Raw genomic sequence first — 54,295 nt, forward strand, 5'->3', positions numbered from 1 at the left:
AGAACATGCGGCAGGCCCTGCCCGCCGAATTCGGTCGGCTTGGCGATCGTGCCCCACCCGCTTTCGACATAGGCTTCATAGGCTTCCTTGAAACCGGGAGGCGTGGTGACCGAGCCGTCCTCGTGGCGGGTGCAGCCATGCTCGTCGCCGATCTGGTTGAGCGGCGCGAGAACCTCGGAGCAGAACTTGCCCGCTTCGTTGATGACCGTGTCGATCATGTCGGGCGTCGCGTTCTCGAATCCCGGCAGGTTGCCATAGCTGGCAAGGTCCAGCATCTCGTTGACGACGAAGCGCGTGTCGCGGGTCGGGGCGGTATAGGTCGGCATCGCTGTGATCCCTGGTTTAGCGGTTTGAAACGGAGTGGCTGTGATGTATTTCAGCCGAGGTTGAGCTTCTCGATCTCGGCGACGAATTCGGTGAGATCCCTGATCGAGGAATCGATATCGGCGCGCTGCTCCTTGAGCTTGGCGATATGCTGGCGGCATTTCTCGATCGTCACGCGGCGCTGTTCGACCCGGCCGTCGTCGAGATCGTAGAGGTCGATCATCTCGCGGATTTCGTTCAAAGAGAAACCCACATTCTTGGCCCGCATGATCCAGGCGAGACGCGCGCGGTCGCGCTTGGAATAGACGCGGGTAAGCCCCACACGCGCCGGGCTGATCAGCCCCTCGTCCTCATAAAAGCGCAGCGCACGCGCCGTGCAGCCAAATTCGGATGTGAGGTCCGAGATCGAATATTGCTCACGCTCATGCTTGTCCGGTCGGTCGAGATGCGCGCTGCTGCGCCGCTGTTCGCTGCCTCTGGCGTGCTCGGCGTCGGACGATCCGGATGCGTGCTTGCGGGCCGGTGCAGTAACCATGACCATGCCTTACCTTCCCTTTACGTCAGCGTCAAGTCTTGACCCGAAGGGCAGTGGGTTACCCCTGACTGGGTGAAAGCGCATTCCCATCCTCGGCTGCGGGGTCGATCCGGCGGTAAAAGCAACTTCGCGCGCCGGTATGGCAGGTCGGGCCGTGCGGCCGCGACCGGATCAGCAGGGCATCCTGGTCGCAATCCACGAGCATTTCCTCGACCTCGAGGAAATTTCCCGAGGTCTCGCCCTTCGTCCACAATCTCCCGCGCGAGCGCGACCAGAACGTCACCCGCCCGCTCGTCCGCGTTCTCTCCAGCGCCTCGGCGTTCATCCATGCCAAAACGAGCACATCGCCCGAATCCGCATCGACGACGATGGCGGGCATCAGCCCTGCTTCGTCAAAACGGGGCGCAAAACGCGAGCCCTGTTCGAGTTCTTCCTGCGCGATGGAGGTGCGGTCCAAGATGTCTCTCCTTTCCGCCCGAAATGGCGCGCCGACGCTTCAGCCTCAAGCCGTTCTTGTTGCACGATAACAACATATGCGCATGAAATCGCGGCTGTGCGCGTTTTACCCTTCACGATCCGAAGCCGGAATGGAACAAGACACACATGGGCCAGCGATGGTCCTCCACCGAACAGTGGCGTCTTTCCCGCTTGGAAATGACAGCCTGGTTCAGGGGGTGACCGGAAAGGATCGACAGCGGGGTGTCGGGGCTTCCGGTTGAACGATGAGGGATAGGATCCCGGCGACCAAGTTAGGGGGTGGTCGCCGATAGCTCTTCTAAGAGCGGATCCGCATCATTTCGTCACGTGGCGCCCGGGGCTGTAATGGCCTCGGGCGTTGTGTTTTTCGTGCCAACCTCGTCACCCCGCCGGCCGCCCTGCTCTCCGGCATCGCGTTCCTGTGCGCCGGTCTTCGCCGGCGCGCCGCCCAACCCGCCTGCGTCGACCACCCGGGCGAAGCAGGCGATCACCACATCCTTCGCTCCCGCTTCGAGCAGGGCCTCGACGCAGGCTTTGCTCGTCGCTCCGCTGGTGAGCACATCGTCGACCAGGATCACGCTCCGCCCCCTGATCTGTCCCGCTCGCTTGCGCGCGACCGCGATCGCCCCCGCCAGCATGGCCTCGCGCGCCTCGCGTCCCAAACCGCCGAGGCTGCGCGTCGCCTTGCGCCGCACCAGCGCATCGACCAGCAGTTCACCGCGCCCCTGCCGTGCGAGGTCCGTTGCGAGCAGACCCGCCTGGTTGTAGCCTCGCTCCCAGATGCGCCAGCGATGCAGCGGGACCGGGACCAGTAGCGGCTGCGAGGCCGGGTCGCAGGTGGTCTCGGGCAGGCGCACCGCCATCAGCCGCGCCATCAGACCGGCCAGGGCGATCTTGCCGCCATGCTTGAAGGACAGGATCAGGCGCCGCGAGGCATCGTTATAAAGCGTCGCTGCTTGAATGCCCGCATGGCGCGGTGGATCGGCGCGGCAGGCGAAACAGACTTCGTCCCTCGCCGCCGTCGCGCTGCCGAGCGGGCGCTGGCATAGCGAACAGGCGGGATCCCCGGGAAAATCGAGCTCGCCATAGCAATCCGCGCAGAGCCCCCCCTGCTCCAACACCGCCTCGCCGCATAGCGGGCAGCGCGGCGGGTAGACCAGGTCGACCAGCGGCCTCAGTCCCGCAACGACATGCGAACGCGCCTTTTTCATTCGACCCTCCCGATACGTTTGTCGCACGGCTTGCAGCGGAGAGGCAAGCGCGGCAGGAGGCTTTCGATGGCTTCCCCGGTTCCCCGCATTTTCGACCCGCACCGCCGCGTCCTGCGGCTCCAGCGTGCTTTCGCACGCCAGCGACGCGCACAGGCCGCGCGTTTCGTGTGGGAGGACATCGCAGAGGAAATGGTCGAACGGCTTGCCTTCGTTCGCCACGAACCCCAGCGACCGCTGGTGATCGGCCCCTGTCCAAAGCCACTGGGCGATTACCTTGCCGGCAGCGCCGGGAAGATCGCGGATGGCAATGCGTTCGACCTCGAGGCGCCCTTTGCGCAAGGCGGGTTCGATTTCATCGCGGTGCTCGGCCAATTCGATGCGGTCAACGATCTGCCCGGCGCGCTGATCCACCTGCGCGAGGCGCTGGAGCCGGGCGGGCTGGTGATCGCGAGCTTCGTGGGCGGGCAGAGCCTTCCTCGCCTGCGCGCCGCCATGCTGGCCGCCGAGCCGGATCGACCCGCTGCGCGGATGCACCCGCTGGTCGATCACAGGGCCGCGCCCGGCCTGCTGCAGCGCGCGGGGTGGAAGGACCCGGTGGTCGATACGCAGGCGCTCACGATCCGTTATTCCGCGCTCGATACGCTGGTTGCGGACCTGCGCGACCAGGGGCTTGGCAATGCACTCGCCGACACCGCCCCGCCGCTGGGCAAGGCGGCGCTGGAACGGGCGCGCTCGGCCTTTCTGGAACAGGCCGATAACAGCGGGAAAGTGGCCGAGCGGATCGAGATCGTCACCCTTACCGGGCGGCGATCTCTCGCCGGGACCTAGTTCGCCAGCGAAGCCTGTGCCGCGGCGAGCCGTGCGATCGGCACGCGATAGGGCGAGGCGCTGACGTAATCGAGGCCGACTGTCTCGCAGAACGCGATGCTCGCGGGGTCGCCGCCATGCTCGCCGCAGATGCCGAGCTTGATGTCGCCCCGCGCCTTGCGCCCTCGCTCGGCGGCGAGTTCTACCAGTTGCCCGACCCCGTCGATGTCGAGGCTGACGAAGGGATCGCGCGGGAAGATGCCCTTGTCGACATAGGTGTTGAGGAAGCGCCCGGCGTCGTCACGCGAGAGACCCAGCGTCGTCTGGGTGAGGTCGTTCGTGCCGAAGCTGAAGAATTCGCCTTCTTCGGCGATCTCGCCCGCCATGAGCGCCGCGCGCGGCAATTCGATCATCGTGCCGACGAGATAGGCGATGCGGGTGCCCTTTTCCTCGAACACTTCTTCCGCCACCCGGTCGACCAGCGCGCGCAGCACGGCGAGTTCCTTCTTCGTGGCAACCAGAGGAATCATGATCTCGGGCAGCGGTGCATCGCCGCTTTCCGACTCGACGGCACAGGCCGCCTCGAAAATGGCGCGCGCCTGCATCTCGTAGATTTCGGGATAGGTAATGCCGAGCCGGCAGCCGCGATGACCGAGCATGGGGTTGAATTCGTGCAGCTCGTTCGCGCGCCGCTTGAGATGATCGGTGCCGAGGCCGGTCGCATCCGAAAGCTCGGCGAATTCCTCGTCGCGGGTGGGGAGGAATTCGTGGAGCGGCGGGTCGAGCAGGCGGATCGTGCAGGGAAGGCCTGCCATGACCTCGAAGATCGCGGTGAAATCCGCGCGCTGTTCGGGCAGCAGCTGTTCCAGCGCCTTGCGCCGCCCGGCCTCGTCTTCGGCGAGGATCATCTGGCGCACGGCCTTGATCCGGCCCGCGTCGAAGAACATGTGTTCGGTGCGGCACAACCCGATGCCCTCGGCCCCGAACTGGCGCGCCATGCGGCAGTCCTCGGGTGTTTCGGCATTTGTCCGCACGCGCATCCGGCGCAGTTCGTCGGCCCATTCCATGAGCGTTGCGAAATCGCCCGCTAGTTCGGGCTCGACCGTCGGCACCTCGCCCAGCATGACCTGGCCGTTGCCTCCGTCGAGCGTGATGGTGTCGCCTTCCTTGAGCTCGGTCGAGCCGATCCTGAGCGTGCGCTCGGTCCTTTCGATCGAAATGCCGCTCGCGCCCGAGACGCAGGGACGCCCCATGCCGCGGGCGACCACCGCCGCGTGGCTGGTCATCCCGCCGCGTGCTGTCAGGATACCCTGCGCGGCGTGCATGCCGTGAATGTCCTCAGGGCTGGTCTCGACCCTGACGAGGATCACCTTGTCCCCTCGGTTTGCCCATTGCTCGGCCGTGTCGGCGTCGAGCACGATCTTGCCCGCAGCAGCCCCCGGCGAGGCGGGAAGGCCGGTCGTCATGACATTGCGCTCCGCCTCGGGATCGAGCGTCGGGTGGAGCAACTGGTCCAATGCCATCGGGTCGATCCGCCGGACAGCTTCGGCGCGATCGATCAGGCCTTCGTCCACCATGTCGGTCGCCATCTTGAGCGCGGCTTTCGCGGTGCGCTTGCCGGTGCGGGTCTGCAGCATCCAGAGTTTCCCGCGCTCGACGGTGAACTCGATGTCCTGCATGTCCTTGTAATGGCCCTCGAGCAGGTCGAAAACCCGCGCAAGTTCCTCGTATGCCTGCGGAAGTGCCTCTTCCATGCTCAGCGGCTGTGCTCCCGCCGCCTCGCGCGCCTGCTTGGTCAGGTATTGCGGCGTGCGGATCCCCGCGACCACGTCTTCCCCTTGCGCGTTGATGAGGTATTCGCCGTAATAGCTTTTCTCGCCGGTAGACGGATCGCGGGTGAAAGCGACGCCGGTGGCGCTGGTATCGCCCATATTGCCGAACACCATCGCCTGCACGTTCACCGCCGTGCCCCAGTCGGCCGGGATGTCATTGAGCCGGCGATAGACCTTCGCCCGTTCCGAATCCCAGCTGCCGAACACCGCCGCGATCGCGCCCCATAGCTGGTCATGCACGTCCTGCGGAAACGGCTCGTCCTGCTCCTCGCGCACGATCCGCTTGTATTCCTCGACCAGCTTGCGCCAGTCGTCCGCGCTCATTTCGGTGTCGTTGTAATAACCGTTATCTTCCTTCGCGATCTCGAGTGCTTCCTCGAACAGGCCATGATCGAGGCAAAGCACCACGTCGGAATACATCTGGATGAAGCGGCGATAGCTGTCCCAGGCGAAACGCTCGTCCTCGCTCACCTTGGCCAGCCCCTCGACCGTGTCGTCATTGAGCCCGAGATTGAGCACCGTGTCCATCATTCCCGGCATCGAGACCCGCGCGCCCGAACGCACCGAGACAAGCAGCGGGTCGGCGGCATCGCCGAATGTCTTGCCCACCGCCTTTTCGACATGGGCGAGAGCATCGGCGACTTCGCGCTTCAGGTCGTCGCGAAACGCCTCGCCCGCCTGCAGGTAGCGCACGCATTCCTCGGTCGTGATGGTGAAGCCGGGCGGCACGGGCAGGCCGATACTCGCCATTTCGGCAAGGTTCGCGCCCTTGCCCCCGGTCACGATCTTGTCGCGCTGGCGCGGATCGTCATGCGGGGCGTCTCCGCCAAAGCGGTAGACGGTGCGAAGAGCGGTATCGGTGGTCATTAACAAGCTCCCTTTGAAGCGTGCGCCAGGCGGGGATGCGACATCCGATGCGTCGCTGCCCCGAAGCGCGCGGACGGCGCGGCGCGCAGCCCTGAAACTGATCCCGGGTGTTGCATCAAACGCAGCACCCTATCCTTCGATCCGGCTGAAATCGGCAACCTGCCCGACGGCGCGGGTGAAGCGCGCAAGCAGATCGAGGCGGCTTTTGCGCTTGTCCGAATTGTCGTCGTTGACCGTGACCTCGTCGAAGAAGGCGTCGATCGGCGCGCGCAGGCTGGCAAGCGCCTTCATCGCATCCTCGAAACGCTCTTCCCCGATCGCCTTCGCCGCCTGCGGAGCGGCCGCGTCGAGCGCCTCGATCAGTGCGCGTTCGGCAGGTTCGGGGTCGTAGGACAGCGCATCCGCCCCCCTGCCCGCACCGCGACCAAAGGCCGCGTCGAATTCGGGCTTTCCGGCGAGCGCGAGCGGGTCTTCCTCGCTGGTTTCGGCGACCGGTTCACCCGCACGCGGCGGGGCGGCGTCCCATTCCTCCTTCTTGAGGATATTGGCCGCGCGCTTGTAGCCGGCGAGAAGGTTCGTGCCGTCCTCGGTCTCGACGAAGCTTTGCAGCGCATGGACGCGGGCGAGCAGGCGCACGAGATCGTCCTCGTTTGAAAGGTCCAACTTCCGGCGGCTCACTGGCTGCGCTCCACCAAACTCGTCACTGAAATTAATAGTGAGCTTCTCGACCTTTTTGGAGATCAATGCTCGAACGATATCATGCCGAACCCCTCGGGCCTTGAAAACCTCCTCAATCCGATCGTGAAGATAATTAGAAACAATCGCGACCGTTCCAAATAAGGATTCGAATTCAAAACTACGCGAATTCTGCACAAAATAAAGTGGGATGGAATGTTCAAAATCGATATGTTTGTCATCGATTTTCTCAAAGACGATCAATTCGGAAGCGAGCTTGCCAATATTCGCCTCTTGAAGGATTACTATCCTATCGGAATCGTTATCAAAATAATCATCAAAATCAACAAAATCGCAATGACGATAGAGGGTTTGAAGCAGCAGAAGTCGCGAAAAGCCTATCGCATCATGAATCGAGAGTCTTAGGTCGTTCTCGGTCACCAACTTGATAATCGAATGCGCTGCCCGCCTAAGCGCAAACGGATCCTTCGAGCCCGTTGGTTTCTCATTAACAGCAAAGAACCCGACCAGCGTATCCAGCTTATCCGCCAGCGAAACCGCCACCGTCACCGGGGCCGTCGGCACGTCATCACCCTGCCCAACCGGCTTGTAATGATCGCGGATCGCGTCGGCCACTTCGTCCGGCAAGCCCTTGGCGCGGGCGTAATAGCCTCCCATAAGTCCTTGCAATTCGGGGAATTCGCCGACCATTTCGGTGACGAGGTCGGCCTTGCACAGGCGGGCGGCCTGCTGCGCCATGTCCGCCAAACTCTCTTTCGTCACCCCGGCCCCCGAGCCGGGGTCCCGCTTTTCTTCAGATGGCGCACCGGAAGAAGCGGGACCCCGGATCAAGTCCGGGGTGACGATATCGGACTCCACCAACCACCGCGCGAGCTTCGCCACGCGCTCGACCTTGTCCGCGACCGTCCCGAGCTTCTCGTGAAAGGTGATCCGCTCCAGCCCCTTGGCGTGCTCGGCCAGCGTCTTCTTCTGGTCGACCTCCCAGAAGAAGCGCGCATCGGCAAGCCGCGCGGCGAGCACCTTGCGGTTGCCATCGACCACCAGCGCCGGTTCGAGCGCGTCGATATTCGCGGTGCACACAAAGGCGTTGGCGAGTTTTCCGGCCTTGTCTTCGCACACGAAATATTTCTGGTTCACCCGCGCGGAAAGCTGGATGACCTCGGGCGGCACTTCCAGGAACGCCTCGTCGAACCGGCCAAGCAGCGGGGCGGGCCATTCGGTAAGGCCGGCATTCTCGACCACCAGCCCCTCGTCCTCGACAAGCACGAGGCCCGCCGCCTTGGCCGCCTTGCGCGCGCCTTCGCGGATGATCCCGGCGCGTTCGGCGTGATCGACGATGACGAAGGCTTCGCGCAGCTTCGCCGCGTAATCGTCGGCGCTCTCGATCGTCACCGGGCCGGAGGAATGGAAGCGGTGCCCCATCGTCTCGCGCCCACTCGCCAGCCCGTCCATCACGCAGGGCACGATGTCGTCGCCCAGCAGCGCGACCATCCCTGAAAGCGGGCGCACCCAGCGCGTGCTTTCGCTGCTGATCGAAGCTTCGCCCCAGCGCATCGATTTTGGCCAGGAAAAATCGCGGATGATTGCAGGAATAGCAGCGGCGAGAAGGTCGACGACCGCCTGACCCGGGCGCTCGATCACGGCGAAATACGTCGCGCGGCCCTTGACCTCGCGCTCTTCGAGTTGATCGCGGGTGACCCCGTTCTTGCGGCAGAAACCGTCCACCGCCTGATCGGGCGCGCCGGCGGGCGGGCCTTTCGCTTCCTCGCGCACCGCCTCGGTCTGTTCGGGCAGCCCGCGCGCGATCAGGGCAAGACGGCGCGGCGTCGACCAGACCGTGACATCGCCCACCGCAACCCCGGCGGCATCCATTTCGCGGCGGAACAGCTTTTCGAATTCACCGCGCGCACCCGCCTGCATGCGGGCGGGGATTTCCTCGGAGCGCAGTTCGAGCAGGAAATCAGGCATGGGCCGCTCCCGCTACGCCGCCGACACGAGTCCCAGCGCAGGCTGGGACCTCCCGGAAGGCCGCGCCAACCCGCCCGAGGTCCCAGCCTTCGCTGGGACTCACACACGGAGCGCCAACCCGCCCGAGGTCCCAGCCTTCGCTGGGACTCACACATGGAGCGCCAGCTGGCCTGAGGTCCCAGCCTTCGCTGGGACTCACGCGGGGGGCGGAAAAACCCATCACAGGCTCCACCCCGGATGGCTCTCGGCCCAGCGCGGGGCCATCATTTTCGCGTATTTTGCGCAGGACGAGCGGGCGAGATCGCGCACCCGGCCCATATAACTCGCGCGTTCCTGCACGCTGATGACGCCGCGCGCCTGCAGCAGGTTGAAGATGTGGCTCGCCTCGATCGCCTGTTCATAGGCTGCGATGGGGACGTTTTCGGCCAATGCGTTGCGGCATTCCGCCTCGGCCTTGGTGAACAGCGCGAACAGGCCCTCGGTATCGGCGACCTCGAAATTCCATTTCGACATCTGGCGTTCGTTTTCGAGGAAAACATCGCCATAGGAAAAGCCGGAGGAATTGAAAGCGAGATCGTAGACGTTGTCGACACCCTGGATATACATGGCGAGCCGTTCGAGCCCGTAGGTCAGTTCGCCCGAAACGGGCTTGCAGTCGAAGCCGCCCATCTGCTGGAAATAGGTGAACTGGGTGACTTCCATCCCGTCGCACCAGACTTCCCAGCCCAGCCCCCATGCGCCGAGGGTGGGCGATTCCCAGTCATCCTCGACAAAGCGGATATCGTGCGCGAGCGGGTTGATGCCGATCGCCTCGAGGCTGCCGAGATACAGTTCCTGGATGTCGGGCGGCGATGGCTTCAGGATGACCTGATACTGGTAATAATGCTGCAGCCGGTTGGGATTCTCGCCATAGCGCCCGTCGGTCGGGCGGCGGCACGGCTGGACGAAGGCGGCATTCCAGCTTTCCGGGCCGAGCGCGCGCAGGGTCGTAGCGGTGTGAAACGTGCCCGCCCCCATGCGCATATCGTAGGGCTGCAGGATCACGCAGCCGCGCGCCGCCCAGTAATCGTGCAGCGTAAGGATCATGTCCTGAAAGGACCGGGTCGGGTCGCGGCCGGTTTTTGCTGTCGTATGCGGCGAGGCGGTCATGGCGGGTGCCAATGGCCCAACCCCCGCAAACCGTCAATGCCGCGCCGCAGCGAGGGCGGCGGCGCACTTCGTGCAAGCCGTGCCTACCGGCTTTCCGTCACCTTGTGCTGACCAAAAGTCATGTTGTCTTGACATAGACAGCGAATCGCGACATATAGTCAGCACAACCTGACATATCGGAAGGTTGTCCATACACGAACCAACCCTTCTTCCTCCCCAGGAGAACCGATGATGAAAATCTGTCACCTTGTTCCCGCTGCGGCGATCCTCGCAGCCGTCCTTCCCCACATCACCCCGGTCCAAGCCGCTGCGGCGCCCGCCAACGCGGAAGCCTTCAGCGAAACGGCAAAGCACAACGACCTCGATCTCACCGAGCGCGAGGATATTGCCCGGCTTGATGCCCGCATCGAGACCCGGATCCGTCGGCTCTGCACCAATGGAGGGCGCGATTTCGCTTCGCTTCGGCTGGAGCGCGAGTGCCGCGAAGCTGCGCGCAGTTCCGCCGAAGTGCAGGTGCGCCTCGCGGTCGCCGAGGCCAATACGAAGGCCGTGCGCCTTGCTGAAACGAACGACGCATCCCCCGCCGACACTCCGGGCGCGTGATGCAACAGGCCGCCCTGCCCGATCCGGACCTTCCCGGACGCGGAGGAGGCAGGGCGGCTTTCAATCTCGAGAGGGAATTCGGCCATGAAGGCACTCAATGATCCGATCTGTGTCAGGCGCTGGCAGGCCTGTCTTGCCCTTGGCATGAGCGGACTTGCGATCGGCATGCTGCTGGCGAAGCTGACCTCGGCTCTCGGCCTGTGATGATCGAAAGAGCACTCGACCAATGACCAAGACCGCAAGCAGGACGAAGCTTCATCTCGCAATGGGGCATGTCGTCACGATCGCAACCCTCGCGGTGGTTGTCTTTGCCTTCGATCTCGTACCGCGCCCGGTCGCCAGCATCGCCGCGCTCGCCGCGATGGTCGCGCTGGTCATGATGTTCGCCACCAGGCGCGCGGACGAATGGGTCGCCTCGCTCTGGACCGCGGGCGCGAGCGCGGGGTTCCTGGGCGCGATCGGCTGGCTGCTTTTCGCGCCCTTCGTCGAAGGCGTGATCGACGGCATTCGCGGCGATGAGGCGGCGCAAGATCTTCCCGCCGCTGCCGCTTCGATCGTCGCGCTCGCCTGCTTCGCGCTGGCCTTCAATCTCAAGCGGCTGAGGGGTTACTGATGAAAAACCGCCTCAAGGTCCTGCGCGCCGAGCGCGACTGGAGCCAGGCCGAGCTGGCGGGACGTCTCGACGTTTCGCGGCAGGCGGTGAACGCGATCGAGACCGGAAAACACGACCCTTCCCTCCCCCTCGCCTTTCGCATCGCCCGACTGTTCGAGATGCGGATCGAGGACATTTTCGACGACGGAGAATCCGTATGACCCAGACCCCCGGCCCCGGAGAGGCCCGAACCCGCCAGCGGCAACGGCGGCAGATGATCTATGTCGGTGTCGCAGCACTCATCGGCGGGGCGATCGGCTTTCTCACCGGCTTCTTCGACCGCGGCGACGGCAGCCTGTTCACCGGTGATTGGGAAGCTCTGTCGCTCGACCCGGCGATCGCCGTGGTCGTGTCGATCGCCATTGTCGCAGGGCTGCTCGCCCTGCCGCTTTACGGCTTCACCCAGGTCGACGAGCTCAAACGCGAATACAATCTTATCGCTTTCACCGGCGGCTGCCTTGCGACCATCACCGGCTTTCCGGTGTGGGCCGTGCTTTATGCCGGCGGCTTCGTACCGGCGCCGCATGCCTTTGGCGTATTCGCGATCGCCTTCGTCTCGATGATGGTGTCCTACCCCATTGCCCGCATCGTCCGATGACACCGTTCAAGACAACGTCACGTTTCCGCCCTAGCATTCTCCAAGCACGAAAGGAATCGATTACGATGAAACGCATTTCCCTGCTCACAGCCTGCGCTACGGCGTTTGCCCTTGCCGCCGGCGCTCCCGCCGCCGCTCAGGACACCGCACCGCCCGCCGCCGATCTGCCTGCGGGGCCCGATGGTCCCGCGCTGTGGAGCGTCTCGGACGAGGACACCACGATCTACCTGTTCGGGACGGTCCACGTGCTTCCCGAGGAGGTGAAATGGTACGATCCCGAAATCGCCTCCGCGCTCGCCGAAGCAGATACGCTCGTCACCGAGATCAGGATGGACCCCGACAGCGAGGCGGCGATGCAGCAGCTCGCCATGGCCAAGGGCATGCTGCCCGAAGGTACGACGCTGCGTTCATTGCTGGACGAGGAACAGACCGCGACCTACGAGGCGGCGCTGGGCAAGATCGGCGTCCCCGCGGCCGCATTCGACCGTTTCGAGCCCTGGATGGCGGGGCTTACCCTGACGACTGTCCCGCTGATGCAACAGGGCTATTCGCCCGATAGCGGAGTCGAGAAGATCATCCTCTCCAAGGCCGGAGACAAGCCGCGGGATGCGCTCGAGACGGCGGAATTCCAGCTTGGTCTTTTCGATGGGCTGCCGACCGAACAGCAGGTCGCCTTCATGATGTCGGCGGCCGAAGGCGTGGACGAGGTCAAGGACATGCTCGATTCCATGGTCGCCGAATGGATCGAAGGCGATGCCGACGCGCTCGCCGAGATCATGAATGACGGAATGGACGATCCCGCCCTCGCCGAGGCGCTGCTTTACCGGCGCAATGCGACCTGGGCCGAATGGATCGAAGCGCGCCTCGCCGAACCCGGCACGGTGTTCATTGCGGTCGGCGCGGGCCATCTTGCGGGCGAGAAGAGCGTGCAGGATTACCTCGCCGAAAAAGGCATCGCGACCGCGCGAATCCAGTGATCGCAAGCATGGCAGTCGATAGGGTCCGCAGGACGGTGGCACGCCTGCGGGCCCTCGCGCCTTTCACTGTCTCCGCATTATTCGTGGCCCTCGCGGCCTGTGCGCCGGACGAGCGCGAGCCCGGGCCGCCCGCCGATCCGCTGGTCCACGAAATCACCGACGCCGAAGGCCGCGTGCGCGGCTGGCTGTTCGGCACGATCCACGCCCTGCCCGACGGCACGCAATGGCGCACCCCGGTGATCGACCGGGTCGTGAACGAGGCCGGGATGCTGATGGTCGAGATCGCCGATCTCGAGAACCGCGACCGGATCGCCCGGACCTTCGACCGCCTTGCCACGACGCCTGACCTGCCTCCCCTCCCCCTGCGCATCGCGCCGGCAATGCGCGACGAACTCGCCGAGCTGATGGACAAGGCCGGGCTTTCCGAAAGCGATACGGTGCGGATCGAAACGTGGGCAGCAGCGCTCATGCTTGCCCGGGCGCAGGGCGCTGGCAGCGCCGAAAACGGAGTGGACCGGGCTCTGATCGCTGATTTCGACGGGCGGCCGGTGCGCGAGGTGGAAGGCGCGCGGGCCCAGCTTTCTGCCTTCGACCGGCTCGCCGAAACCGACCAGCGCGACCTGCTGCGCGAGGTGGTTGCGGGCGCGGGCGATATCGGTGCCGATCCGGCCGCGCTGCGGCGCGCATGGCTGGCAGGCGACGAGGCAGCGCTTGTCCAAGCGGGAGAGAGCGGCATCCTGGCCGATCAGGGTCTGCGCCAGATGTTGCTGATCGAGCGCAACCGCGATTGGCTCGGCCCCATCCTCAGGGAACTGGACCGCGGCGCGCGGCCCCTCGTCGCGGTGGGCGCGGCGCATATCGTGGGTCCGGACGGCCTCGCGGCGCTGATCGAGCAGCGTGGTTTTCGCGTGCGCCGTTTGAACCGGACAGGGTCGATGCGAATGCGAGCCGCAGCGCCGCCCGGCCATCCGGGCGATCCCGAGACGGCGCGCAGCGCGAAACGCCTTGCCAATCGCATGCAGGCGCTGTAACGGCCCGCGCTTCGGCGCCATGGTCATCCCTGGAGGCGCGGCGCCGCTGACTGTATCCATACACGCATTCGAAAGGCAGATCTCATGAGCGACGCTCTCACCCTGCCGGCCGAGGCGCGCGAACGGGCTGGCAAGGGAGCCTCCCGAGCACTTCGCCGCGAAGGCCGGATTCCCGCCGTCATCTATGGCGGCAAGGAAGAACCGACACCGATCCATGTCGAGGAGAAGGAACTGGTCAAGCAACTTGGCACCGGTCACTTCATGAACTCGATCCTGCAGATCGAACTGGGCGGCAAGACAATCCGCACCATTCCTAAGGATGTTGCTCTCGATCCGGTTTCGGACCGTCCGGTCCATGCCGATTTCCTGCGCCTTTCGAAGGACTCGAAAATCGAAGTCCAGGTCCCGGTCGTCTTCACCAATGAAGAGGACTCGCCCGGCCTCAAGAAGGGCGGCGTACTGAACGTCGTTCGCCACGAGCTCGATCTGGTCTGCGAATCCGACAAGATTCCCGACGAGATCGAAATCGACGTTTCGGGCCGCGAAGTGGGCGATTCGATCCACATCAGCGAAATCTCCCTGCCCGAAGGCAGCGAAAGCGCGATCACCGACCGCGACTTCACCATTGCCACGCTGGTGGCCCCGTCGGCGCTCAAGAAGTCCGAGGGTGCTGAAGGCGACGAGGAAGAAGTCGCTGCCGACGAAGTCGAAGCGACCGAACAGGGCGGCGACGAAGCCGAGGGCGAGGGCGACAGCGAATAAGCCGACTTTCCCTCCCATCCGAAAGACCACCAGGAACGCCGGGCCGGAAAACCGACCCGGCGTTTTTGGTTGAGGCTTGGCACCCAACGGTTAAAGGCGCTCGCCATGCAGATTTGGGTTGGCCTTGGTAATCCCGGACCGCGCTATGCGCTCCATCGCCACAATATCGGCTTCATGGCGATGGACCTGATCGCCGACATGCACGGCTTCACCCCGGTGCAGAAAAAGTTTTCGGGATGGGTCCAGGAAGGCCGGATCGGCGGCGAGAAGGTGCTGCTGCTGAAACCCGCCACTTTCATGAACGAAAGCGGACGAAGCGTTGGGGAGGCCATGCGATTCTACAAGCTCGCTCCCGATGCGCTCACCGTCTTCCATGACGAGCTCGACCTTGCCCCGTTCAAGGTCAAGGTGAAGCGCGGCGGAGGGACGGCGGGGCATAACGGGCTGCGATCGATCGACCGCCATCTTGGCCCCGATTTCCGCCGCGTGCGCATCGGGATAGGCCATCCCGGGCACAAGGACCGCGTAACCGGCCATGTCCTCGGCAACTACGCGAAAGCCGAGCAGGACGACCTCGCCACCATGCTTGGCGCGATAGGGAGCGACGCGCACTGGCTCGCCGAAGGAGACGATGCCCGCTTCATGAGCGACGTCGCGCTTCGCCAGCAGGGCTGAATGGGCCAGCAGGGGTAGGCCCGTCGGCAGGATCGAGACGGATTTGCAACTCGCCCCGCCTTCCATGCGTTGGTGGGACGATATGAAGACCGAAATCCGATCGAACTGGAGTCATGCCATCCTCGTCTGCGGCAAATGCGGCAAGAAGGCGAAGAAACGCGGCCTGACATTCGGACGCAAGCAGCAGACTTTCCGCAAGGCGCTCAAATCCGCGCTCGGCGCGAAGAAAGGGCGCAAGGCCCCGCTTGGCCTCGTCGAAGTGCCATGCCTCGACATCTGCCCCAAGAAAGGAGTCGTGCTGATCGACAGCCGCACGCCGGGGCAATGGCGTATCATCACGCCCGATGCCGACATGGACGAGCTCGCCCGCCAGCTCGAATCCGTCGACGAATAGGCATCGGATTGCCCCGCGCCGGGACAGGGCATGGCAATCGCGCTGACGCACGGCGCGTGCGGCGATATGGAAATGCCGTACGAGCACAGGGGATTTTCCATGCGCCATTTCCAAGTCCTTCCCGCCGCCTTTGCCCTTGGCCTCGCCGGCTTTTCGCTCGGCACACCGGCCCAAGCCATGAAGCCGCCGCCTTCCGATCCCCCGGCCACGGGATCGAGCTCTTCGGGCGGCGGGACCGCCGTGCCCGAACCCTCGAGTCTCGTCCTGTTCGGTGCGGGCGCTGCGGCTGTCATGCTCACGCGCCGTCGCCGCCGCCGCAAGGACTGAAGCACTCGCCAGCCCGCCCGCAGGGCTCGCGCCGCGCGATGGTCCGTGGCGATGCGGATGAACCAGATGGCCGTAGGCTGCGCCGGATGCGACACACAAGTCGCATTCCGCCCCTCGCCCGGAGCGTCGACTAGCCGCCGCGTTACACCCGCTTCGAGCCTCCGAGCGGCAAGACGTTCCCGATTCGCCGTGTCGATCCGGTCCTTGGGCCCAACACGCTCGCCTGTTTCGAGATCGAAGAGCTTGACCACATGGTTGCAAGCCTGAAAGAGGCGCAGCTGACATTCACCAAAGTTCCCGTCGATGCCTGCCGGAGCTGGTGCGAAGCGCGCCTTGTCGAATCCGGCGGTAACGAAACATGCCTCTATCGGGTCGGCGGGATTCGCCGATTTCCGCCCAGGCGCATCGACGGGCGAAGCAGGGATTAGAAAAGATGGGTTTCCGATGCGGGATCGTGGGCCTTCCCAATGTAGGCAAGTCCACCCTTTTCAATGCTTTGACCGAAACGCAGGCCGCGCAGGCCGCGAACTATCCCTTCTGCACGATCGAACCCAATGTCGGCCAGGTCGCGGTCCCTGACGAACGGCTCGAGAAAATCGCCGCGATCGCGAAAAGCGCCAAGGTGGTCGCCACGCAGCTCGCCTTTGTCGACATTGCCGGGCTCGTGAAGGGCGCGAGCAAGGGCGAAGGGCTCGGCAACCAGTTTCTCGGCAATATCCGCGAGGTCGATTCGATCGTCCATGTTCTCAGGTGCTTCGAGGATGACGACATTCAGCACGTCAACAACAGGGTCGATCCCATCGCAGATGCCGAAGTGGTCGAAACCGAACTGATGCTGGCCGATCTCGAAAGCCTCGAAAAGCGCGTTCCTGCTGCGGCCAAGCGCGCGACCGGCGGCGACAAGGAAGCGAAGATCATGGCGAGCGTCCTCGGGCAGGCGCTCGACCTGCTCAAGGACGGCAAGCCCGCACGCCTCACCGAACCCAACGACGAGGAAGAGGCACGCATCTTCGCCCAGGCACAGCTGCTCACCGCCAAGCCGGTGCTGTATGTCTGTAATGTCGCCGAAGACGAGGCGGCGAGCGGCAATACCTTGTCCGAGGCGGTTTTCGCCAAGGCCGAGGCGGAAGGCGCGCAGGCCGTCGTCGTGTCCGCCGCGATCGAGGCCGAGCTGGTCGCTATGCCGGAAGAGGACCGCGCCGAATATCTCGAAAGCCTGGGATTGGACGAAAGCGGCCTCGCCCGCGTGATCCGCGCGGGCTACACCCTGCTTGGGCTCAAGACCTTCTTTACCGCCGGCCCCAAGGAAGCGCGCGCCTGGACCTTTCCCGAAGGCGCCAAAGCGCCGCAGGCTGCGGGCGAGATTCACACCGATTTCGAGAAAGGCTTCATCCGCGCCGAAACTATCGCCTATGACGATTACATCGCACTGGGCGGCGAGGCGGCTGCACGCGATGCAGGCAAACTTCGCCAGGAGGGCAAGGAATATCTAGTTCAGGACGGCGACGTCATGCTCTTCAAGTTCAACGTGTGATCCGCCTCGACCCGGCGCATTTATCGGAACGATAGCGCAAAGGCCCCCGTTGGTTTCCCTACAGCGATCATAGGGAGACGAACGGTCATGGTAGACAAGTCCGAAAAGTTCAATTGGCTCGTGCGGGTCGGCTATTTCAGTCGGGCGGTGCTTTACTTCGTGCTCGGTCTGTTGGCCCTGACCAGTGCCGGCGCGATCAGCGAGGGAACGGACGGCATCTTCAAGGCGGTCGAGGAATTTCCGGCCGGGACCGCATTGCTCTGGGTGCTTGTTTTGGGCTTGGCCGCCTATGCGCTGTTCCGCTTCGCCTCCCCCGTTTTCGACATCGAGAACAACGGTTCGGACGGGAAAGGCTGGGGCAAGAGGCTGGGCCACGCCGGGAGCGGGATCGCTCACCTGGCGCTCGCCTGGACCGCCTACAAGGTTGCGACCGGATCGCCTTCGGGCGGAAGCGGCGCGAGCGGGGCTGCGGCCGGCGTGCTCTCGGTCGAATTCGGCGGAGTGGTGCTGGGCCTGCTCGGCATCGCCTTTTTCCTCGCCGCGGTGAACCAAGGTGACAAGGCGATTTCGGGCAAGTTCATGCGCCGCATTTCCCCGCGCGCTCCGGATTCGACACGCTGGCTGGGCGGAGCAGGCTTCGCCGCGCGCGGCGTAGTCTACGTCGTCATCGGCTGGTCGCTGGTGCAGGCCGGGTTCCTTTCGAGCGGCGCTTCGCAGGTGAAGACGCTGGGCGAAGCGGTCGCCTCGCTGGCAGGGACAGGATGGCTGTTCACGCTAACAGCGGCGGGCCTGCTGCTGTTCGGCCTCTTCAGCCTGATCCTTGCGCGCTATCGCGTCATTCCCGAAATCGACCCGAAGCAGGGCGTGCCGACATTCCGCGCCGCCTGAACGCTTGGAAAAGGCACACCTCACCTCGCGCTTCCATCCCCCTATTTCCATCCCCAGGTGAGGATGCAGGGGGGGATGTTGCGCCAGACGAAGTCGGTCTCGACCCTGTTGAAATGCGCCTCGGTCAAATCGCGTGCGGCGGCGCGGAACTGGTAAGTCAGGAACGCCCCGCCGCTTCGCAGGACACGCTCGGTCGCCGCGACGATGCGATCTGCCACGCCTTCCGGCAAGGTCGACACGGGCAGGCCCGAGAGTACGAAATCGGCTTGCTCATGGCCCAGTTGCCTGACGAAGCGCTCGACGTCCTCGGCCGATCCGAGACGGGCATGGAAACGCTCGTCGTCCACGGTTCGGTTGAGGTAATCGATGAAACGCTCATTGGTATCGATCACCAGCAGCTTGCCATCGCCGGGCAGACGCTCGAGAATGTGCGGGCAGAAGGTTCCGACACCCGGGCCGTACTCGACGAAAATTTTGCAGTTTTTCCAGTCGACGCGCTGCAGCATGGCATCGATCGTCACGCGTGAAGAGGGGATCACCGAACCGACCATACGGGGGGATTCGATAAAGCCGCGAAAGAAAACGGCGATCGGGCCGAGCAGCCGCCCGAGCCCGTTGCGTGCGTGTTTCGGCATGGCGGCGCTGCGATCGCCTGTATTCACTTTACGTTGAATCCTTTTTGTTTCCTTCATTTGCCGGAGGGCTACCGGCGCTCCTCTCTCATGACGGTTATGCAAGCCGAATCCAAGGGGCGCGGCGCCATGCCTCGCCGTCTGTCGCATTCATACAACGCCCCAGCGGCAGGGGCGTGCTAGACCCGCGTGATCTTAAGCAATGACCGATAGGGAGATCAGCCGTGATCGGACCCGCCGCACTCCTCCTGGCCCAGGCAGCCAGTCCAGCGCCGATCCTGCCAGAAATGGAGCAGGCTGGATTTGAATTCCGCCGCTGCGGCACAAGCGACATAGAGAAAATCTGCTTCTACGCAGCCGCACCGGAGGAGGGCCACGACATCCTTTATCTCGTCGTAAGGGAGGATTTCTACATGGTCATGGCCCGCTCGGTTCAGTGCAAGGGGGAGCTGTCATCGCGAATGGATGCAGGCGACAATCACTTTTACACTCTTGGCGGTCGCCATTACCGGACGGCACAGGGTGCAGGTTTCGATCAGCTCCTGTTTGATGACTACGACCTTGCCTGCGCGGGCGAACCTGCGAAGGAGCCGTTACGCCTCGGCGAAGTCCTTGCTGATGCGAAGGCCAGGTTCGCCGCTCTCTAGCCTTTTCCGGACAACAGGCACCCTTCGGCTTCAGTGTCGCCCGAACAGCTTTTCGACATCTTCCATCGACAGCTTGACCCAGGTCGGGCGGCCGTGATTGCACTGGCCCGAACGGGGCGTTGCCTCCATCTCGCGCAAGAGCGCGTTCATCTCCGCGACCGAGAGCACCCGCCCTGCCCTTACCGATTCGTGACACGCCATCGTCGCGAGCGTGTATTCGAGCCGCTCGGCCAGCAGCAGCGCGCCGCTGTTCTCCTGCTTCCCGTGCTTGGCAATGTCGTCGGCCAGATCGGCAAGAAGCCTTTCGGTATCCGCCTTGGCTATCGCGGAAGGCACGGCGCGCACCAGCATCGCCGAAGGACCGAAGCGTTCGATCACGAGACCGAACCGGGCGAGACCGTCTGCGGCATCCTCGAGGCGGTCGCAATCGACTTCGTCCATTTCTACCACGTCGGGCACGAGCAGGGCCTGGCTGCGCCGCGCCGCCTCCCCCGCCCCGCCGGCGCGCAGGCGTTCGAGGACCAGGCGCTCGTGTGCGGCGTGCTGGTCGACCAGCACCAGCCCATCGGCGGCTTCGGCGACGATATAGGTGTTTGCCACCTGGCCGCGCGCGATGCCCAGAGGGTATTGTCGGGCTTCCTCGGGGATAGGCGCGGCCTCTTCGGCCCGGCCCATCGGCAATGCGTGCGCCGGATCGCGCCAGTCGGCCCGCGGCTCGGCGACCTGCCCGGAATGGGGACGCGGCGCGCTCCAGTCGCGGCCGGAAAAGATGCTTGCAAGGCTCTCTTCAGGGGCGGGTGCAGCGGGTTCGGATTGCCACCGGTCCATCGCCTTTCGATCCGGTCCCTGTGCGCTGCGCCGGTCGCCCGTCGCAAGCGCTTGTCTAAGCCCCGAGACGATGAAGCCGCGCACCCCGGCGGCGTCGCGAAAACGAACCTCGGTCTTGGCCGGGTGGACGTTCACGTCGACATCCTCGGCAGGCAGCTCGAGGAACAGGGCGAGCACTGCGTGACGGTCGCGCGCAAGCATGTCGGAATAGGCTCCGCGCACCGCGCCGACCAGCAGGCGATCCTTGACCGGGCGGCCGTTGACAAAGAGGTACTGGTGATCGGCGACCCCGCGATTATACGTCGGCAGGCCCGCAACCCCCGTAAGCCGCATCTTCCCGTGCGGCGTCTCGCGGACAAGGTCGAGCGGGACCGAATTGTCCTTGAGTTCGTGGGCGATGATCTGCGCAACGCGGGTGGCGAGCGGTTCGCCGCCTTGCGTGCGCAGGACGGTGCGGTCTTTCCCTTCGGCCCCGTTGGTCAGCGTGAAGGCGATCTCGGGACGGGCCATCGCCAGCCTGCGGACCACGTCGAGGCTGGCGATGTATTCGCTGCGCGCCGTGCGCAAGAACTTGCGGCGAGCGGGGACGCGGGCGAAGAGCTGCTCGATCCGCACACGTGTGCCGGGCGGGAGTGGGGCCGGGCCTTCCTCGACCAGTTCGCCGTGGTCGACCACGCGTCGCCAGCCTTCGGCCGCGCCCGGCACCCGGCTTTCGAGCGTGAATCGGGCAACGCTCGCGATCGAGGGCAGTGCTTCGCCGCGAAAGCCTAGCGTCTCGACCCGCTCGATCGCGCCTTCCTCGCCGATCAGCGCATCGGGTAATTTCGAGGTGGCGTGCCGTTCGAGCGCGAGTTCCATCTGGGCAGCGCTCATTCCGCAGCCGTCATCGGTCACTTCGAGCCGGGTCAGACCGCCATCGGTCAGCGCGATCGCGATTCGCGACGCGCCCGCATCGATCGCGTTCTCGACCACTTCCTTGAGCGCCGAGGCCGGACGTTCGACAACCTCACCGGCCGCTATACGGTCGACAAGCGTGGAGGGAAGGCGGCGAATTTGCGGCATTTGTCGCAGCCTAGCCTTCAGCAGTCGCAAATTCGAGGGTAACCGATCATAATAAGCGCGTGCGTCAACAATAATTTTGGCCTTTTGACCGCGAAAACGCTAGGCGCATCGGGTCATGCCATATCTGGGTCGCACTTACCCGGCAGGGGGTCTGCCGGGGCTGCCCGAAAGCTCACGGAAAAACAACAAATGAGTTTCCTTTCAAACCTGTTCAAATTCGGATCGCAGAACATGGCGATCGATCTCGGCACGGCGAACACGCTCGTCTATGTGCAGGATCAGGGCATCATCCTGAACGAGCCTTCCGTTGTCGCGATCGAGACGATCAATGGGGTCAAGCGGGTCAAGGCCGTGGGCGACGATGCCAAGATGATGATGGGCAAGACCCCCGACACGATCGAGGCGATCCGCCCGCTTCGCGACGGGGTCATCGCCGACATCGAGATCGCCGAGGAGATGATCAAGCACTTCATCCGCAAGGTCCACGGCAAGCGCAACCTGTTCCGTTATCCCGAAATCGTGATCTGCGTGCCCTCGGGTTCGACCTCGGTCGAAAAGCGCGCGATCCGCGATGCGGCGTCCAATGCCGGCGCCTCCGAGGTGCACCTGATCCTGGAACCCATGGCCGCGGCAATCGGTGCCGACATGCCGGTGACCGAACCGGTCGGCTCGATGGTGGTCGATATCGGCGGCGGCACGACCGAGGTCGCGGTGCTCAGCCTGCGCGGCCTTGCTTACACGACAAGCGTGCGCACCGGGGGAGACAAGATGGACGAGGCGATCGTCAGCTATGTCCGGCGCCATCACAACTTGCTTATCGGCGACAGCACGGCGGAACGGATCAAGAAGGACTACGGCATCGCAGTCGTGCCGGAAGACGGCGTGGGCGAGACGATTACCCTCAAGGGCCGCGACCTCGTCAACGGCGTGCCCAAGGAGATCACGATCAACCAGGCGCATGTCGCCGAGGCATTGTCCGAACCGATCGGCGCGATCGTGGAAGGCGTGCGCATCGCGCTCGAGAACACCGCGCCCGAACTGGCCGCGGACATCGTCGACCAGGGGATCGTGCTGACCGGCGGGGGCGCGTTGATCCGCAGGCTCGACGAACACCTGCGCGAGGAAACCGGCCTGCCGGTCTCCATCGCGGAGGACCCGCTCACCTGCGTCGCCATCGGCACCGGCCGGGCCATGGAGGATCCGATCTATCGCGGCGTGCTGATGACGGCATGACCCGCAGGCCCCGCGGCCGGGGTCGCGGGGCGCGCAACAGGCAAGGAAGGGGCAGCAGGCCATGGCGCTTCCGTCATCGCGCCGTTCGGGATTTTCGAAGAAGGCGCAATATTCCGTCTTCACCGGATACCTGCTGGCCGCGCTCGGCGCGCTTCTCGGCGCTGCCCTGCTTGCTCTGTCATACTGGCAGCCGGGCAGCTTCGCCCCCCTGCGCGGCGCGGCGAGCGACGTGGTGACACCGGTGGGCGAAGTTCCGGCGGCCGCGCGCAGCGGATCGCAATCGGCCTGGGACGTGGTGACCGGCTATTTCAATGCCGGCGCGCAGAACGCGCGGCTGCGCGAGGAGAACGCGATCGCCCGCATCCGTCTCGCCGAAGCCGAAGCCATCGCGGAGGAGAACCAGCGCCTCAAGGCCTTGCTCGACCTGGCTAAGGGCGAGGTCGATCCCGTCGCCACCGCGCGCCTCGTCGGATCGAGCGCCACCAGCGCCCGGCGTTTCGCCTATGTCGGGGTCGGCAGCGCCGACGGGCTCGTGCCGGGCATGCCCGTGCGCTCCCCGCGCGGCGTGGTCGGCCGGGTGCTCGAGGTCGCGCGAGGCTCCGCGCGGATCATGCTGCTGACCGACAGCGAGAGCGTGCTTCCCGTGCGGCGCGCGGGCGACAACACAGTGGCTTTCGCCGAAGGGCGCGGCGACGGCCTGCTGCGCATCCGGCTGATCAATCTCGGGCTCAACCCGCTCGAGGAAGGGGATGTCTTCGTCACCAGTGGGGCGGGCGGGTATTACCGTCCGGGCGTCGCGGTAGCGGTGCTCAGCGAAATCACGCCCGATGGCGGGCTTGCCCGCCTTATCGCCGATCCGTCCGGGACCGATTTCGTTTCGATCGAGCCGATCTACGAGAGCGAGGCCGTCGCCGCCTCGCAGGTCGGGGGCGCGAACGAACTGACCCAGCAGGAGCTGGAAGAGTGATCGATCGCCGCGCCAGGCCCCTGCGCAGTGCGCGCTATCGCAGCAGCGGGATAAACCGCGAAGCCTCGCCCCTGCGCGCGCTCACGGTGCCTTACGCCTCGATCCTCGCCGGCTCGCTGCTGCCCGTGCTCCTCCTGCAAGCCGATGTCATGCCGCTCAGCCCCCCGCTCGGCTTCATGATGCTGCTCGCATGGCGGCTGATGCGCCCGGGCCTCCTGCCGATCTGGGCGGGCGTGCCGCTCGGCCTGTTCGACGATTGCATCAGCGGACAGCCCATCGGAAGCGCGGTTTTCCTGTGGTCGCTCGCGATGATCGCGCTTGAATATCTCGAACAGCGTATCCCGTGGCGCGGATTCTGGCAGGACTGGTTCACCGCATGTCTAGCCATCGTGACCTATATCCTTGCCGCGATGGCTCTTTCCCGCGCGAGTGTTTCCACCCCCCTTCTTGTCGCAACGGTGCCGCAGATCATGGTGGCTGCGGTGCTCTATCCGCTCCTCGCGAGGCTTGTCTCACGGCTCGACCGATTCCGCCTCGCGCGCACGCGGAGGATCGGATGAAAGGCTGGTTCAGCAAGAGCGGCCTTGCCCGTCGCGGGCCCAAGATCACCGCCTCGGGGCTGCGCAACACCTTTGACCGCCGGGCGATGGTCCTCGGCACGGTGCAGGGCGGCATCGGTGTGCTGCTGGCGGTGCGCATGGGCTATCTCGCCATCGCGGAGAACGAAAAGTACCGGCTCGAATCCGAAAGCAACCGCGTCAACCTCTCGCTGATCCCCCCGCGCCGGGGCTGGATTCTCGATCGGGGCGGCGCGCCTCTGGCTTCGAACCGGGCCGATTTCCGCGTCGACGTGATCCCCGAACGCCTGTCACAGCCCGAGGCCACGATCGACGAGATCGGCGCGCTGCTGGCCCTGAAGCCGGACCGGATCGCCGATATCAAGCAGGAGGTCGCGCAGTCCAAGGGCTATCAACCGATCGAAGTGGCAAGCGGGCTCGATTACGAACAATTCGCCGCATTGAGCGTGCGCCTGCCCGAGCTGCAGGGCATCGTCCCGCAACGAGGCTTTTCACGCTTCTATCCGACCGGATGCTCGGTCGGGCACCTGATCGGCTATGTGGGCCCGGCCAATGCCGAGGAATATGACAAGGAAGACCGCAACCCGCTGCTGATCACGCCCGGCTACAAGATCGGCAAGGACGGGCTGGAAAAGCAGTTCGAACAGGAATTGCGGGGCGTGCCGGGCGCGCGGCGGGTCGAGGTCACGGCATCGGGCCGGATCGTGCGCGAACTCGAAACGCGCGAGGACATACAGGGCGACCCGGTCAAGTTGACGATAGACGGCCCGCTGCAGGATTACGCCGCCCGCCGGATCGGGCTCGAAAGCGGTTCGGTCGTCGTCATGGACTGCGCGACCGGCGACCTTCTGTGCATGGCCTCGATGCCGAGCTTCGACCCGAACAGCTTTTCCGACGGCATCGGATCGGTCGAATATGCGATGCTGCGCGAGGACGAGCGCGTGCCGCTGCGCAACAAGGTGCTGCAGGGCCTCTACCCGCCCGGCTCGACGGTCAAGCCGATGCATTGCATGGCTTTCATGGAAGCGGGGATCGACCCGTCCGAGACGATCTCCTGCGGCGGCGGGCGGCGGATCGGAAACCGCTTCTTCAATTGCTGGAGCAATCACGGCCGGGTCGACATGGCCAAGGCGATCTACCAGTCGTGCGACAGCTATTTCTATCACTACGCCCAGGCGATCGGCTTCGACACAGTCGCGGCGATGGCAAGCCGGTTCGGGCTCGGCAAGCAATTCCCCCTGCCCGTTACCAGCCAGTTTTACGGGACTGTCCCGCGGCCCGACTGGAAACTGAACAAGTTCGGCCGCGAATGGCAGGATTACGACACCGTCAACGCCTCGATCGGACAGGGTTATTACCTCACCAGCCCGCTGCAGCTCGCGGTCATGGCGACGCGCCTTGCAACCGGGCGGCACGTCATGCCGCGGCTCGTCATGAACACGCCGACGCGCGGCATCGACCAGGTCGACGTGCCGGACGATCAGGTCGCTTTCGTGCGCCAGGCAATGAGCGACGTGGTCAATGGGCCGGGCACGGCCGGACGCGGGCGCCTGCCGTTCGACGACGTGCTGATGGCGGGCAAGACCGGCACCGCGCAGGTCGTCTCGCTATCGGTTTCCGACGGCCGTTCAGGCCCTTGGAAATACCGCGACCACGGCTTGTTCGTCTTCTTCGCCCCGTTCGAGAACCCGCGCTATGCCGGGGCGGTCGTGATCGAGCATGGCGGCGGTTCGGGGGCCGCCTATCCGATTGCGCGCGACGTGATGACCTTCATGTTCGATCCGGCCAAGGGGATGGACGCGCTGCTCAAGCTCGAGAAGCAGTGGGGCGGAACCGCCCAGCAGCGGCTCGAACAACGCTATGCCGCCTATGCCGCCGAACGCGGGGCCACGGTTACGCCGCCGCCGCGACGGGACGAGGACATATTCGACCAGGTCGAGGCCGAGGCCCGGCTGGATGCCGCCCGCACGCAGGCGATCGCCGATGACGCCATCGCGCCGCGCCCCGACCCGACCGCTTCGGGCAGTCCGCCGCCGAATGCCGGCCTGCCTCCGTCCAGCCCCCTTTCCGGCAACGAGGACTGATCATGAGCAGCGTCGTACCCGAACCGATCGCGCGCCAGCCATGGGGGATGCTGGTCCCGCTGTGCCTGCTGGTCGCATTCGGGGCGGCGGTGCTCTATTCGGCCGCGGGGGGCTCGATGGACCCGTTCGCGAGCTCGCATCTCGTGCGTTTCGGCGTGTTCATCGTCATGGCCCTGGTCATCGCTGCCTTTCCGCGCGAACTGGTGAAATTCCTCACCTATCCGGCCTATCTCGCCGTGCTCGCCATGCTGATCGCGGTCGAGATCATCGGCCAGGTCGGCGGCGGCAGCCAGCGCTGGCTAGACCTTGGTTTCATGGTGCTGCAACCATCCGAGCTGATGAAGCCGGTGATCGTGATGACGCTGGCGCAGTTCTATTCGACCCTGCCGGTCGGTATGATCACGGGCTGGCGTGCGGTGGTATTGCCGGGCGCGATCATTGCTGCGCCCGTCGGGCTTGTCCTGCTCCAGCCCGATCTCGGCACGTCGCTCGCCATCGCTTTCGGCGGGGCCGTGGTGATGCTGCTGGCCGGCCTGCCGCTGCGGTGGTTCGTCCTGGGCGGTGTCGCGGCGGGGGCGGCGGCTCCACTGGCCTTCTTTTTCGGCTTGCAGGAATACCAGCAGCGCCGAGTGCTCACCATGTTCGATCCCGAGGCCGATCCGCTCGGTGCTGGCTATCACATCACCCAGTCGAAGATCGCGATCGGATCGGGCGGGTTGTTCGGCAAGGGTTTTAACGAGGGCTCGCAAAGCCACCTGCAATACCTGCCCGAACCGCATACCGATTTCGTCTTCGCCACCATGGCCGAGGAATGGGGGCTTTTGGGCGGGCTGTTCGTGATCGGTATTTTCGCGATCATCCTGAGCTGGGGATGGCGGGTGGCGCGCGCCTCGCGCGATCGTTTCGCCCAGCTGGTCGCAGGGGGGATGGTGGCGACGATCTTCTTTTATGTCGCGGTCAACCTTCTGATGGTCATGGGCTTCGCTCCCGTAGTCGGCATACCCCTGCCCTTCATGAGCCATGGCGGTTCCTCCATGCTCACGAACATGATCTGCATTGGCGCGCTGATGATGGTCGATCGCTGGAACCGGCGAGCGCCCGGCGGCGGGCTTTCAGGCGGTTATTCGGGCGGGCTGGCCAGCTGACCTGCGCGGGCGGTCATACGCGCACCAGCCCCAGTTTGAGCGCTTTCACCACCGCCCCCACCCGGTCGCAGGCATCGAGCTTGCCGTAGACCCGGCGGGCATAGGTCTTCACCGTGTCGGGCGACAGGCCCATGATGTCGGCCGTCACCGAAAGCGATTTGCCCTCGATGAACCACTCGAGCACTTCGCGTTCGCGCTCGGACAGGCTGATAGCCCCCGGCGAGCGTTCGATGAGCACGCATACGCGCTGATGCGCGGCCTGTGCGATCGCCCGCACGAAGCCGACCGTCCCTGGCGAAACGTCCTCGATCGGGCGGTCGAAATCGATCGCGGAATAGGCATCGCGCCCGTGCAGCCCGAACAGCGGCACGCCGAAACCGTGGATCAGGCCGTGTTCGCGCATCGCTTCGAAATAGGTCTCGTTGTCGCTCGTATTTTCATCCGCCTCCATCGCCTCGCGCCAGGTCATCATGGAACCGTATTCGAGCACGCGCTGCGGGATCGGGTCCTTGCGGCGGAATTCGGACCGCTCGTAAAGCTCCAGCCAGTCATTCGAAAAGCCGCGCGAATAGACGATCGTCGAGGGGGAATTGGGCTCTTCGAAAAGCGGTGTGACGTGATAGCTCTGGCGCACCACGCCCTCTTCCTTGGCAATGTCGCAGCCATATTCGATCGCTTCGGCGATGTCTTGGATCCGGTCCAGTCTGTCGAAATGGCGCTGCATGAAGGGGTCTCGTACACGATGTCACCCGGATAGGCGACTTCCCCATACAGGCACGGATCGCGATAGGGGCCAACCAATATCAAGTTCGGGCCTTCGGGTCGCATTCTGCCCGGCAAGGGCGGTAAGGCTGAAAGCCCGGATCCTGGCGGCAGCGGCACTCCCCCCTTTTGGCCGGTCTGTCGCCAGGAACACCCCCTATTGCGCAGCTGAGTGCAGCCCGCCACCAACCATGTTGTCCCCGATGCGCCTTCTTAATCGCCTGTTCGACCGGCTTTCCACCGGCCAGCCCTGCCGCCCGCCGGAACCGCCCCTGCGCGAGGGCGGCATCGTGCTTGCCGCGCTGATGACCGAGGCGATTCGCCAGCGCGAGGCGGAGGGGAGCACCACCACCTTGCGCGCGCTCCATCGAATGCTCGATATTTCCCAACCCACAGCCTTGCGAATCGCATTCATGCTGGAACGCGAAGGCGTGGTGCGGATCGAGGAAAACCTCTCGGACCGTCTTGAAAGCACGCTGCGCCTGTCGCCCGTCACGCGCGAGAGGTTCGATTCGCTGCGATACGCGAATATCGCCGAGAAGGTCGCATAGCCCCTTCCCATCGGCGCAGAGCGCGCTATATGCAGCGCCTCACGCGATTCGGGACCGTGCGAAGCACTCCATCGCGGTGATTTTTCCGATGCCCATCGGTACGGACGCATAGCTCAGTTGGTAGAGCAGCTGACTCTTAATCAGCGGGTCCTAGGTTCGAGCCCTAGTGCGTCCACCACCCCCTCCCCTCGCTTCAGGTCACACCGCGCGCCACATCGTATGTGGGGTTTCGTTCACTTAGTTCATTCACCCCGACCGCTTCCACGCGAAAGGCAGCGCTTGATTTCACATTTCTATGTGATAGAGCGCCCGCATGAGCACATCGACTGTCACACGCGTGCGCGAACTCGTCGAGAGCGGCGCTTTCACCCGCGCCGGCCTCGCCCGCGCGGCCGGGCTCCATGCCAACACCCTGCGCGACTGCGGCGAAGAGGCCTGGAACCCGACTGCGGAAACCCTCGCGAAACTCGCCGCCTTCCTCGAGGCCAATGACGACCGCCCCGTCCTTGTCGGGATCGAGGAGATCATCGACGAGGCCAAGAACGGGCGCATGTACATCCTCGTCGACGACGAGGACCGCGAGAACGAGGGCGATCTCATCATCCCGGCCCAGATGGCGACCCCGCAGGCGATCAATTTCATGGCGACCCATGGCCGCGGCCTGATCTGCCTCGCGCTCGACAGGGCCCGTGTCGATACGCTCGGCCTCGAACCGATGAGCCGCAACAACAAGGAGTCGATGCAGACCGCCTTCACCATCTCGATCGAGGCCAAGGAAGGCGTCACCACCGGCATTTCCGCCGCCGACCGGGCGCGCACCATTTCGGTCGCGATCGACGCGACGAAGGGCGCGGGGGACATCGTCACGCCCGGCCATGTCTTCCCGCTCGCCGCGCGCGACGGCGGCACGCTGGTGCGCGCCGGACACACCGAGGCCGCGGTCGACATCTCGCGCCTCGCCGGGCTCAACCCGTCCGGCGTGATCTGCGAGATCATGAACGAGGACGGGACCATGGCGCGCATGGACGACCTCGTCACGTTCGCCCGCAAGCACGATCTCAAGATCGGCACGATCCGCGATCTCATCGCCTACCGGATGCGCAACGACCACCTCGTCGAGCGCAGCGGCGAGAGCAGCTTCGAAAGCGATTACGGCGGCCACTGGCGCATGATCACCTATCGCGACCGGGTCGAGGGTAACGAGGCCTATGTCCTGCAGAAAGGCCATGTCGTCCCCGGCGAGCCCACCCTTGCCCGGGTCCATCCGATCTCGGTCTTCGATGACGTGCTCGGCGCTCCGGGGCCGAGGAAACGGACGCTCCAGCGGGCGATGGAAGCGGTCGGCGATCACGGGTCCGGGATCATCGTCATCCTGACGGGCCGCGTCGGCTCGGGCGCGTGGACCCGGGACGAGGAGCTGCGCAATATCGGTATCGGCTCGCAGATCCTCGCCGATCTCGGCGTGCACGACATGATCCTGCTGTCCAATTCGCGCCCCGACCTCGTCGCGATCGAGGGTTTCGGGCTGACCATCACCGGCCACCGGCCGATCCCGGAGTAATTCTGCATGGCGAAAATCCTGATCGTCGAGGCGCGTTTCTACGACCATTTGAACGACCAGCTGATCGCGGGCGCGCGCGCCGTGATCGAGGGCGCCGGTCACGAGGTCGAAGTCCTCACCGTGCCCGGTGCGCTCGAAGTGCCCGGGGCGATCGCGCTGGCCGCGGAAAGCGGCGACTATGACGGCTTCGTCGCAATCGGCGTCGTGATCCGGGGCGAGACCTATCATTTCGAAATCGTCGCGGGCGAAAGCGCGCGCGCGATCATGGCGCTGACCATGGACGGCATCGCGATCGGCAACGGAATCCTGACGGTCGAGAACGAACAGCAGGCCATCGTCCGCGCCGACCCGGCACAGAAGGACAAGGGCGGCGAAGCGGCCCGCGCGGCGCTCGCCATGATCGACATTGCGGGGCGTTTCACACGCTGAAGCCGCAGGCCGCGCCGCGCCCATGCGGTTTTAGGTATTCTCCCTGATGTAGCTCTTCATAAGGGTAGGCTACGCATTCGTCCGGGGGTCGCGGCGAATCGCGCACTCAGAGGGGATCCATTTTGAACACACACGACAACGCGACCGAAGACGAACTTGCCGAAATCGCCGACATCTTGCACGATTGTCTCGCGCGGCTCGATCGGATCGGCGCCGGGATTGCCGCCATCCACGTCAATGCGGCGATCGAACATCTCACCGCTCTCGGCGAAGCGACGGGCTCCGGCGACGGATGCGATTCAATTCATGCCGCGCGCAAAGGCGACAGGGAAAGGCTCGTCTCGCTCGACCCGCGCCTGCTCTGGATCCTGCCGGCGACAGGACAGCCCAACTGATCAGGCGTGGTGCGGCGCGATGCGACGTGGACTACGCAGTTCGACTGAGTAGTGACACGTAAAGCCAGGAAACCTTCGATCGGCTAACAACTGGGTCAGCAGGGGCGATTTGCCCGGCGGTCCGTTCCGGCCTGCCGGCGGGAAACACCCCATAATCATGGTCGCAGCAGAAGGTCGAACCACTATGGCTGGCTCGAACGTTCCCACCTGTCCATCCTCCCGCCCGCTATCGGGGCGCTCCCCGGTGGCATCGGCTTTTCTTCGGAGCGGGAACGATGGATGACGCGCGCATCACCGCATTCGTCGATCCCTTCGATGATTTACCCGGGGACGAGGCCCCGACCCGCGACGAACAAGCCTCCACCGGCGAAGCGTGTGGGCTATCATCCCCGCCCGGCCATGAGCCGCATCGACCTCGGGCACGCAGCCTGCACTCGGTCGATACGGGGCCTGTCAAGCCGACGCCCACCGGTGCGCAAGGGTCAACCCCCGAGCCGCCCGATCCGAAAGACCCCGATCCGAAAGACCTTGCCGAACAGCTGTTGGCGATAGCGCGGCAATTGCGCGGGGCCGAATTCGCCGCTGATCCCGAAGTCCCGGCGGAGAATGCCCTGGCCGCAGCAGGCTCTTCCACGGAACACGCACGGCAGGAGGCTCCGCCCGCCGAGCAGCGCCAGCGGCGGCGCACCAATGCCGTAGCCGCGCGCAGGGTCTATGCCGCGCGCCGGCGCCGCGGGGCGATCTTCGGCAATCCCGACCTGTTCGGCGAACCCGCCTGGGACATATTGCTCGACCTCTATATCGCCCATGCCGAGAGCAAGGACGTCTCGGTGTCGAGCGCGTGCATCGGCTCGGCCGCCCCGCCGACGACGGGGCTGCGCTGGCTCGGCGTGCTGGCGAAAGAAGGCCTGGTCCGCCGCGAACACGATCCGGACGACCAGCGCCGGGTGCTGGTGCGCCTGACAGCGCGAGGGCTGGAGGCGATGGATCGCTATTTTACGCTCGCCGCAGGCGCGCACTAGTTCCGCATCGCTGCAGCCGCCCGCGCGGATCAGCCTTTCAGCGCACCAAAACAGCCCGCCCCGGCATAGGCCGCGCTCGTGCCCAGCTCTTCCTCGATCCGGATCAACTGGTTGTATTTCGCAAGCCGGTCAGAGCGGGCGAGGCTGCCGGTCTTGATCTGCCCGCAATTGGTCGCCACCGCGAGATCGGCGATGGTCGCATCTTCTGTCTCGCCCGACCGGTGGCTCATCACGCTGGTGTAACGCGCGCTCTTCGCCATATCGACCGCCTGGAGCGTTTCGGTCAGCGTTCCGATCTGGTTGACCTTGACCAGCAGCGAATTGGCAAGGCCGCGCGCGATCCCGTCGGCAAGGCGCGCCGGATTGGTCACGAACAGGTCGTCGCCGACCAGCTGGACGCGGTCGCCGATCTTGTCGGTCAGTGCCTTCCACCCGTCGAAATCGTCCTCGCTCATGCCGTCCTCGATCGAGCGGATCGGATAGTCGCCGCACAGTTTCGCAAGGTAATCGGCCATTTCCTCGCCCGACAGGGAGAGGTTCTCGCCCGCGATCTCGTATTTGCCGTCCCTGAAGAATTCGGTCGCCGCGCAGTCGAGCGCGAGCGCCACGTCCTCGCCGGGCTTGAACCCGGCCTGCTCGATGCTGGTCATGATGAAATCGAGCGCGGCGCGGGTGCTCGCAAGGTCGGGGGCAAAGCCGCCCTCGTCGCCCACGGAGGTTGCGAGCCCCTTGTCCGAAAGCCCCTTCTTCAGCGTGTGGAAGATTTCCGAACCCCAGCGCACGGCCTCGGCGATGCTCTCCGCGCCGACCGGCATGACCATGAATTCCTGGATGTCGATCGGGTTGTCGGCGTGTTCTCCGCCATTGATGATGTTCATCATCGGCACGGGCAGGACATGCGCCGCCACCCCGCCGACATAGGAATAGAGCGGCAGGCCGCGCGCACTGGCCGCCGCTTTCGCGGCCGCGAGGCTGGTGCCGAGGATCGCGTTCGCGCCAAGGCGGGCCTTGTTGGGCGTGTCGTCCAGCGCGATCAGCGCCATGTCGATGTCGCGCTGGTCCTCGGCATCGAAACGGCCCACCAGAAGCTCGCGGATCTCGGTGTTGACCGCATTGACCGCGTCCAGCACGCCCTTGCCCTTGTAGCGGCCCTTGTCGCCGTCGCGCAGTTCGACCGCTTCGTGGGCCCCGGTCGACGCGCCCGAGGGCACGGCCGCGCGGCCGAAGCTTCCATCCTCGAGCAGAACGTCGACCTCCACCGTGGGATTGCCCCGGCTGTCGAGGATTTCGCGCCCGTGAAGATCGATGATCGCGGTCATGTTTGGCTCCGGCTGTGAAGTTGTGTATGTTTGCAAGGCAGGAACCGGGATGGGAACAGGGGAAGCCTGCTATTCGCCGCGCAATCCCCGACCCTGTCCCTTGCCCCCGCTGTCGGGTGCGTCCCTATGCGCCCCGCCGGGGCTGCGCAAGCGGCGGATGACCCCGTTCGCGCGGGAGCGATCGCACAGGGCCAGGCAGGCGTAGTTTCGGACCTTTTTCGCCGCAAGGCCATTGCATAAGCAGGCGAAGAAGTGAATTCCTATTGCAATCATCCGATCACGGGAGGTGACGAGACGATCATGGCAGAAAGCAGCACCACGAAATCGACCACGACGAAATCGACCACGACGAAATCGACCGCGGCCAAGAAGACTCCGGCGAAATCGACCAAGGGTTCGACCACCAAGTCGACCGGTCCGAAAAAGGCCGCGTCCTCGAACAAGACCGGCGCTCTCGCCAAGGGCGCGGACAGCGATCACGCCGCCGAGGCGAAGAGCCGCTTCAATGCCGCGCTCGAGGAAGCCAAGGCCGGTGCCGCCGCACTGCGCACCGAAGCGCAGAGCCGCGCGGGTGCCTATCGTGAACAGGCCGCGGGCACGGGCGAGGAATATTCCGAAAAGGCCAAGACCCGCGCGGGCGAACTCGCGGCCGAGGGCAAGAAATCGGTCAGCGAAGGCCTCGTCTCGCTGTCCCATGTCGTCACCGACACCGCGACCAAGATCGACGACCGCTTCGGCGAGCAATATGGCGATTATGCCCGCAAGGCTTCGCGCAGCCTGACCGAAACCTCGGCCAAGCTCGAAGAGAAAAGCGTCGAGGAATTGGGCGAGGACGCGCGCGAATTCGTGCGCAAGAGCCCGGGCCTCGCGGTCGGCATTGCCGCGCTCGCAGGCTTTGTCTTCGCGCGCCTGTTCAGCGGCTCGCGCGACTGAGGGCGTGGCCGCGACACGAACGGCTGCCGGGGCGGAGACCGAAACGGATGCCGACCCGGCCCCCGCCCAGCGCGGGGACGAGCCGCTGCCGCCGGACGACATTGGCCGGATCGAGGATCCCTTCGATCCCGGCAATGCCCCTGCCGACATGCCCGCCGACCCGACGACGGTCGGCGCGCCGGAGGAAGGCCTGAACGAATCCCTCACCGAGGAACTCGCCGCGCTGATCGATGACGGGCGGACCTATGCCGAGGCCGAACTCAATTTCCAGAAGACCCGCGCAAGCCTCGCGGGGAAGAATGCCGGCATCGCACTCGGCCTGGTGGTGGTCGCGGTGGTCGTGCTGCATGTCGCGGTGCTCGCCTTCGCGGTCGGCATGGTGATCGCGCTCGCCCCGCTGGTGACGATCTGGGGATCGATCGCGATCGTCGTGGGCGCGCTGCTGCTCGCCACCGGCCTGCTCGGCTGGCAGGCGGCGCAGCGCGGCAAGCGGATCGGCGCGATCTTCGCCAAGGACGATCCGCCCAGATCGGACGTGCCGGACGCGGGAGAAAGCTGAAATGGCCGAAATCGACCCGCGCCTTGCCGAAGATCGCGCGCTGCGCAACGCCGCGCTCGCCGTGCTCAAGGCCGACATCGCCCACGCCAGGGAAACCTTCGCGCCGGGAAACCTTGCCAAGCGCACCGGGGCCCGGGTGAAAGACGGCGCCGAGGAAGTCTACGACATCGCAAAGGACCGCGCCGACGACAATCGCGGCGCGATCGCGGTGCTTGTCGGCGCGCTCTTCCTGTTCTTCGCGCGGCAACCGATCCTCGAGATTATCGGCCTGCGCGGGCCTGAAGGGGAAGCCGAAGACGAGAAGGCCGACGACGGGGAACCCGAGGGGGCATAAAGCGCCCGCGCGCACGGCAACCGGCACAGGCCAACGATGCGAAACGGGGCCAGAGGCAATGGGAACATGCACGCCCCTCGTCCCGTTGCTTTCACGAGAAGCCGAAAAGGCGTATGTCATGCGCCGCAGGAAAGCGCTCGCAAATGGCGGGCAAGGAGACACCATGACCGACACGACGACCGGGGAGACGACCTGGGAAAAGACCGCCGAAACGGCCCATACCAACGGCAACGGCCTCGACAAACGCGACGAATTGCGCGCCAAGATCGAAGCGAGCGAGCGCCGGATCGCCGAGCGCAGCCTCGCCGACGATGCGCGCGACGCCGCAGTGGCCGCCCGCGATTACACCCGTGCCCATCCGCTGACCGTGGTCGCGGGGGCAATCGGGATCGGCATCCTGATCGGTCTCGCCACTCCGCCCGGCCGACGCGCCGCAGGCCGCGCGGCGAGCGCCACGGCGGGCGCTGCCGGCAGTGCCGCGAGCGCTGCGGGCAGTGCGGCCAAGAAGGGCGGGGAAGCGGTCTTTACCCCGCTGATCAATGCGCTCACCGCCTATATCCTCAAGCTGGTGGAGGAAACGCTCAGCGCCGCCGAGGCCGGGCAGGACCGGATCGAGGATCTGTCCGACAGCGCCGAAGCGGCCGCGCGCAAGGCGCGGCGCAAGGCCGAATATCGCGCCGGAACCGTCGCCGACGGCGCCCGCGACACGGCCCGCCGCACGCAGCGCAAGGCGCGCCGCACGGTGCGCGGCCTCAAGGACCGCGTAACGGGCTGAGGCAGCAAAGGCTTTTTCGGACCGGCCCGCCGCAGGCGGCGGGCTTGCTCCGCCGGTGAAAGCGATTAAGGGCTGCGGGGATTTTCCTCCCCCGGCCCTTATTCGCGTCCAGCGCGAGGGGGCGACGATCTCAAGGACCCGTGCACATGGCAGAAACCACCCCGAACCAACGTCTCCACCTCGTCATGGGCGGGCGCGTCAAGGACCCGCGCGGCCATGAATTCCAGGACCCGGAAAGCCTCCATGTCGTCGGCATTTTCAGCTCCTACGATGCCGCGGTCGAGGCCTGGCGCGCACAGGCGCAGCGCACGGTCGACGATGCCGAGATGAAATATGTCGTGGTCCACATCCACAAGCTGCTGACGCCCGAGGAATGAGCGCGCAGGGCGGAAGCGGGGGCGCGATCCGCCCGTTCCGCCCCGCCGATGCCGAGGCGCTTGGCCGCCTGACGCTGGCCGCGATCCGCGCGACCGCGGCACAGGCCTATACGAGCGAACAGGTCGCCGCATGGGCCGCGCGCCACCCCGATCCGCGCCGCTTTCTCCAGGGCGCGCCGAAAGGCGATACGATCCTCGTCGCAACCGACGGGGCCGACCGGGCGATAGCCTATGCCCTCATGGAGCCGACCGGGCATATCGACATGCTCTATTGCCACCCGGACCATGGCGGGCGCGGCGTCGCCTCGGCCCTGCTGGTGCGGATCGAGGCGGATGCAGCGCGGCGCGGCCTTGCCGTGCTTTTGACCGAAGCGAGCGAGGTGGCCCGTCCGGTTTTCGCGCGCACCGGGTTCGAGCACTCGCGCCGCCGCAATTTCGCGCTCGAGCACGCCGGACGCAGCGTTCCGATCCACAATTACGCGATGGCAAAACCCCTTTCCGGCAGGTGAGTCCCCGCGCCGCCGGGGATTTCGCCCGGATAGAGCGCGACAGCGAGCTATGCCCCCGCCTGCGCGGGGTGCATGCCCCTGCGATATGGCTTCAGATGAATTCGATCTTGTCGACGAGGTAGAACTTGTCGCCCGAAGGCACCGTCACCTCGATCTCGTCGCCCACCTGCTTGCCGATCAGGGCGCGCGCCATGGGCGAGGAATAGGAAATGCGGCCGCTGCCGGCATCCGCTTCGGTCTGCCCGACGATCTGGTAACGGATCGGCTTGTCGTCCTCGTCAAGCAGGGTGACGGTCGCGCCGAACACGACCTTGTCGCCCGACAGCGTCTTGGGGTCGATGATCTGGGCGCGGCTGACCTTGTCCTCGATCTCGGCGATCTGTGCCTCGACCTGGCCCTGCCGCTCCTTGGCGGCGTGATATTCCGCGTTTTCCGACAGGTCGCCGTGCGCGCGCGCTTCCTCGATCGCGTCGACGATCTTGGGGCGTTCTTCGCGCAGGGTCTTGAGATCGGCGGTCAGCCTCTCATAGCCCTCCACCAGCATCGGAACTTTTTCCATTGTTGCCATGTCCGTCCTTTTCCTCCTCGGCCCCCCGCATCCGAACTGTTGTCCCCACCAAAAGGTCCGTTCTTTTTGCAATCCGCCACCGCACTCCCTCGGCGGGCGAGGGAACCGGTCGAGCACGCGGAATGTCGGAAAGGGCCGTTACGTGGTCGGCCCTTCATAATAGTCCTGCAGCGAACGGACTTCAAGCTGATGCGGCCTGACTGCACAAATCGCCGCCGCCGCGGCGCGACTGGCGGCGGCGGTGGTGTAATAGGGCACCTTCTTTTCGAGTGCGCTGGCGCGGATCGACTTCGAATCGAGCAGGGACTGCCAGCCTTCGGTGGTGTTGAAGATCAGCGCGATTTCACCATCGATGATCCGGTCGACGATGTGCGGCTGGCCTTCGGCAACCTTGTTGACCCGCTCCACGTCGAGGCCCTGTTCGGCGAGGAAGGATTGCGTGCCGGCGGTCGCGATGATGCGGAAGCCCTCCGCGATGAGCGAGCGCACCGCATCGACAATGCCCGCCTTGTCCGAATTCTTGACCGAGACGAACACCGTGCCTTCGCGCGGGAGCGCCATCCCTACGCCCAGCTGCGATTTCAGGAAGGCGGCCTCGAACGTGGTGTCGATCCCCATGACCTCGCCGGTCGATTTCATTTCCGGGGTCAGCACGGGGTCGGCGCCGGGGAAGCGGCTGAAGGGAAAGATCGCTTCCTTTACTGCCATGTAGGCCAGCTCGCGCCGGAAGGGCTCGAAATCGGCCAGCTTCTCCCCTGCCATGACCCGCGCGGCGATCTTGGCGACGGGCTGCCCGATCGCCTTGGCGACGAAAGGCACGGTGCGGCTGGCGCGCGGATTTACCTCGATCAGGTACACCTCGTCGTCCTTGACCGCGAATTGCACGTTCATGAGGCCCACCACATCGAGCGCGCGGGCGAGCGCATCGGCCTGCCGCTCCATTTCCGCGACGATCTCGGGCGGGAGCGAATAGGGCGGCAGGGTGCAGGCGCTGTCGCCCGAATGGACACCCGCTTCCTCGATATGCTGCATGACGCCGGCGACGCGCACGTCCTCGCCATCGCATAGCGCATCGACATCGACCTCGATCGCATCGCGCAGATACTGGTCGACGAGAACGGGGCTGTCGCCGGATACGGTGACCGCGCTCGAGATGTAATCATCAAGCTGGGCCTCGCTGTCGACGATCTCCATCGCCCGCCCGCCCAGGACAAAGGATGGCCGCAGCAGCACGGGATAGCCGATCCGCGCCGCCACCGCCGCCGCCTCGTCGCGGGTATAGGCGATGCCGTTGTCGGGCTGTTTCAGTTTCAGCTTGTTGACCAGCTTGGCGAACCGCTCGCGATCCTCGGCATGGTCGATCGCGTCGGGGCTGGTGCCGAGGATGGGAATGCCCGCATCCTCCAGCGCCTGCGCGAGCTTCAAGGGCGTCTGCCCGCCGAACTGGACGATCACGCCGACGAGCTCGCCCTTGCTCTGTTCGACGCGCAGGATTTCGAGCACGTCCTCGGCCGTGAGCGGCTCGAAATAGAGCCGGTCGGAGGTGTCGTAATCGGTCGAGACGGTCTCGGGATTGCAATTGACCATGATCGTCTCGAAGCCCGCCCCACCTTCTTCGGAGCCCAGCGCGAAACAGGCGTGGACGCAGCAATAGTCGAATTCGATCCCCTGCCCGATCCGGTTCGGCCCCCCGCCGAGGATGACGATCTTGCGGCGGTCGGACGGGTCGGCCTCGCATTCGGCCTGCCCGAAACTGGGCGCTTCATAGGTCGAATACATATAGGGCGTGACCGCCTCGAATTCGGCGGCGCAGGAATCGATCCGCTTGAACACCGGCAGCACGTCGAGTTTCGTGCGCAGCGCGCGCACCTCCTCCTCGCTGGTCGCCCCGGCCATTGCCTGCAACGCGTCGTGCAGCAGGCCGGAGCTTTTCGCCTGCGTTTCGGCAAGCCCGCCTGCAACCCCGACCGAGCGCACGGCGAGCGTCGCGAGGCGGCGGTCGGAAAAGCCCATCGCCTTAAGCCGCCTGAGCCCTTCGGCATCGCGCGGCAGGCCGTCGGACTGGACCTCGCGCTCGGCTTCGATGATGGCGTGGATCTGGCGCAGGAACCATGGATCGTAGAAGGTGACGGCGCCGACCTCTTCGATCGTCAGCCCCTCGCGGAAGGCCTGCGCGATCTTGAGGATGCGCTCGGGCGTGCGGCGCGACAGGGCGGCGGTCATGACGTCCTTCGATACGCCTTCGAGTTCGGTGATGCGGTTGAACCCGTCGAGCCCGGTCTCCAGCCCGCGCAGCGCCTTCTGCATCGACTCGGCGAAATTGCGTCCGATCGCCATGACCTCGCCGACCGATTTCATCGCGGTCGAAAGCGTCGCCTCCGAGCCCTTGAACTTTTCGAAGGCAAAGCGGGGAATCTTGGTGACGACATAGTCGATCGTCGGCTCGAAACTGGCAGGCGTCGCCCCGGTGATCTCGTTGGTGATTTCATCGAGCGTGTATCCCACCGCCAGCTTCGCCGCGACGCGGGCGATGGGAAAGCCCGTCGCCTTGGATGCGAGCGCCGAGGAGCGCGAAACGCGCGGGTTCATCTCGATCACGATCAGCCGCCCGTCCTTCGGATTGACGGCGAACTGGACGTTGGAGCCGCCCGTCTCCACCCCGATCTCGCGCAAGCATGCGATGCTGGCCGAACGCATGATCTGGTATTCCTTGTCCGTCAGGGTCAGTGCCGGGGCGACGGTGATCGAATCGCCCGTATGCACGCCCATCGGATCGACATTCTCGATCGCGCAGATGATGATCGCGTTGTCGAACCGGTCGCGCACCACCTCCATTTCGTATTCCTTCCAACCGAGGAGCGATTCCTCGATCAGGACTTCGGTGGTGGGCGAGGCATCGAGCCCTTCGCGCACGATCGTCTCGAATTCCTGCGTGTTGTAGGCGATGCCCCCGCCCGTCCCGCCGAGCGTGAAGGAGGGCCGGATGATCGCGGGCAGGCCCGTGCGCTCGAGAACCTCGCGCGCTTCGTCCAATGTGTTGGCAACCCCTGAAGCCGCGCTTTCCAGCCCGATCGCATCCATCGCCTCGCGGAAACGCTGGCGGTTCTCGGCCTTGTCGATGGCGTCGGCGCGCGCGCCGATCATCTCCACGCCGTGCTCGGCCAGCACGCCCATTTCATCGAGTTTCAGCGCGCAATTGAGCGCGGTCTGCCCTCCCATCGTCGGCAGCAGCGCGTCGGGCTTTTCCTTGGCGATGATCTTGGCGACGATGTCCGGCGTGATCGGCTCGACATAGGTCGCGTCGGCGAATTCCGGATCGGTCATGATCGTCGCCGGGTTGGAATTCACCAGGATCACCCGGTAGCCCTCTTCCTTGAGCGCCTTGATCGCCTGCGTGCCCGAATAGTCGAATTCGCACGCCTGCCCGATGATGATGGGGCCTGCGCCAATGACGAGGATGGAGGATATGTCGGTGCGTCTGGGCATCAGCGTTGCGTCTCTTGTTCGGGTTCGGGCGCTTGTTGGAGTTCGGCGGGGCCTGCGGCGACCTGCACGTCGATCAGGCGCATGTCCGCCTTCTGCCGCGCGCAGCCGTTTGCGATCATGTCGGCGACCGGCTGCATCTCGCCGCGAATGCGGTAGAGCGCCGGATCGCGGCCGAGGAAGAAGCTGCCTTTTTCGTCGGCGGGCTGGCTCATGAAACGTTCGACGGCGGTCTGCGTCTCGTTGGTCGAGGTCATCCCGCGCGAACCGGCGGTTTCGTCGCTGCCCGCGACGATCAGCGCCTGCACCTCTTCCAGCTCCATCTTGGTGATATCGTAGGTGAAGGTGGGAACGCCGATCTCGCCCTCGTAGCTGCGGAAATCCGATCCCGGCCCCAGCGCCTCGGCCACGCGCGAGGCGCAGTCCGCCGCGCTTTCGGTCCCGACCCGTTCGTCCTCGGGCCAGAGCAGCGAGCAGCCGCCGATCATCGGCATAGCGGCGAGGATGGCGAGGCGCGCTGGGCTCATCCCTCGCCTCCGTTCGGCCGGAAAGCATAGGTGAGCCTGGTGTAGCGATGGACATAGGGCAAGGGGTCGATCGCTGTCACGCCCTTGCCGTGGATGAAGGTGCAGTTGCGACGGATGTCGATCAGACGGGTCCCGTCGCGCACGAGGATGTAGGACAGGACATAATGCTGATGCGGCCGGTTGCGACGGCCGACCACGTCGAGCCGGCGGACATGCTCGCCGATATCGCGCAGCACGTCCTCGTCGATATAGCCCTGCCGCTCGCGCAGCTCGCGCGCGGCTTCGTGGAGCGCATCGGGATCGAAGCGTTCGGCATCATAGGGCCCTTCGACGGCGGCGACCTTGCAATCCATGCGGCCCGCAATCGGCTCGTCGGTTTCCTCGCGGAACAGGACGGGCCGCCAGAAGGCGAGAATGGGCAGACCGGTTTCGGCCTCGCGGATGGTGAGCGAGCCGTCGCCCTGAAACGCGACCCCGCGCGCGATCTGCGCGCCGGGCCACTGGGCGAGCGGGGGCGGGGTCATCGCGGGGTTTTGGGCGGCGAGGGGTGCGACCAGAATGGCGCAGCCCGTAAGCGCCCCGGCCAACAGTCGATAATAACGGGATAAAACCATCATTGCTCGACCGCTTGGTCCATCTGCTGCCTCATGCGCTCGATGCGCTGTCGCGTTTCCTCAAACCGCTCCCTGGCTCCAGCTACGCCTTCGCGGATGTAATTTCGGAACTCGGGGTCGGGCAAGGTGCGGTCGATACACGCGATCAGCTCGTTGTTGTAGAGCCGCGGATCGTCGAGAACGGCCTGCCGCAGCCGATCGAATTCTTCCTTCAATTCGGCTTCGGATCGAGCGTTTTCCTGTGCCCTTTCCTTGAGGAAACTTGCCATCGCCGGCACCCCGGCAAGCTCCTTGATGCCAAGTTCTCCCATGCCGACCACGATAAAGGCACTGGTCACTGCAGCGCAGTGATTATCGTTCTCGGTATCGATCGGGACCCCCCAGTCACGCCATGCGAAGTAACCGATGAAAACGAACACGCTCAGGATCGGAAGAACCAGTCGCTTCATTGCGCGAGACCCCCGACGAACTTCTCGAACAGATAGAAACTGTCCTGCGGCCCCGGCGAGGCTTCCGGGTGGTACTGCACCCCGAAGGCCCGCTTGCCGCGGATCGCAATGCCGCAATTCGTCCCGTCGAACAGCGAGACATGGGTCTGTTCCACCGTGTCGGGCAGGGTGTCCGCATCTACGGCGAAACCGTGGTTCATGCTGGTAATCTCGACGAGGCCGACGCTCTCGCCCCACCCCTCGCCCACGCGCTGCACCGGGTGGTTCGCGCCGCGATGGCCCTGGTGCATCTTCAACGTCCGCGCTCCGGCGGCGATGGCGAGCATCTGGTGGCCCAGGCAAATGCCGAAGATCGGCACGTGGGCATCGAGCAATTGCCGGATCACCGGCACCGCATATTCGCCCGTCGCCGCCGGATCGCCCGGGCCGTTCGACAGGAACACGCCGTCCGGCTCCAGCGCCATGATCTCATCGAAGCTCGCCCGCGCGGGGACCACCGTCACCTTCGCCCCGGCGCGCACGAGATTGCGGAAGATATTGTCCTTCGACCCGTAATCCACCGCGACCACGTGCGGTTTTTCCGCGGCGCTTTCGCCATAGCCGGCCCCGAGCGTCCAGTGACCGCCGGTCCATTCCTCGCGCTTTTCGCGGCTTACCCGCCCGGCCAGGTCCATTCCCTCCAGCCCCGCCCAGACCCGCGCCCGCTCGATGAGCGCGGGAATGTCGAAGCTGCCATCGCTCGCATGGGCGATCACCGCATTGGGCGCGCCGGAGGTGCGGATGCGGCGGGTGAGCGCGCGGGTGTCGACCCCCGCAAGGCCGATCTTGCCCGCCGCCGCCATCCATTCGGTAAACCTCTCGAGGCTGCGGAAATTGCTCGGCTCGGTCACGTCCTCGCGCACCACGCATCCCACCGCGCTTTCCACGCCGTTGTCGAAGGCGCTTTCGATATCCTCGGCATTCGCGCCGACATTGCCGATATGGGGAAAGGTGAAGGTGACGATCTGGGCGGCATAGGAGGGATCGGTCATCACCTCCTGGTAGCCCGTCATCGCGGTGTTGAAGCACACCTCGCCCACCGCTGCGCCCTCGGCTCCGAAGCCCCTCCCCCAGACGACAGTCCCGTCGGCCAGGACAAGGCATCCGGTCGCCCCTTTCGGTTGCGCAGGCGTCGTCGCGGAAAGGGCCATGGGGCGCTCCGTTGGAAAGGTTGACCGGCAATGCGTGCTAAGTCCCATGCGCTAGGCCCGCGCACCGACCTCGTCAAGCTAGGCGCGGCGCTTCCCATAAGCTAGGGCGCGCCCCATATTGATCTCTTCCACAGATAACATGACCGATCGGGATGTAACTGCAATGATAAGGGACGAAATCAAGACCGCGACCGTCCAGGCGATGAAGGGCGGCGACAAGGAACGCACGGCCGCGCTGCGCCAGATCTCCGCCAAGATCAAGGACCGCGATATCGAACAGCGCACCAGCGACAAGGCGTTGGACGACGACGAACTGGTCACCGGCGTGCTCCAGAAAATGGCGAAGCAGCGGCGCGAATCGATCGCAATGTACGAAAGCGGCGGGCGCACCGAACTCGCGGAGAAGGAAAAAGCCGAGCTCGCCGTGATCGAGGAATTCCTTCCCACGATGATGAGCGAGGCCGAAGTCATGGCCGCGATTCAAGCCATCAAGGCGGAAACGGGCGCGTTCGGCATGAAGGACATGGGCGCCGTCATGGGCGAGTTGAAAAAGCGCCACGGCGCGGTGCTCGACGGCAAGATGGCGAGCGCGCTGGTCAAGCAATCGCTGAGCTGAGCGGGCTTGGCTCGCGGTCTTGCACATCCTGATGCGTCGGCGCGCTTGATCGCGGGCGCTTTCGCGCGCACCCTTGCCGCATGACCATCACCCCGCAATGGAAGGACGAGCTGCGCGCGCGGATCACCCTGTCGGGCGTGATCCGGCGCACGACCAAGCTCACCAAGGCGGGGCGCGAATGGAAAGCGTGCTGCCCGTTCCACTCCGAAAACACGCCGAGCTTCACCGTCAGCGACGACAAGGGTTTCTACCACTGCTTCGGCTGCGGGGCGCATGGCGATGTCATCAGCTGGATGATCGAGCAGCGCGGCCTGTCCTTCATGGACGCGATCAAGGAACTGGCCGCCGAGGCCGGGATGGAAGTGCCCGCGCCCGATCCGGTCGCCGCGCAGAAGGCCGAACAGCGTGCCAGCCTGATCGACGTGACCACCGCGGCGCAGGATTTTTTCGCTGGTCAGCTTGCGAACGAGAACGGGCGGGCGGCGCGCGACTATCTTGAGGGGCGCGGCTTTTCGGCTGCCACCTTGCGCGAATTCGGTTTCGGCTATGCGCCCGACGATCGTCAGGCGCTTGCGCGTGCCTTGTCGCGGTTCGAGGACGACATGCTGGTCGAAACCGGCATGCGCATCCGGACCGATGATCCCGGATCGGGGTCCGGGACAGGTGGCAAGACCTACGACCGTTTCCGGGGCCGAGTGATGCTGCCGATCCAGGACGCGCGCGGGCGGGTGATCGCCTTCGGGGGGCGTATCCTTGGGAAGCGTGACGGGGTCGCGAAATACCTGAATTCCCCCGACACGCCGCTGTTCGACAAGGGACGCACGCTCTACAACCTCCACCGCGCCGCGCCCGCCGCGCGCCAGTCGGGCCGGGTCATCGTGGTCGAGGGTTACATGGACGTCGTCGCACTCGCCCAGGCGGGGTTTGCCGATGCCGTCGCCCCGCTCGGCACGGCGCTGACCGAGACGCAGCTCGAAATGCTCTGGCGCATGGTCGAGCGCCCGGTGCTGTGCTTCGACGGCGATAGCGCAGGGCAGAAGGCGGCGATGCGGGCGATTGCCCGCGCGCTGCCGCTGCTCAAGCCTGCGCGTACGCTCGGCATCGTTCGCCTGCCCGCCGGTCTCGATCCCGACGACCTGCTGCGCGAGAAGGGGAAGCAGGCGATGGAGGCGCTGCTTGCCGAGCCCGCCAGCCTGCTCGAGACCGTGTGGGAATACGAACGCGATGCGCAGCCGCTGGACAGTCCCGAGGCCAAGGCCGGACTGAAAGCGCGGCTGATGGAGCATACGGAGACGATCGGCGATCCCGATATCCGCGCGCTCTACCGGCGCGAATGGCTCGATCGCTTCTCCGCTTTCGCCTATCCGCCGCGCCCGCCCCGCACCGCTGCGCGCGCCGCGCCGCAAAGGGGCGCATGGCAGGGCGGGACCGCCCGGCCCGCACCGCTTTCACCCGAGGCGCGCGCGACATTGCGCCGGCTTATCGAAGGCGGCGCGCGTCATTCGCTGAGCGAAGCGGTGATCGCGGGCTTCCTGCGTCATCCTCAGCTTATCGCACCCCATGTCGAAGCGCTCTCGCGGCTCGCCCGGCATGACCCGAAAGCCGCACCCGCGATCGAATCGCTTATCGAATTGTCCGAAACGCTTGATTCGCGCGGGGGAAAGGCCATATCCCCTGCTCAAGGCATTCCCGCCCCGCCGGTCGACAATCGATACGCCTTCCTCAGGGAAGGGACCACACCGGACGAAGCGCGCGAGGAACTGGCCGAGGCTGTTGCGTTACTGGTCGAAAGGCCGGCGCTGGAGGCTGCCCTGGCAGCCACGATCGACCGTTTCGACAGCGATCCGGAAGGATCGTTCGCCGAGCAGGTTCGGCTGCGCGAACAGCTCACGACAGTCGATGAACGCCTGAAGGCCTTCGGGCGCAGGAAAGCCGCTCCGGCGGCGACGGACAGGGACCCGGCCGCGGATGCGGTCGGATCGGACAAAACGGCTCTCGCGGCTGGGGACACGAACGACCCTCCCGCGGCGGGCGCAAGGGATTGACAGGACCGCATGGCTTCGAGCGCGAAAACCCAGGACGACGATGCCCCGCTGATCGACCTTAACGAGGCATCGGTGAAAAAGCTGATCTCAAAGGCGAAGAAGAAGGGCTACGTCACCTATGACGAGCTGAACGAGGCCCTGCCCTCGGGCGAAATGAGCCCCGACCAGATTGAGGATATCCAGACCGCGCTTTCCGAAATGGGCGTCCAGATCGTCGAGAACGACGAAGAAGCAGAAGCGGAGGCCGAAGCCGAAGCCGAAGTCGAGGAAATCGCCGTCGGCCCGGACGAGGGCGAAGACGCGGATGCCGCCAAGACCAAGAAGGACCCCAAGGCCGCGGTCAAGAAAACCACCGGTGGGGAACGCACCGACGATCCGGTGCGCATGTATCTGCGCGAAATGGGCGCGGTCGAACTGCTGAGCCGCGAAGGCGAGATCGCCATCGCCAAGCGGATCGAGGCGGGCCGCGACATGATGATCATGGGCCTGTGCGAAAGCCCGATCACCTTCCACGCGATCATCCAGTGGTCCGAAGCGCTCAATGCCGAGGACATGCAGCTGCGCGAGATCCTCGATCTCGACGCGATGCTGTCGAAGGAACCGCCGGCCGACAAGATGGCCGAGGATGCCGACGATGACGATGACGGCGAAATCTCCGAGGAAACCGCCGGGCCCACGATCCGCGACGACGACGAGGAAGAGGCGGACGAGGACAGCGAAGAGGACGAGGACGGCGAGGGCGGCTCGTCCAAGCGCGAGGACGAGGACGAAGAGGACAACACCCTCAGCCTCGCCCAGATGGAAGCCGCGCTCAAGCCGGAGGCGATCGAGCGTTTTGCGCGCATTACCAAGCTATTCAATTCCTTTGAGAAATTGCAGGCCGAACGGGTCGAGACACTGGCCGCTGGCGGGGACTTTCCCAAGGCCAAGGAAAAGAAATACGAACAGCTCGGCGAAGAGCTGACGGCGGAAGTGGAATCGATGCAGTTCCACGCGACCAAGATCGAATTCCTGGTCGACAATCTCTACGCCTTCAACCGCCGCCTGACCGCGCTGGGCGGCCAGATGCTGCGCCTTGCCGAGCGCCACAAGATCAAGCGGATCGACTTCCTCAAGGGCTATGTCGGCAATGAGCTCGACGATGCCTGGATCAAGGAGCGCGCCAAGAAAGACAAGAAATGGGCCGCCTTCCTCGAGAAGGAAGCCGACGCGATCGAGCGCATTCGCACCGAGATCACCGACATCTCCGCGCAGACCGGCATGGCGCTCCCGGAATTCCGCCGCATCGTCAACATGGTGCAGAAGGGCGAGCGCGAGGCGCGTATCGCGAAGAAGGAAATGGTCGAGGCGAACCTGCGCCTCGTGATTTCCATCGCCAAGAAATACACCAATCGCGGGCTGCAATTCCTCGACCTGATCCAGGAAGGCAATATCGGCCTGATGAAGGCGGTCGACAAGTTCGAATATCGCCGCGGTTACAAGTTCAGCACTTATGCGACGTGGTGGATTCGGCAGGCGATCACGCGGAGCATCGCCGACCAGGCGCGCACCATCCGCATCCCGGTCCACATGATCGAGACGATCAACAAGCTGGTGCGCACCTCGCGCCAGTTCCTCCACGAGGAGGGCCGCGAGCCGACCCCTGAGGAAATGGCCGCGCGGCTGTCCATGCCGCTCGAAAAGGTGCGCAAGGTGATGAAGATCGCCAAGGAGCCGATCAGCCTCGAAACGCCCATTGGCGACGAGGAAGACAGCCACCTCGGCGATTTCATCGAGGACAAGAACGCGGTCATCCCCGTCGACGCGGCGATCCAGGCGAACCTCAAGGAGACGGTCACCCGCGTGCTCGCCAGCCTCACCCCGCGCGAGGAACGCGTGCTGCGCATGCGGTTCGGCATCGGGATGAACACCGATCACACGCTCGAGGAAGTCGGCCAGCAATTCTCCGTGACCCGCGAACGCATCCGCCAGATCGAGGCGAAAGCGCTGCGCAAGCTCAAGCACCCGAGCCGCAGCCGCAAGATGCGGTCCTTTCTCGACCAGTGATCCTACGCCGCGAGCCGGATTTCGTCCCTCTTCCGGTTCACAACCAGCGCCGCACGCTCGCCCTGTAGGCGCGGTATTCCTCCCCGAAACGCGCCTCCAGCGCGCGTTCCTCGGGGATGATCTGGAAGCGCGTCATCCACCAGACGAACGCCGCGATGACCGCAAGGTGTCCCCAGGCGAAATCCCACGCCGCCACCGCGCCCAGCAGCATCGCCATGCCGACATACATCGGATTGCGCGAGACGCGGAAAAGCCCGCTGGTGACGAGGCGCTCGGCGCGTTCCGGATGTATCGGGTCGACCGTCGTGCGCGCCCGGGAAAAGCCCACCGCCGGAGCGAACAGGAAAGCGAGCGCGCCCGTCGCCAGCAGCGCGGTCAGCCAGGGCAGTTCGACACCCGGTGGGGGTGCGACCCGGCCGATTCCCGCCATCAGCGCGATCGAGAGCGCGACCTGCACGGGCGGAGGGATGCGAAGTTCCATGCCGACCCCTTCAATACCGCCGGTTCTTGTCGTCGTCATAGCTGCGCGGGAAGAGGCCGTATTTCAGGCGATACTCCTCCGGCACCTGCGGATCGGGCGCACGCGGCAGGGCGGCAAATCGCCGCTGCCACTCGCCCGCCTCATCGGCGGGGATTTGCGACCATTCGATCGTGTTCCTCGCGGTCAGCCCCCAATCGCCCGCATTCGTGACCGCACCTGCGCGCACCTCGAAAACCGGCGCGTCCTCGTCGTAGCCGCGGCTGGGAAAGCTCACCGTTTCGCCGATGCCAAGCACCTTGATCTCGACGAGGCAACGCTCGTCCGGAGCGGGCACTTTCTCGCATTTGACCCCGTGCCCCGCGAGCCGCCAGCGCCCGGCGGGAAGCTGGTAGGCGCGGACCTTGTATTGGGTGGTCCGGTTCGCGAAAGCGAGCATGGGCTGGCTGCGGGTAAAGCGCACCAGGTCGCCGGGATTATCGAGGCTCCCGCCCTCCCGCACGAACCACACGCTCAGTTCTTCGAGCAGGAAAAGCTCGCTCCTGACCGACAGGATCACCGCGCCATGTCCGGGATCGAGCGCGGAAGCGCGGCTTATGCGCTCGGCCTCGCGGCCTTCCTGCGCAAGCAGGGCGACCGGGGCGAACAGCGTCAGGATAGCGCAAAGGGCGCGCAGCAGAAGGCGGTTTCGCATGGACCTCACCGGCAAGGAAAAAAGCGGCATAGGGAAAAGTGCAGAGACGAGCGGTAAAGTGCATTTTCCACTCGCACGCGCAAGCCTCGTCTCTCGAAAGCCGCCCATTCGCCGCGAAAGGCCCGAATAAAGCCCGCGCGGGGTGGAAGCCGGGCGCGACAGTCTCTATGAAGGGAGCATGCGCATCGCCATCGCTTCCGATCACGCCGCGACCGACCTCAAGGCCGAGCTGGCCGAATGGTTGATCGACGAAGGCCACGAAGTCGCCGATCTCGGCCCCGGCGAGGGCGAGAGCGTCGATTATCCCGATTACGGCTACAAGCTGGCCGAAGTCATCGCCGAAGGCACGGCCGATTACGGAATCGCGCTGTGCGGGTCGGGGATCGGCATCTCCATGAGCTGCAACCGCCACCCGCAGGTGCGCTGCGCGAATGTGTCGGAACCGCTTTCCGCCGCGCTTGCGCGCGATCACAACGATGCCAACGTGATTGCGCTCGGCGCGCGGCTTGTCGGTATCGAGATGGCGAAAAGCTGCGTCGCGACCTTCCTTGCGACCGAATTCGCCGATGCCGCCGAACCCGAAGGACGCCACCGCCGCCGCGTGGCGAAGCTCGGCACCCCGCCCTTTGCGGCCGACCGCATCGAAACCCACCAGTAACCCGCCTTCAGGAGGCCCCTATGAGCACCGCTCCCGCGCAAATCGTCGACACGCCCGAAATGGATGCATTCTGGAACGACGACCTCCAGACCGCCGATCCCGAAATCGCCGCGGCCGTCACCAAGGAGCTTGCCCGCCAGCGCGACAAGATCGAACTGATCGCATCGGAAAACATCGCGAGCCGCGCCGTGCTCGAAGCGACGGGCAGCGTGTTCACCAACAAATATGCCGAGGGCTATCCGGGTAAGCGTTATTACGGGGGCTGCGACTATGCCGACGTGGTCGAAACGCTGGCAATAGATCGCGCCAAGCAATTGTTCGGTTGCAATTTCGCCAATGTGCAGCCCAATTCCGGCTCGCAGATGAACCAGGCCGTGTTCCTCGCCCTGCTCCAGCCCGGCGACACCTTCATGGGGCTCGATCTCAATTCCGGCGGCCACCTCACCCATGGCTCGCCCGTCAATATGAGCGGCAAGTGGTTCAATCCGGTCAGCTATGGCGTGCGCGAAGGCGACGAGCTGATCGACATGGACGAAGTTGCGAAAACCGCGCGCGAACACAAGCCGAAGCTCATCATATGCGGCGGCACGGCCTATTCGCGGACCTGGGATTTCGCCGCGTTCCGCAAGGTCGCCGATGAGGTCGGCGCGATCCTGCTGTGCGACATGAGCCACATTTCGGGCCTCGTCGCAGGCGGCGCGCATCCCTCACCCTTCCCGCATTGCGACATTGTCACCTCGACCACCCACAAATCCCTGCGCGGTCCGCGTTCGGGCATCATCCTGTGGAATGACGAGAAATATACCAAGCCGCTGAACATGGCGGTCTTCCCCGGCCTGCAGGGCGGCCCGCTGATGCATGTCGTCGCGGCCAAGGCGGTCGCCTTTCGCGAAGCGCTCGCTCCCGAATTCAAGGCCTATGCCCACCGCATCGTCGAGAACGCCCGCGCGCTCGCCGCGAGCCTGGAGGAAAACGGCTTGCGCATCGTCTCCGGCGGGACGGACAACCATTCCATGCTGGTCGATCTTTCGGCCAAGGACGTGACCGGCAAGGACGCGGAAAAAGGCCTCGATCGCGCCTGGCTTACCTGCAACAAGAACGGCATCCCCTTCGACACGCGCTCGCCCTTCGTCACCTCGGGCATCCGGCTCGGCACGCCGGCGGGCACGACGCGCGGTTTCGGCCCGGCCGAATTCCGCACCGTCGGCAAGCTGATCGCGGAGGTCGTGGACGGCCTCTCCCGGAACGGTGCCGAAGGCGATGCTCAGGTCGAGGAAAGTGTGCGCGCGCGCGTTTCGGATTTGTGCGACGCTTTCCCGGTCTATCCCGGCCTGTAACGCGCCAAGGGCGGCCCTAAGAGAACGACACGAGAAATGCGCTGCCCCTTCTGCGCCCACGAGGACAGCCAGGTGAAGGATTCGCGCCCGACCGAGGACGCGACCGCGATCCGTCGCCGGCGGCAATGCACCAAGTGCGGCGCGCGCTTCACCACTTTCGAGCGCGTCCAGCTGCGCGAGGTCACCATCGTCAAGGCCGGGGCCGACGGCACGCCCCAGCGGCGTGAACCCTTCGACCGGGCCAAGCTCGAACGCTCGGTCGCGCTCGCCTGCCGCAAGCGCGGGATCGGGCAGGAACAGATCGACCAGCTGGTGAGCGGGATCCAGCGCCAGGTCGAAACCGCAGGCGAGGCGGAAGTCTCCTCCTCCCATATCGGCGAACTGGTGATGGATGGCCTGAGGCAGATCGACAGCGTCGCCTATATCCGCTTCGCATCCGTCTATCGCGATTTCTCCGAGGCGCGCGATTTCGAGGAATTCGCCAGCACCGTCACCGAAGCGGGCGGCGCGAAGGCGGCGCAGGAATAAAGCGGGAATCAGGGGCGGGAACCGGGCGCGATGGACAAGACGACGAAGCCGGTCATGGTGCTGGTGCGCCCGCAATTGGGCGAAAATATTGGCAAGGCGGCGCGCGCCATGCTCAATTTCGGGCTTACCGAAATGCGTCTCGTCGCGCCGCGCGACGGATGGCCCAACCCCTCCGCAGGTCCGGCCGCAGCAGGGGCGGACATGGTGCTCGAAAACGCGAAGGTTTTCGACACCACCGCCGAAGCGGTCGCGGACTGCGCCCATGTCTATGCGACGACCGTCAGGAAACGCGGCGTGACGAAGCCCGTCGTCGGAGCGGACGGGGCCGCGCAGCTCATCCACGCGGGCGCGGGGCGTCATGCGGTTCTCTTCGGCCCCGAACGTTCGGGGCTGGAAACCGGGGACGTCGCGCTCGCCCGGCATATCCTGACCGTGCCGATCAATCCCGAATTCGGATCGCTCAATCTTGCGCAGGCGGTGATTCTCGTCGCCTATGAATGGTCGCGGATCGGGCGCGAGCAGGCCGAAGCCGGGGGCCGCGCCCTGCCCGATCTCGTCCAGCCCACCGCCGAGGACGCCCTGCCCCCCGCCTCGCAGGCCGAACTCGACGGACTGATCGCGCATTTCGAACGGATGCTTGAGCCGAAAGGCTATTTCCTCCCCGAAACCCGCGCCGAAGCCACCCGGCGCACGTTGCGCAGCGTGCTGACGAGGCCGGGCTGGAACCATCTGGAAGTGCGCACGCTGCGCGGCATTCTCAGCACGCTCGAGCGCGAGCCGAAGGCCTGAGCGGGCCTGCGAGGGGACAGCGGGTGGACGCGACCTTGCGAATGGCCACGGGTCGAACCGCGGGGCGCACCGAGGCGATCGCCGCCGCGCGCGCCTTTGCCCGGCCGCTCCACCGCCCGGCGGCGATGGCCCGCGATTTCCTGTTCTGGCGCCATCTCAGGGTCCTGCGCGCGCGGGCCATGCGCCATGTCCACCGGGCCACCGGCGGCGCGCTGTGCGGCGGCAAGGCGGCTCCCGTGCGTTCGGTCTATGGCGTTGCGATGTGGCCGAACTGGTCGGACAAGACCTATGCCTATTGCCATTACGGAACCTATGGCTCCTATCTCGCCGACCTGATCGGGGCATTGGACGTGCCGTTCGCCTTTCTCGACGTGGGCGCCAACCAGGGCCTGTTCTCGCTCATCGCCGGGCGCAATCCCGCCTGCGAGGCGATCCTTGCGCTCGACCCGGTGCCGGCAACCCATGCCCGGCTCGAGGCCAATCTCGCCGCCGCCGGGCTGGCAGGCCGTGCGATTGCGCTCAATGTCGGCCTGTCGGAGCGCAGCGGATCGGCCACCATCACTCTCGGCCGCGCGCATAGCGGGCTTGCCACCCTCGGGCCGCACCTCGCCGCGCGCAGCGGCGATGCTGCGCGGATCGACGTCGCGCTCGTCACCGCAGCCCGGATCGTGCCGCACCTGCCCCGCCACTTGCCGATTTTTGCCAAGATCGATGTCGAGGGGCACGAGGCGGTGGTGATCGACCAATTGCTCGGCTCGGCGCTGGGCGAGCGGGTCTGCGGCCTGTTCTACGAGCACGACGATCGCTGGAGCGATGCGGCGCGAATCGAACGGGCACTGGCGCGGGCGGGCTTTGCGCAGCGGCGGCGCTATGGGCGAGGGCGGCATTACGACGTGCTTGCCACGCCGACCTATTGAGCGCGCGATTACCGCAAAGGCTTTGATGGACAGGCCCGCCCGGGCGCGTTAGGTGCGCCACGTCGCTTGATCTTGCTTCCCTAACCAAACGGATTTCTTCATGAATTTTGCTCCCGCCCGTCTCGCGGCGCTCGCCGCCTGTGCCCTCTTCGCCGCCCCGGCGCTCTCCGCCGCTCCGCAGGAGGCGGAGGAACCCGCCGACCAAGCCGAAGCGCGGGAAGATGACGGCAAAGGGGCGCCGACCAACCCCGCTGCCAAGTCCGAAGCGAAGGAAGACAAGCGCATCTGCCGCCGCATCCGCGCGGACATGTCGAGCCGTCGCAAGACGCGCGTGTGCCTGACCGCGG

At 65.2% G+C, this 54,295-nt stretch carries 58 protein-coding genes and 1 tRNA gene (2 of these 59 running past the window's edge); 40 read left to right on the top strand and 19 right to left on the bottom strand.

What is annotated here, in order from left to right:
* From RIB52_RS10625 to RIB52_RS10640, 4 genes are all read right to left on the bottom strand, one after another.
* Nucleotides 1-326, bottom strand: the 5' end (the start) of a protein-coding gene (locus tag RIB52_RS10625) for an acyl-CoA dehydrogenase C-terminal domain-containing protein (protein ID WP_350175412.1). It extends 1,480 nt beyond the left edge of the window; 326 of the gene's 1,806 nt are visible here — the first part of the coding sequence; its start codon is at nucleotides 324-326; its stop codon lies off the left edge, out of view.
* Nucleotides 327-376: 50 nt separating this feature from the next.
* Nucleotides 377-859: a MerR family transcriptional regulator gene (locus RIB52_RS10630; protein ID WP_350175701.1), complete on the bottom strand. Its 483-nt coding sequence runs from the start codon at nucleotides 857-859 to the stop codon at nucleotides 377-379.
* A gap of 58 nt (nucleotides 860-917) precedes the next feature.
* On the bottom strand, nucleotides 918-1,316 hold the full coding sequence (hisI, locus tag RIB52_RS10635; protein WP_350175413.1) for a phosphoribosyl-AMP cyclohydrolase: 399 nt from the start codon (nucleotides 1,314-1,316) through the stop codon (nucleotides 918-920).
* Nucleotides 1,317-1,659: 343 nt separating this feature from the next.
* Nucleotides 1,660-2,547, bottom strand: coding sequence for a double zinc ribbon domain-containing protein (locus RIB52_RS10640; RefSeq protein WP_350175414.1), 888 nt, complete (start codon nucleotides 2,545-2,547; stop codon nucleotides 1,660-1,662).
* Between the two features lie 66 nt (nucleotides 2,548-2,613).
* On the opposite strand from RIB52_RS10640, the gene RIB52_RS10645 reads away from it, so the two are divergent.
* Complete coding sequence (locus RIB52_RS10645) at nucleotides 2,614-3,375, top strand: class I SAM-dependent methyltransferase (RefSeq protein ID WP_350175415.1); 762 nt, start codon at nucleotides 2,614-2,616, stop codon at nucleotides 3,373-3,375.
* Here the strand turns inward: RIB52_RS10645 and ppdK are convergent.
* From ppdK to RIB52_RS10660, 3 genes are all read right to left on the bottom strand, one after another.
* The gene (ppdK, locus tag RIB52_RS10650) at nucleotides 3,372-6,053 is read right to left on the bottom strand and encodes a pyruvate, phosphate dikinase (protein ID WP_350175416.1); all 2,682 of its coding nucleotides are present in this window, start codon (nucleotides 6,051-6,053) and stop codon (nucleotides 3,372-3,374) included. The two genes, RIB52_RS10645 and ppdK, sit on opposite strands and share 4 nt — an antisense overlap.
* 129 nt (nucleotides 6,054-6,182) lie before the next feature.
* On the bottom strand, nucleotides 6,183-8,717 hold the full coding sequence (gene glyS, locus RIB52_RS10655; RefSeq protein ID WP_350175417.1) for a glycine--tRNA ligase subunit beta: 2,535 nt from the start codon (nucleotides 8,715-8,717) through the stop codon (nucleotides 6,183-6,185).
* A gap of 219 nt (nucleotides 8,718-8,936) precedes the next feature.
* Entirely contained in the window at nucleotides 8,937-9,803 is an 867-nt protein-coding gene (locus tag RIB52_RS10660) for a glycine--tRNA ligase subunit alpha (protein ID WP_502879528.1), read from the bottom strand.
* Between the two features lie 291 nt (nucleotides 9,804-10,094).
* On the opposite strand from RIB52_RS10660, the gene RIB52_RS10665 reads away from it, so the two are divergent.
* The 12 genes from RIB52_RS10665 (at nucleotide 10,095) to RIB52_RS10720 (ending at nucleotide 18,307) form a co-directional block, all read left to right on the top strand.
* Nucleotides 10,095-10,469, top strand: coding sequence for a UrcA family protein (locus RIB52_RS10665; protein ID WP_350175419.1), 375 nt, complete (start codon nucleotides 10,095-10,097; stop codon nucleotides 10,467-10,469).
* Between the two features lie 226 nt (nucleotides 10,470-10,695).
* On the top strand, nucleotides 10,696-11,082 hold the full coding sequence (locus tag RIB52_RS10670) for a hypothetical protein (RefSeq protein WP_350175420.1): 387 nt from the start codon (nucleotides 10,696-10,698) through the stop codon (nucleotides 11,080-11,082).
* Nucleotides 11,082-11,282, top strand: a complete 201-nt coding sequence (locus tag RIB52_RS10675) for a helix-turn-helix transcriptional regulator (RefSeq protein WP_350175421.1) — start codon at nucleotides 11,082-11,084, stop codon at nucleotides 11,280-11,282. Before RIB52_RS10670 ends, RIB52_RS10675 begins: the two co-directional genes overlap by 1 nt.
* Nucleotides 11,279-11,719, top strand: coding sequence for a hypothetical protein (locus RIB52_RS10680; RefSeq protein ID WP_350175422.1), 441 nt, complete (start codon nucleotides 11,279-11,281; stop codon nucleotides 11,717-11,719). Before RIB52_RS10675 ends, RIB52_RS10680 begins: the two co-directional genes overlap by 4 nt.
* A gap of 65 nt (nucleotides 11,720-11,784) precedes the next feature.
* A complete protein-coding gene (locus tag RIB52_RS10685; RefSeq protein ID WP_350175423.1) occupies nucleotides 11,785-12,696 on the top strand; it encodes a TraB/GumN family protein in 912 nt (303 codons plus the stop codon).
* Between the two features lie 83 nt (nucleotides 12,697-12,779).
* A complete protein-coding gene (locus RIB52_RS10690) occupies nucleotides 12,780-13,727 on the top strand; it encodes a TraB/GumN family protein (protein WP_350175424.1) in 948 nt (315 codons plus the stop codon).
* An 84-nt stretch (nucleotides 13,728-13,811) separates the two neighbouring features.
* The gene (locus tag RIB52_RS10695) at nucleotides 13,812-14,489 is read left to right on the top strand and encodes a 50S ribosomal protein L25/general stress protein Ctc (protein WP_350175425.1); all 678 of its coding nucleotides are present in this window, start codon (nucleotides 13,812-13,814) and stop codon (nucleotides 14,487-14,489) included.
* 105 nt (nucleotides 14,490-14,594) lie between these two features.
* Nucleotides 14,595-15,164, top strand: coding sequence for an aminoacyl-tRNA hydrolase (pth, locus tag RIB52_RS10700; protein ID WP_350175426.1), 570 nt, complete (start codon nucleotides 14,595-14,597; stop codon nucleotides 15,162-15,164).
* 82 nt (nucleotides 15,165-15,246) lie between these two features.
* Entirely contained in the window at nucleotides 15,247-15,558 is a 312-nt protein-coding gene (locus RIB52_RS10705) for a (2Fe-2S) ferredoxin domain-containing protein (RefSeq protein WP_350175427.1), read from the top strand.
* A gap of 99 nt (nucleotides 15,559-15,657) precedes the next feature.
* Complete coding sequence (locus RIB52_RS10710) at nucleotides 15,658-15,885, top strand: PEP-CTERM sorting domain-containing protein (protein ID WP_350175428.1); 228 nt, start codon at nucleotides 15,658-15,660, stop codon at nucleotides 15,883-15,885.
* Nucleotides 15,886-16,318: 433 nt separating this feature from the next.
* Nucleotides 16,319-17,419 (top strand): redox-regulated ATPase YchF, encoded by a 1,101-nt coding sequence (gene ychF / locus RIB52_RS10715; protein WP_350175429.1) that lies wholly within the window; start codon nucleotides 16,319-16,321, stop codon nucleotides 17,417-17,419.
* A gap of 87 nt (nucleotides 17,420-17,506) precedes the next feature.
* Nucleotides 17,507-18,307 carry a DUF1206 domain-containing protein gene (locus RIB52_RS10720; protein WP_350175430.1) on the top strand — a complete coding sequence of 267 codons (801 nt, stop codon included), beginning with the start codon at nucleotides 17,507-17,509 and terminating at the stop codon, nucleotides 18,305-18,307.
* Nucleotides 18,308-18,348: 41 nt separating this feature from the next.
* Here the strand turns inward: RIB52_RS10720 and RIB52_RS10725 are convergent, their stop codons facing one another.
* A complete protein-coding gene (locus RIB52_RS10725; protein ID WP_350175431.1) occupies nucleotides 18,349-18,999 on the bottom strand; it encodes a class I SAM-dependent methyltransferase in 651 nt (216 codons plus the stop codon).
* Between the two features lie 164 nt (nucleotides 19,000-19,163).
* Between RIB52_RS10725 and RIB52_RS10730 the strand changes: the two genes are divergently transcribed.
* Nucleotides 19,164-19,586, top strand: a complete 423-nt coding sequence (locus RIB52_RS10730; protein ID WP_350175432.1) for a hypothetical protein — start codon at nucleotides 19,164-19,166, stop codon at nucleotides 19,584-19,586.
* Nucleotides 19,587-19,616: 30 nt separating this feature from the next.
* On the opposite strand, the gene mutL is transcribed toward RIB52_RS10730, so the two are convergent.
* Nucleotides 19,617-21,476, bottom strand: coding sequence for a DNA mismatch repair endonuclease MutL (mutL, locus tag RIB52_RS10735; protein WP_350175433.1), 1,860 nt, complete (start codon nucleotides 21,474-21,476; stop codon nucleotides 19,617-19,619).
* A gap of 189 nt (nucleotides 21,477-21,665) precedes the next feature.
* Between mutL and RIB52_RS10740 the strand changes: the two genes are divergently transcribed.
* The 5 genes from RIB52_RS10740 to rodA all read left to right on the top strand — a co-directional run bounded on the left by RIB52_RS10740 (nucleotide 21,666) and on the right by rodA (nucleotide 27,483).
* Entirely contained in the window at nucleotides 21,666-22,709 is a 1,044-nt protein-coding gene (locus RIB52_RS10740; RefSeq protein ID WP_350175434.1) for a rod shape-determining protein, read from the top strand.
* A gap of 61 nt (nucleotides 22,710-22,770) precedes the next feature.
* Entirely contained in the window at nucleotides 22,771-23,676 is a 906-nt protein-coding gene (gene mreC / locus RIB52_RS10745) for a rod shape-determining protein MreC (protein WP_350175435.1), read from the top strand.
* Nucleotides 23,673-24,236, top strand: coding sequence for a rod shape-determining protein MreD (gene mreD / locus RIB52_RS10750; protein ID WP_350175436.1), 564 nt, complete (start codon nucleotides 23,673-23,675; stop codon nucleotides 24,234-24,236). Before mreC ends, mreD begins: the two co-directional genes overlap by 4 nt.
* Complete coding sequence (mrdA, locus tag RIB52_RS10755) at nucleotides 24,233-26,338, top strand: penicillin-binding protein 2 (protein WP_350175437.1); 2,106 nt, start codon at nucleotides 24,233-24,235, stop codon at nucleotides 26,336-26,338. The genes mreD and mrdA overlap by 4 nt, the downstream gene beginning before the upstream one ends.
* A 2-nt stretch (nucleotides 26,339-26,340) precedes the next feature.
* A complete protein-coding gene (gene rodA / locus RIB52_RS10760) occupies nucleotides 26,341-27,483 on the top strand; it encodes a rod shape-determining protein RodA (RefSeq protein WP_350175438.1) in 1,143 nt (380 codons plus the stop codon).
* A gap of 13 nt (nucleotides 27,484-27,496) precedes the next feature.
* Here the strand turns inward: rodA and RIB52_RS10765 are convergent, their stop codons facing one another.
* On the bottom strand, nucleotides 27,497-28,207 hold the full coding sequence (locus RIB52_RS10765) for a helix-turn-helix transcriptional regulator (RefSeq protein WP_350175439.1): 711 nt from the start codon (nucleotides 28,205-28,207) through the stop codon (nucleotides 27,497-27,499).
* Nucleotides 28,208-28,448: 241 nt separating this feature from the next.
* On the opposite strand from RIB52_RS10765, the gene RIB52_RS10770 reads away from it, so the two are divergent.
* The 6 genes from RIB52_RS10770 to RIB52_RS10795 all read left to right on the top strand — a co-directional run bounded on the left by RIB52_RS10770 (nucleotide 28,449) and on the right by RIB52_RS10795 (nucleotide 32,203).
* Complete coding sequence (locus RIB52_RS10770) at nucleotides 28,449-28,796, top strand: hypothetical protein (RefSeq protein WP_350175440.1); 348 nt, start codon at nucleotides 28,449-28,451, stop codon at nucleotides 28,794-28,796.
* Between the two features lie 102 nt (nucleotides 28,797-28,898).
* Nucleotides 28,899-28,974, top strand: a tRNA-Lys gene (locus RIB52_RS10775).
* A 135-nt stretch (nucleotides 28,975-29,109) separates the two neighbouring features.
* Nucleotides 29,110-30,357 carry a 3,4-dihydroxy-2-butanone-4-phosphate synthase gene (gene ribB, locus RIB52_RS10780; RefSeq protein WP_350175441.1) on the top strand — a complete coding sequence of 416 codons (1,248 nt, stop codon included), beginning with the start codon at nucleotides 29,110-29,112 and terminating at the stop codon, nucleotides 30,355-30,357.
* A gap of 6 nt (nucleotides 30,358-30,363) precedes the next feature.
* Complete coding sequence (ribH, locus tag RIB52_RS10785) at nucleotides 30,364-30,786, top strand: 6,7-dimethyl-8-ribityllumazine synthase (protein ID WP_350175442.1); 423 nt, start codon at nucleotides 30,364-30,366, stop codon at nucleotides 30,784-30,786.
* Nucleotides 30,787-30,908: 122 nt separating this feature from the next.
* Nucleotides 30,909-31,181: a hypothetical protein gene (locus RIB52_RS10790; protein ID WP_350175443.1), complete on the top strand. Its 273-nt coding sequence runs from the start codon at nucleotides 30,909-30,911 to the stop codon at nucleotides 31,179-31,181.
* Between the two features lie 275 nt (nucleotides 31,182-31,456).
* Nucleotides 31,457-32,203, top strand: a complete 747-nt coding sequence (locus RIB52_RS10795) for a winged helix DNA-binding protein (RefSeq protein ID WP_350175444.1) — start codon at nucleotides 31,457-31,459, stop codon at nucleotides 32,201-32,203.
* 29 nt (nucleotides 32,204-32,232) lie between these two features.
* Here RIB52_RS10795 and eno read toward each other — a convergent pair whose 3' ends face one another.
* The gene (eno, locus tag RIB52_RS10800) at nucleotides 32,233-33,522 is read right to left on the bottom strand and encodes a phosphopyruvate hydratase (RefSeq protein WP_350175445.1); all 1,290 of its coding nucleotides are present in this window, start codon (nucleotides 33,520-33,522) and stop codon (nucleotides 32,233-32,235) included.
* A gap of 300 nt (nucleotides 33,523-33,822) precedes the next feature.
* Between eno and RIB52_RS10805 the strand changes: the two genes are divergently transcribed.
* From RIB52_RS10805 to RIB52_RS10830, 6 genes are all read left to right on the top strand, one after another.
* A complete protein-coding gene (locus tag RIB52_RS10805) occupies nucleotides 33,823-34,455 on the top strand; it encodes a hypothetical protein (protein WP_350175446.1) in 633 nt (210 codons plus the stop codon).
* 4 nt (nucleotides 34,456-34,459) lie between these two features.
* Nucleotides 34,460-35,014, top strand: a complete 555-nt coding sequence (locus tag RIB52_RS10810) for a phage holin family protein (RefSeq protein ID WP_350175447.1) — start codon at nucleotides 34,460-34,462, stop codon at nucleotides 35,012-35,014.
* A 1-nt stretch (nucleotide 35,015) separates the two neighbouring features.
* Entirely contained in the window at nucleotides 35,016-35,348 is a 333-nt protein-coding gene (locus RIB52_RS10815) for a hypothetical protein (RefSeq protein ID WP_350175448.1), read from the top strand.
* Between the two features lie 163 nt (nucleotides 35,349-35,511).
* On the top strand, nucleotides 35,512-36,123 hold the full coding sequence (locus tag RIB52_RS10820; protein WP_350175449.1) for a hypothetical protein: 612 nt from the start codon (nucleotides 35,512-35,514) through the stop codon (nucleotides 36,121-36,123).
* A gap of 146 nt (nucleotides 36,124-36,269) precedes the next feature.
* The gene (locus RIB52_RS10825; RefSeq protein WP_350175450.1) at nucleotides 36,270-36,500 is read left to right on the top strand and encodes a DUF4170 domain-containing protein; all 231 of its coding nucleotides are present in this window, start codon (nucleotides 36,270-36,272) and stop codon (nucleotides 36,498-36,500) included.
* Nucleotides 36,497-37,009, top strand: coding sequence for a GNAT family N-acetyltransferase (locus RIB52_RS10830; RefSeq protein ID WP_350175451.1), 513 nt, complete (start codon nucleotides 36,497-36,499; stop codon nucleotides 37,007-37,009). Before RIB52_RS10825 ends, RIB52_RS10830 begins: the two co-directional genes overlap by 4 nt.
* Nucleotides 37,010-37,100: 91 nt before the next feature.
* Here RIB52_RS10830 and greA read toward each other — a convergent pair whose 3' ends face one another.
* The 6 genes from greA to carA form a co-directional block, all read right to left on the bottom strand.
* Complete coding sequence (gene greA, locus RIB52_RS10835) at nucleotides 37,101-37,577, bottom strand: transcription elongation factor GreA (RefSeq protein ID WP_350175452.1); 477 nt, start codon at nucleotides 37,575-37,577, stop codon at nucleotides 37,101-37,103.
* 138 nt (nucleotides 37,578-37,715) lie between these two features.
* Complete coding sequence (gene carB, locus RIB52_RS10840; protein ID WP_350175453.1) at nucleotides 37,716-41,063, bottom strand: carbamoyl-phosphate synthase large subunit; 3,348 nt, start codon at nucleotides 41,061-41,063, stop codon at nucleotides 37,716-37,718.
* Nucleotides 41,063-41,587 (bottom strand): hypothetical protein, encoded by a 525-nt coding sequence (locus RIB52_RS10845; RefSeq protein ID WP_350175454.1) that lies wholly within the window; start codon nucleotides 41,585-41,587, stop codon nucleotides 41,063-41,065. The genes carB and RIB52_RS10845 overlap by 1 nt, the downstream gene beginning before the upstream one ends.
* Entirely contained in the window at nucleotides 41,584-42,204 is a 621-nt protein-coding gene (locus tag RIB52_RS10850; RefSeq protein WP_350175455.1) for a carbamoyl-phosphate synthase large subunit, read from the bottom strand. Before RIB52_RS10850 ends, RIB52_RS10845 begins: the two co-directional genes overlap by 4 nt.
* On the bottom strand, nucleotides 42,201-42,650 hold the full coding sequence (locus RIB52_RS10855; protein ID WP_350175456.1) for a hypothetical protein: 450 nt from the start codon (nucleotides 42,648-42,650) through the stop codon (nucleotides 42,201-42,203). The genes RIB52_RS10850 and RIB52_RS10855 overlap by 4 nt, the downstream gene beginning before the upstream one ends.
* Nucleotides 42,647-43,840 (bottom strand): glutamine-hydrolyzing carbamoyl-phosphate synthase small subunit, encoded by a 1,194-nt coding sequence (gene carA, locus RIB52_RS10860; protein ID WP_350175457.1) that lies wholly within the window; start codon nucleotides 43,838-43,840, stop codon nucleotides 42,647-42,649. Before carA ends, RIB52_RS10855 begins: the two co-directional genes overlap by 4 nt.
* A gap of 163 nt (nucleotides 43,841-44,003) precedes the next feature.
* Between carA and RIB52_RS10865 the strand changes: the two genes are divergently transcribed.
* The 3 genes from RIB52_RS10865 (at nucleotide 44,004) to rpoD (ending at nucleotide 48,547) form a co-directional block, all read left to right on the top strand.
* Nucleotides 44,004-44,456: a GatB/YqeY domain-containing protein gene (locus RIB52_RS10865; RefSeq protein WP_350175703.1), complete on the top strand. Its 453-nt coding sequence runs from the start codon at nucleotides 44,004-44,006 to the stop codon at nucleotides 44,454-44,456.
* 80 nt (nucleotides 44,457-44,536) lie between these two features.
* The gene (gene dnaG, locus RIB52_RS10870; RefSeq protein WP_350175458.1) at nucleotides 44,537-46,501 is read left to right on the top strand and encodes a DNA primase; all 1,965 of its coding nucleotides are present in this window, start codon (nucleotides 44,537-44,539) and stop codon (nucleotides 46,499-46,501) included.
* A gap of 9 nt (nucleotides 46,502-46,510) precedes the next feature.
* The gene (rpoD, locus tag RIB52_RS10875) at nucleotides 46,511-48,547 is read left to right on the top strand and encodes an RNA polymerase sigma factor RpoD (protein ID WP_350175459.1); all 2,037 of its coding nucleotides are present in this window, start codon (nucleotides 46,511-46,513) and stop codon (nucleotides 48,545-48,547) included.
* 37 nt (nucleotides 48,548-48,584) lie between these two features.
* On the opposite strand, the gene RIB52_RS10880 is transcribed toward rpoD, so the two are convergent.
* Both RIB52_RS10880 and RIB52_RS10885 read right to left on the bottom strand, forming a co-directional pair.
* Nucleotides 48,585-49,028, bottom strand: coding sequence for a methyltransferase family protein (locus RIB52_RS10880; protein ID WP_350175460.1), 444 nt, complete (start codon nucleotides 49,026-49,028; stop codon nucleotides 48,585-48,587).
* Between the two features lie 10 nt (nucleotides 49,029-49,038).
* Nucleotides 49,039-49,719 carry a hypothetical protein gene (locus RIB52_RS10885; RefSeq protein ID WP_350175461.1) on the bottom strand — a complete coding sequence of 227 codons (681 nt, stop codon included), beginning with the start codon at nucleotides 49,717-49,719 and terminating at the stop codon, nucleotides 49,039-49,041.
* A gap of 178 nt (nucleotides 49,720-49,897) precedes the next feature.
* Between RIB52_RS10885 and RIB52_RS10890 the strand changes: the two genes are divergently transcribed.
* The 6 genes from RIB52_RS10890 to RIB52_RS10915 form a co-directional block, all read left to right on the top strand.
* The gene (locus tag RIB52_RS10890; RefSeq protein ID WP_350175462.1) at nucleotides 49,898-50,377 is read left to right on the top strand and encodes an RpiB/LacA/LacB family sugar-phosphate isomerase; all 480 of its coding nucleotides are present in this window, start codon (nucleotides 49,898-49,900) and stop codon (nucleotides 50,375-50,377) included.
* Nucleotides 50,378-50,397: 20 nt separating this feature from the next.
* On the top strand, nucleotides 50,398-51,714 hold the full coding sequence (gene glyA / locus RIB52_RS10895; protein ID WP_350175463.1) for a serine hydroxymethyltransferase: 1,317 nt from the start codon (nucleotides 50,398-50,400) through the stop codon (nucleotides 51,712-51,714).
* A gap of 36 nt (nucleotides 51,715-51,750) precedes the next feature.
* On the top strand, nucleotides 51,751-52,242 hold the full coding sequence (nrdR, locus tag RIB52_RS10900) for a transcriptional regulator NrdR (RefSeq protein WP_350175464.1): 492 nt from the start codon (nucleotides 51,751-51,753) through the stop codon (nucleotides 52,240-52,242).
* Between the two features lie 30 nt (nucleotides 52,243-52,272).
* Nucleotides 52,273-53,031 (top strand): RNA methyltransferase, encoded by a 759-nt coding sequence (locus tag RIB52_RS10905; protein WP_350175465.1) that lies wholly within the window; start codon nucleotides 52,273-52,275, stop codon nucleotides 53,029-53,031.
* A 41-nt stretch (nucleotides 53,032-53,072) separates the two neighbouring features.
* Nucleotides 53,073-53,948: an FkbM family methyltransferase gene (locus tag RIB52_RS10910; protein ID WP_350175466.1), complete on the top strand. Its 876-nt coding sequence runs from the start codon at nucleotides 53,073-53,075 to the stop codon at nucleotides 53,946-53,948.
* Between the two features lie 100 nt (nucleotides 53,949-54,048).
* On the top strand, nucleotides 54,049-54,295 hold the 5' portion of the coding sequence (locus tag RIB52_RS10915) for a hypothetical protein (protein ID WP_350175467.1). The gene runs 32 nt beyond the window's last position; the window shows 247 of its 279 coding nt (coding positions 1-247); it begins with the start codon at nucleotides 54,049-54,051; its stop codon lies off the right edge, out of view.

The organism is Erythrobacter sp. (genome assembly GCF_040217515.1).
Lineage (GTDB): Bacteria > Pseudomonadota > Alphaproteobacteria > Sphingomonadales > Sphingomonadaceae > Erythrobacter.

What these genes read in the sequence shown, in the direction of transcription:
- RIB52_RS10630 (WP_350175701.1), bottom strand. Translation starts at nt 859, where the DNA reads ATGGTTACTGCACCGGCCCGCAAGCACGCATCCGGATCGTCCGACGCC.
- RIB52_RS10640 (WP_350175414.1), bottom strand. Translation starts at nt 2,547, where the DNA reads ATGAAAAAGGCGCGTTCGCATGTCGTTGCGGGACTGAGGCCGCTGGTC.
- RIB52_RS10645 (WP_350175415.1), top strand. Translation starts at nt 2,614, where the DNA reads ATGGCTTCCCCGGTTCCCCGCATTTTCGACCCGCACCGCCGCGTCCTG.
- ppdK (WP_350175416.1), bottom strand. Translation starts at nt 6,053, where the DNA reads ATGACCACCGATACCGCTCTTCGCACCGTCTACCGCTTTGGCGGAGAC.
- glyS (WP_350175417.1), bottom strand. Translation starts at nt 8,717, where the DNA reads ATGCCTGATTTCCTGCTCGAACTGCGCTCCGAGGAAATCCCCGCCCGC.
- RIB52_RS10660 (WP_502879528.1), bottom strand. Translation starts at nt 9,803, where the DNA reads ATGATCCTTACGCTGCACGATTACTGGGCGGCGCGCGGCTGCGTGATC.
- RIB52_RS10665 (WP_350175419.1), top strand. Translation starts at nt 10,095, where the DNA reads ATGATGAAAATCTGTCACCTTGTTCCCGCTGCGGCGATCCTCGCAGCC.
- RIB52_RS10670 (WP_350175420.1), top strand. Translation starts at nt 10,696, where the DNA reads ATGACCAAGACCGCAAGCAGGACGAAGCTTCATCTCGCAATGGGGCAT.
- RIB52_RS10675 (WP_350175421.1), top strand. Translation starts at nt 11,082, where the DNA reads ATGAAAAACCGCCTCAAGGTCCTGCGCGCCGAGCGCGACTGGAGCCAG.
- RIB52_RS10680 (WP_350175422.1), top strand. Translation starts at nt 11,279, where the DNA reads ATGACCCAGACCCCCGGCCCCGGAGAGGCCCGAACCCGCCAGCGGCAA.
- RIB52_RS10685 (WP_350175423.1), top strand. Translation starts at nt 11,785, where the DNA reads ATGAAACGCATTTCCCTGCTCACAGCCTGCGCTACGGCGTTTGCCCTT.
- RIB52_RS10695 (WP_350175425.1), top strand. Translation starts at nt 13,812, where the DNA reads ATGAGCGACGCTCTCACCCTGCCGGCCGAGGCGCGCGAACGGGCTGGC.
- pth (WP_350175426.1), top strand. Translation starts at nt 14,595, where the DNA reads ATGCAGATTTGGGTTGGCCTTGGTAATCCCGGACCGCGCTATGCGCTC.
- RIB52_RS10705 (WP_350175427.1), top strand. Translation starts at nt 15,247, where the DNA reads ATGAAGACCGAAATCCGATCGAACTGGAGTCATGCCATCCTCGTCTGC.
- RIB52_RS10710 (WP_350175428.1), top strand. Translation starts at nt 15,658, where the DNA reads ATGCGCCATTTCCAAGTCCTTCCCGCCGCCTTTGCCCTTGGCCTCGCC.
- ychF (WP_350175429.1), top strand. Translation starts at nt 16,319, where the DNA reads ATGGGTTTCCGATGCGGGATCGTGGGCCTTCCCAATGTAGGCAAGTCC.
- RIB52_RS10720 (WP_350175430.1), top strand. Translation starts at nt 17,507, where the DNA reads ATGGTAGACAAGTCCGAAAAGTTCAATTGGCTCGTGCGGGTCGGCTAT.
- RIB52_RS10725 (WP_350175431.1), bottom strand. Translation starts at nt 18,999, where the DNA reads ATGAAGGAAACAAAAAGGATTCAACGTAAAGTGAATACAGGCGATCGC.
- mutL (WP_350175433.1), bottom strand. Translation starts at nt 21,476, where the DNA reads ATGCCGCAAATTCGCCGCCTTCCCTCCACGCTTGTCGACCGTATAGCG.
- RIB52_RS10740 (WP_350175434.1), top strand. Translation starts at nt 21,666, where the DNA reads ATGAGTTTCCTTTCAAACCTGTTCAAATTCGGATCGCAGAACATGGCG.
- mreC (WP_350175435.1), top strand. Translation starts at nt 22,771, where the DNA reads ATGGCGCTTCCGTCATCGCGCCGTTCGGGATTTTCGAAGAAGGCGCAA.
- mrdA (WP_350175437.1), top strand. Translation starts at nt 24,233, where the DNA reads ATGAAAGGCTGGTTCAGCAAGAGCGGCCTTGCCCGTCGCGGGCCCAAG.
- rodA (WP_350175438.1), top strand. Translation starts at nt 26,341, where the DNA reads ATGAGCAGCGTCGTACCCGAACCGATCGCGCGCCAGCCATGGGGGATG.
- RIB52_RS10765 (WP_350175439.1), bottom strand. Translation starts at nt 28,207, where the DNA reads ATGCAGCGCCATTTCGACAGACTGGACCGGATCCAAGACATCGCCGAA.
- RIB52_RS10770 (WP_350175440.1), top strand. Translation starts at nt 28,449, where the DNA reads ATGCGCCTTCTTAATCGCCTGTTCGACCGGCTTTCCACCGGCCAGCCC.
- ribB (WP_350175441.1), top strand. Translation starts at nt 29,110, where the DNA reads ATGAGCACATCGACTGTCACACGCGTGCGCGAACTCGTCGAGAGCGGC.
- ribH (WP_350175442.1), top strand. Translation starts at nt 30,364, where the DNA reads ATGGCGAAAATCCTGATCGTCGAGGCGCGTTTCTACGACCATTTGAAC.
- RIB52_RS10795 (WP_350175444.1), top strand. Translation starts at nt 31,457, where the DNA reads ATGGATGACGCGCGCATCACCGCATTCGTCGATCCCTTCGATGATTTA.
- eno (WP_350175445.1), bottom strand. Translation starts at nt 33,522, where the DNA reads ATGACCGCGATCATCGATCTTCACGGGCGCGAAATCCTCGACAGCCGG.
- RIB52_RS10805 (WP_350175446.1), top strand. Translation starts at nt 33,823, where the DNA reads ATGGCAGAAAGCAGCACCACGAAATCGACCACGACGAAATCGACCACG.
- RIB52_RS10815 (WP_350175448.1), top strand. Translation starts at nt 35,016, where the DNA reads ATGGCCGAAATCGACCCGCGCCTTGCCGAAGATCGCGCGCTGCGCAAC.
- RIB52_RS10820 (WP_350175449.1), top strand. Translation starts at nt 35,512, where the DNA reads ATGACCGACACGACGACCGGGGAGACGACCTGGGAAAAGACCGCCGAA.
- RIB52_RS10825 (WP_350175450.1), top strand. Translation starts at nt 36,270, where the DNA reads ATGGCAGAAACCACCCCGAACCAACGTCTCCACCTCGTCATGGGCGGG.
- RIB52_RS10830 (WP_350175451.1), top strand. Translation starts at nt 36,497, where the DNA reads ATGAGCGCGCAGGGCGGAAGCGGGGGCGCGATCCGCCCGTTCCGCCCC.
- greA (WP_350175452.1), bottom strand. Translation starts at nt 37,577, where the DNA reads ATGGCAACAATGGAAAAAGTTCCGATGCTGGTGGAGGGCTATGAGAGG.
- carB (WP_350175453.1), bottom strand. Translation starts at nt 41,063, where the DNA reads ATGCCCAGACGCACCGACATATCCTCCATCCTCGTCATTGGCGCAGGC.
- RIB52_RS10845 (WP_350175454.1), bottom strand. Translation starts at nt 41,587, where the DNA reads ATGAGCCCAGCGCGCCTCGCCATCCTCGCCGCTATGCCGATGATCGGC.
- RIB52_RS10850 (WP_350175455.1), bottom strand. Translation starts at nt 42,204, where the DNA reads ATGATGGTTTTATCCCGTTATTATCGACTGTTGGCCGGGGCGCTTACG.
- RIB52_RS10855 (WP_350175456.1), bottom strand. Translation starts at nt 42,650, where the DNA reads ATGAAGCGACTGGTTCTTCCGATCCTGAGCGTGTTCGTTTTCATCGGT.
- carA (WP_350175457.1), bottom strand. Translation starts at nt 43,840, where the DNA reads ATGGCCCTTTCCGCGACGACGCCTGCGCAACCGAAAGGGGCGACCGGA.
- RIB52_RS10865 (WP_350175703.1), top strand. Translation starts at nt 44,004, where the DNA reads ATGATAAGGGACGAAATCAAGACCGCGACCGTCCAGGCGATGAAGGGC.
- dnaG (WP_350175458.1), top strand. Translation starts at nt 44,537, where the DNA reads ATGACCATCACCCCGCAATGGAAGGACGAGCTGCGCGCGCGGATCACC.
- rpoD (WP_350175459.1), top strand. Translation starts at nt 46,511, where the DNA reads ATGGCTTCGAGCGCGAAAACCCAGGACGACGATGCCCCGCTGATCGAC.
- RIB52_RS10880 (WP_350175460.1), bottom strand. Translation starts at nt 49,028, where the DNA reads ATGGAACTTCGCATCCCTCCGCCCGTGCAGGTCGCGCTCTCGATCGCG.
- RIB52_RS10885 (WP_350175461.1), bottom strand. Translation starts at nt 49,719, where the DNA reads ATGCGAAACCGCCTTCTGCTGCGCGCCCTTTGCGCTATCCTGACGCTG.
- RIB52_RS10890 (WP_350175462.1), top strand. Translation starts at nt 49,898, where the DNA reads ATGCGCATCGCCATCGCTTCCGATCACGCCGCGACCGACCTCAAGGCC.
- glyA (WP_350175463.1), top strand. Translation starts at nt 50,398, where the DNA reads ATGAGCACCGCTCCCGCGCAAATCGTCGACACGCCCGAAATGGATGCA.
- nrdR (WP_350175464.1), top strand. Translation starts at nt 51,751, where the DNA reads ATGCGCTGCCCCTTCTGCGCCCACGAGGACAGCCAGGTGAAGGATTCG.
- RIB52_RS10905 (WP_350175465.1), top strand. Translation starts at nt 52,273, where the DNA reads ATGGACAAGACGACGAAGCCGGTCATGGTGCTGGTGCGCCCGCAATTG.
- RIB52_RS10910 (WP_350175466.1), top strand. Translation starts at nt 53,073, where the DNA reads ATGGCCACGGGTCGAACCGCGGGGCGCACCGAGGCGATCGCCGCCGCG.